This is a genomic window from Pelagibius litoralis (genome assembly GCF_011683915.1).
In the GTDB taxonomy this organism is placed as follows: domain Bacteria; phylum Pseudomonadota; class Alphaproteobacteria; order Kiloniellales; family Kiloniellaceae; genus Pelagibius; species Pelagibius litoralis.
Genome location: NZ_JAAQPH010000002.1, coordinates 228,772 through 284,054, shown reverse-complemented (window position 1 = coordinate 284,054; position 55,283 = coordinate 228,772). Strand labels below are relative to the sequence as shown.

The 55,283-nt window shown below is 61.1% G+C and carries 62 protein-coding genes and 2 tRNA genes (2 of these 64 only partly in view); 33 read left to right on the top strand and 31 right to left on the bottom strand.

From position 1 onward, the window contains the following. Positions 1–137 carry the 5' portion of an undecaprenyl-phosphate glucose phosphotransferase gene (locus tag HBA54_RS03515; RefSeq protein ID WP_205944384.1) on the bottom strand. 1,324 nt of this gene lie to the left of the window's left edge, so only the first 137 of its 1,461 coding nucleotides appear in the window; its start codon is at positions 135–137; its stop codon lies beyond the left edge, outside the window. A gap of 385 nt (positions 138–522) precedes the next feature. On the opposite strand from HBA54_RS03515, the gene HBA54_RS03510 reads away from it, so the two are divergent. After that, complete coding sequence (locus HBA54_RS03510) at positions 523–1,353, top strand: sulfotransferase family protein (RefSeq protein ID WP_167221405.1); 831 nt, start codon at positions 523–525, stop codon at positions 1,351–1,353. Between the two features lie 157 nt (positions 1,354–1,510). Beyond that, positions 1,511–2,683: an O-antigen ligase family protein gene (locus tag HBA54_RS03505; RefSeq protein WP_167221403.1), complete on the top strand. Its 1,173-nt coding sequence runs from the start codon at positions 1,511–1,513 to the stop codon at positions 2,681–2,683. On the opposite strand, the gene HBA54_RS03500 is transcribed toward HBA54_RS03505, so the two are convergent. After that, entirely contained in the window at positions 2,616–3,614 is a 999-nt protein-coding gene (locus HBA54_RS03500) for a glycosyltransferase family 2 protein (RefSeq protein WP_167221401.1), read from the bottom strand. The two genes, HBA54_RS03505 and HBA54_RS03500, sit on opposite strands and share 68 nt — an antisense overlap. Before the next feature lie 393 nt (positions 3,615–4,007). Between HBA54_RS03500 and HBA54_RS03495 the strand changes: the two genes are divergently transcribed. Continuing rightward, positions 4,008–5,381 (top strand): hypothetical protein, encoded by a 1,374-nt coding sequence (locus tag HBA54_RS03495; protein ID WP_167221399.1) that lies wholly within the window; start codon positions 4,008–4,010, stop codon positions 5,379–5,381. Positions 5,382–5,413: 32 nt separating this feature from the next. Here HBA54_RS03495 and HBA54_RS03490 read toward each other — a convergent pair whose 3' ends face one another. Genes HBA54_RS03490 through HBA54_RS03480 form a run of 3 tightly spaced genes read right to left on the bottom strand, consistent with a single transcriptional unit; the run spans position 5,414 to position 8,478 of the window. Beyond that, positions 5,414–6,346: a glycosyltransferase family 2 protein gene (locus tag HBA54_RS03490; RefSeq protein WP_167221397.1), complete on the bottom strand. Its 933-nt coding sequence runs from the start codon at positions 6,344–6,346 to the stop codon at positions 5,414–5,416. Positions 6,347–6,358: 12 nt separating this feature from the next. Next, on the bottom strand, positions 6,359–7,327 hold the full coding sequence (locus HBA54_RS03485) for a glycosyltransferase family 8 protein (RefSeq protein ID WP_167221395.1): 969 nt from the start codon (positions 7,325–7,327) through the stop codon (positions 6,359–6,361). Positions 7,328–7,332: 5 nt separating this feature from the next. Beyond that, complete coding sequence (locus HBA54_RS03480) at positions 7,333–8,478, bottom strand: glycosyltransferase (protein ID WP_167221393.1); 1,146 nt, start codon at positions 8,476–8,478, stop codon at positions 7,333–7,335. 173 nt (positions 8,479–8,651) lie between these two features. Between HBA54_RS03480 and HBA54_RS03475 the strand changes: the two genes are divergently transcribed. Next, positions 8,652–10,064, top strand: a complete 1,413-nt coding sequence (locus HBA54_RS03475) for an adenylate/guanylate cyclase domain-containing protein (RefSeq protein ID WP_167221391.1) — start codon at positions 8,652–8,654, stop codon at positions 10,062–10,064. A gap of 46 nt (positions 10,065–10,110) precedes the next feature. Here the strand turns inward: HBA54_RS03475 and HBA54_RS03470 are convergent, their stop codons facing one another. From HBA54_RS03470 to HBA54_RS03460, 3 genes are all read right to left on the bottom strand, one after another. After that, on the bottom strand, positions 10,111–11,070 hold the full coding sequence (locus HBA54_RS03470) for a glycosyltransferase family 2 protein (RefSeq protein WP_167221389.1): 960 nt from the start codon (positions 11,068–11,070) through the stop codon (positions 10,111–10,113). A gap of 18 nt (positions 11,071–11,088) precedes the next feature. Next, positions 11,089–13,338: a GumC family protein gene (locus HBA54_RS03465; protein ID WP_167221387.1), complete on the bottom strand. Its 2,250-nt coding sequence runs from the start codon at positions 13,336–13,338 to the stop codon at positions 11,089–11,091. Between the two features lie 228 nt (positions 13,339–13,566). Then, positions 13,567–14,511 carry a glycosyltransferase family 2 protein gene (locus tag HBA54_RS03460; RefSeq protein WP_167221385.1) on the bottom strand — a complete coding sequence of 315 codons (945 nt, stop codon included), beginning with the start codon at positions 14,509–14,511 and terminating at the stop codon, positions 13,567–13,569. A gap of 68 nt (positions 14,512–14,579) precedes the next feature. Here HBA54_RS03460 and HBA54_RS03455 point away from each other — a divergent pair, with 68 nt between their 5' ends. Next, complete coding sequence (locus HBA54_RS03455) at positions 14,580–15,389, top strand: glycoside hydrolase family 16 protein (RefSeq protein ID WP_167221383.1); 810 nt, start codon at positions 14,580–14,582, stop codon at positions 15,387–15,389. Positions 15,390–15,406: 17 nt separating this feature from the next. On the opposite strand, the gene HBA54_RS03450 is transcribed toward HBA54_RS03455, so the two are convergent. Genes HBA54_RS03450 through galE form a run of 3 tightly spaced genes read right to left on the bottom strand, consistent with a single transcriptional unit; the run spans position 15,407 to position 18,880 of the window. Beyond that, complete coding sequence (locus HBA54_RS03450) at positions 15,407–16,576, bottom strand: glycosyltransferase (RefSeq protein ID WP_167221381.1); 1,170 nt, start codon at positions 16,574–16,576, stop codon at positions 15,407–15,409. Between the two features lie 2 nt (positions 16,577–16,578). Beyond that, positions 16,579–17,886, bottom strand: a complete 1,308-nt coding sequence (locus HBA54_RS03445) for a glycosyltransferase family protein (protein ID WP_167221379.1) — start codon at positions 17,884–17,886, stop codon at positions 16,579–16,581. Continuing rightward, positions 17,858–18,880 (bottom strand): UDP-glucose 4-epimerase GalE, encoded by a 1,023-nt coding sequence (gene galE / locus HBA54_RS03440; RefSeq protein WP_167221377.1) that lies wholly within the window; start codon positions 18,878–18,880, stop codon positions 17,858–17,860. Before galE ends, HBA54_RS03445 begins: the two co-directional genes overlap by 29 nt. A 518-nt stretch (positions 18,881–19,398) precedes the next feature. Here galE and HBA54_RS03435 point away from each other — a divergent pair. Together HBA54_RS03435 and HBA54_RS03430 are read left to right on the top strand one after the other, a co-directional pair. Beyond that, entirely contained in the window at positions 19,399–19,896 is a 498-nt protein-coding gene (locus HBA54_RS03435) for a PAS domain-containing protein (RefSeq protein WP_167221375.1), read from the top strand. 125 nt (positions 19,897–20,021) lie between these two features. Further along, entirely contained in the window at positions 20,022–20,390 is a 369-nt protein-coding gene (locus tag HBA54_RS03430) for a PilZ domain-containing protein (RefSeq protein ID WP_167221373.1), read from the top strand. Positions 20,391–20,450: 60 nt separating this feature from the next. Here HBA54_RS03430 and HBA54_RS28640 read toward each other — a convergent pair whose 3' ends face one another. From HBA54_RS28640 to HBA54_RS03405, 6 genes are all read right to left on the bottom strand, one after another. After that, positions 20,451–20,648, bottom strand: coding sequence for a hypothetical protein (locus HBA54_RS28640; protein WP_205944383.1), 198 nt, complete (start codon positions 20,646–20,648; stop codon positions 20,451–20,453). A gap of 228 nt (positions 20,649–20,876) precedes the next feature. Continuing rightward, positions 20,877–21,227, bottom strand: a complete 351-nt coding sequence (locus HBA54_RS03425; protein WP_167221371.1) for a DUF6285 domain-containing protein — start codon at positions 21,225–21,227, stop codon at positions 20,877–20,879. Continuing rightward, entirely contained in the window at positions 21,224–22,276 is a 1,053-nt protein-coding gene (locus tag HBA54_RS03420; protein ID WP_205944382.1) for a phosphotransferase family protein, read from the bottom strand. The genes HBA54_RS03425 and HBA54_RS03420 overlap by 4 nt, the downstream gene beginning before the upstream one ends. Before the next feature lie 2 nt (positions 22,277–22,278). Beyond that, positions 22,279–23,475, bottom strand: a complete 1,197-nt coding sequence (locus tag HBA54_RS03415; RefSeq protein WP_167221367.1) for an acyl-CoA dehydrogenase family protein — start codon at positions 23,473–23,475, stop codon at positions 22,279–22,281. A gap of 21 nt (positions 23,476–23,496) precedes the next feature. Further along, positions 23,497–24,270, bottom strand: coding sequence for an SDR family NAD(P)-dependent oxidoreductase (locus tag HBA54_RS03410; protein WP_322095969.1), 774 nt, complete (start codon positions 24,268–24,270; stop codon positions 23,497–23,499). Further along, positions 24,267–25,907, bottom strand: a complete 1,641-nt coding sequence (locus HBA54_RS03405) for an acyl-CoA synthetase (protein WP_167221365.1) — start codon at positions 25,905–25,907, stop codon at positions 24,267–24,269. Before HBA54_RS03405 ends, HBA54_RS03410 begins: the two co-directional genes overlap by 4 nt. Positions 25,908–26,037: 130 nt before the next feature. On the opposite strand from HBA54_RS03405, the gene HBA54_RS03400 reads away from it, so the two are divergent. After that, positions 26,038–26,685, top strand: a complete 648-nt coding sequence (locus HBA54_RS03400) for a DsbA family oxidoreductase (protein ID WP_167221363.1) — start codon at positions 26,038–26,040, stop codon at positions 26,683–26,685. 20 nt (positions 26,686–26,705) lie between these two features. Here the strand turns inward: HBA54_RS03400 and HBA54_RS03395 are convergent, their stop codons facing one another. The 7 genes from HBA54_RS03395 to HBA54_RS03365 all read right to left on the bottom strand — a co-directional run bounded on the left by HBA54_RS03395 (position 26,706) and on the right by HBA54_RS03365 (position 36,081). Continuing rightward, complete coding sequence (locus tag HBA54_RS03395; protein ID WP_167221752.1) at positions 26,706–27,560, bottom strand: ABC transporter ATP-binding protein; 855 nt, start codon at positions 27,558–27,560, stop codon at positions 26,706–26,708. A gap of 5 nt (positions 27,561–27,565) precedes the next feature. After that, a complete protein-coding gene (locus tag HBA54_RS03390; protein ID WP_167221361.1) occupies positions 27,566–28,414 on the bottom strand; it encodes an ABC transporter ATP-binding protein in 849 nt (282 codons plus the stop codon). Beyond that, positions 28,411–29,343, bottom strand: coding sequence for a nickel transporter permease (nikC, locus tag HBA54_RS03385; RefSeq protein ID WP_167221359.1), 933 nt, complete (start codon positions 29,341–29,343; stop codon positions 28,411–28,413). Before nikC ends, HBA54_RS03390 begins: the two co-directional genes overlap by 4 nt. Then, positions 29,340–30,341: an ABC transporter permease gene (locus HBA54_RS03380; RefSeq protein WP_437126171.1), complete on the bottom strand. Its 1,002-nt coding sequence runs from the start codon at positions 30,339–30,341 to the stop codon at positions 29,340–29,342. Before HBA54_RS03380 ends, nikC begins: the two co-directional genes overlap by 4 nt. 86 nt (positions 30,342–30,427) lie before the next feature. Further along, positions 30,428–31,978, bottom strand: coding sequence for an ABC transporter substrate-binding protein (locus HBA54_RS03375; RefSeq protein ID WP_167221747.1), 1,551 nt, complete (start codon positions 31,976–31,978; stop codon positions 30,428–30,430). Positions 31,979–32,271: 293 nt separating this feature from the next. After that, on the bottom strand, positions 32,272–35,763 hold the full coding sequence (mfd, locus tag HBA54_RS03370; protein ID WP_167221357.1) for a transcription-repair coupling factor: 3,492 nt from the start codon (positions 35,761–35,763) through the stop codon (positions 32,272–32,274). A 45-nt stretch (positions 35,764–35,808) separates the two neighbouring features. Then, a complete protein-coding gene (locus HBA54_RS03365; RefSeq protein WP_167221355.1) occupies positions 35,809–36,081 on the bottom strand; it encodes an FAD assembly factor SdhE in 273 nt (90 codons plus the stop codon). 83 nt (positions 36,082–36,164) lie between these two features. Between HBA54_RS03365 and recG the strand changes: the two genes are divergently transcribed. After that, positions 36,165–38,249: an ATP-dependent DNA helicase RecG gene (gene recG, locus HBA54_RS03360; protein WP_167221353.1), complete on the top strand. Its 2,085-nt coding sequence runs from the start codon at positions 36,165–36,167 to the stop codon at positions 38,247–38,249. Positions 38,250–38,299: 50 nt separating this feature from the next. On the opposite strand, the gene HBA54_RS03355 is transcribed toward recG, so the two are convergent. The 4 genes from HBA54_RS03355 to HBA54_RS03335 all read right to left on the bottom strand — a co-directional run bounded on the left by HBA54_RS03355 (position 38,300) and on the right by HBA54_RS03335 (position 41,662). Beyond that, positions 38,300–39,445 carry an acyltransferase family protein gene (locus HBA54_RS03355; RefSeq protein WP_167221351.1) on the bottom strand — a complete coding sequence of 382 codons (1,146 nt, stop codon included), beginning with the start codon at positions 39,443–39,445 and terminating at the stop codon, positions 38,300–38,302. A gap of 281 nt (positions 39,446–39,726) precedes the next feature. Then, a complete protein-coding gene (locus HBA54_RS28945) occupies positions 39,727–41,145 on the bottom strand; it encodes a DUF502 domain-containing protein (protein WP_240932481.1) in 1,419 nt (472 codons plus the stop codon). A 286-nt stretch (positions 41,146–41,431) separates the two neighbouring features. Beyond that, positions 41,432–41,518, bottom strand: a tRNA-Leu gene (locus HBA54_RS03340). A gap of 57 nt (positions 41,519–41,575) precedes the next feature. Further along, positions 41,576–41,662: transfer RNA gene (locus tag HBA54_RS03335), tRNA-Leu, on the bottom strand. 188 nt (positions 41,663–41,850) lie between these two features. On the opposite strand from HBA54_RS03335, the gene HBA54_RS03330 reads away from it, so the two are divergent. After that, positions 41,851–42,084, top strand: coding sequence for a hypothetical protein (locus HBA54_RS03330; protein WP_167221349.1), 234 nt, complete (start codon positions 41,851–41,853; stop codon positions 42,082–42,084). A 281-nt stretch (positions 42,085–42,365) separates the two neighbouring features. On the opposite strand, the gene HBA54_RS29590 is transcribed toward HBA54_RS03330, so the two are convergent. Beyond that, a complete protein-coding gene (locus tag HBA54_RS29590) occupies positions 42,366–42,542 on the bottom strand; it encodes a hypothetical protein (RefSeq protein ID WP_322095967.1) in 177 nt (58 codons plus the stop codon). Positions 42,543–42,545: 3 nt separating this feature from the next. Between HBA54_RS29590 and HBA54_RS29585 the strand changes: the two genes are divergently transcribed. The 4 genes from HBA54_RS29585 (at position 42,546) to HBA54_RS03310 (ending at position 44,434) form a co-directional block, all read left to right on the top strand. After that, a complete protein-coding gene (locus HBA54_RS29585; protein WP_322095966.1) occupies positions 42,546–42,734 on the top strand; it encodes a TraR/DksA family transcriptional regulator in 189 nt (62 codons plus the stop codon). A gap of 58 nt (positions 42,735–42,792) precedes the next feature. Then, positions 42,793–43,236, top strand: a complete 444-nt coding sequence (locus tag HBA54_RS03320; RefSeq protein ID WP_167221345.1) for a hypothetical protein — start codon at positions 42,793–42,795, stop codon at positions 43,234–43,236. A gap of 196 nt (positions 43,237–43,432) precedes the next feature. Then, positions 43,433–43,741: a hypothetical protein gene (locus tag HBA54_RS03315; protein ID WP_167221343.1), complete on the top strand. Its 309-nt coding sequence runs from the start codon at positions 43,433–43,435 to the stop codon at positions 43,739–43,741. A gap of 246 nt (positions 43,742–43,987) precedes the next feature. Continuing rightward, positions 43,988–44,434 (top strand): hypothetical protein, encoded by a 447-nt coding sequence (locus HBA54_RS03310; protein WP_167221341.1) that lies wholly within the window; start codon positions 43,988–43,990, stop codon positions 44,432–44,434. Positions 44,435–44,525: 91 nt separating this feature from the next. Here HBA54_RS03310 and HBA54_RS03305 read toward each other — a convergent pair whose 3' ends face one another. Then, positions 44,526–44,744: a hypothetical protein gene (locus HBA54_RS03305; RefSeq protein ID WP_167221339.1), complete on the bottom strand. Its 219-nt coding sequence runs from the start codon at positions 44,742–44,744 to the stop codon at positions 44,526–44,528. A gap of 189 nt (positions 44,745–44,933) precedes the next feature. Between HBA54_RS03305 and HBA54_RS03300 the strand changes: the two genes are divergently transcribed. Continuing rightward, positions 44,934–45,242, top strand: a complete 309-nt coding sequence (locus tag HBA54_RS03300; RefSeq protein ID WP_240932480.1) for a hypothetical protein — start codon at positions 44,934–44,936, stop codon at positions 45,240–45,242. 8 nt (positions 45,243–45,250) lie between these two features. On the opposite strand, the gene HBA54_RS03295 is transcribed toward HBA54_RS03300, so the two are convergent. Then, positions 45,251–46,336, bottom strand: a complete 1,086-nt coding sequence (locus HBA54_RS03295) for a sensor histidine kinase (RefSeq protein WP_240932502.1) — start codon at positions 46,334–46,336, stop codon at positions 45,251–45,253. Positions 46,337–46,681: 345 nt separating this feature from the next. On the opposite strand from HBA54_RS03295, the gene HBA54_RS03290 reads away from it, so the two are divergent. From HBA54_RS03290 to HBA54_RS03205, 18 genes are all read left to right on the top strand, one after another. Further along, entirely contained in the window at positions 46,682–46,873 is a 192-nt protein-coding gene (locus HBA54_RS03290) for a hypothetical protein (RefSeq protein WP_167221335.1), read from the top strand. Between the two features lie 376 nt (positions 46,874–47,249). Further along, positions 47,250–47,531 (top strand): hypothetical protein, encoded by a 282-nt coding sequence (locus tag HBA54_RS03285; RefSeq protein ID WP_167221334.1) that lies wholly within the window; start codon positions 47,250–47,252, stop codon positions 47,529–47,531. Then, positions 47,531–48,436 carry a hypothetical protein gene (locus tag HBA54_RS03280; protein WP_167221332.1) on the top strand — a complete coding sequence of 302 codons (906 nt, stop codon included), beginning with the start codon at positions 47,531–47,533 and terminating at the stop codon, positions 48,434–48,436. The genes HBA54_RS03285 and HBA54_RS03280 overlap by 1 nt, the downstream gene beginning before the upstream one ends. After that, the gene (locus HBA54_RS03275) at positions 48,436–48,942 is read left to right on the top strand and encodes an HNH endonuclease (protein WP_167221330.1); all 507 of its coding nucleotides are present in this window, start codon (positions 48,436–48,438) and stop codon (positions 48,940–48,942) included. The genes HBA54_RS03280 and HBA54_RS03275 overlap by 1 nt, the downstream gene beginning before the upstream one ends. After that, entirely contained in the window at positions 48,942–49,775 is an 834-nt protein-coding gene (locus tag HBA54_RS03270) for a helix-turn-helix domain-containing protein (protein ID WP_167221328.1), read from the top strand. The genes HBA54_RS03275 and HBA54_RS03270 overlap by 1 nt, the downstream gene beginning before the upstream one ends. Positions 49,776–49,785: 10 nt before the next feature. Continuing rightward, positions 49,786–50,109, top strand: coding sequence for a hypothetical protein (locus HBA54_RS03265; RefSeq protein WP_167221326.1), 324 nt, complete (start codon positions 49,786–49,788; stop codon positions 50,107–50,109). Continuing rightward, a complete protein-coding gene (locus HBA54_RS03260; protein WP_167221324.1) occupies positions 50,106–50,282 on the top strand; it encodes a hypothetical protein in 177 nt (58 codons plus the stop codon). The genes HBA54_RS03265 and HBA54_RS03260 overlap by 4 nt, the downstream gene beginning before the upstream one ends. Positions 50,283–50,992: 710 nt before the next feature. Then, entirely contained in the window at positions 50,993–51,550 is a 558-nt protein-coding gene (locus HBA54_RS03255) for a hypothetical protein (protein ID WP_167221322.1), read from the top strand. Positions 51,551–51,768: 218 nt separating this feature from the next. Then, positions 51,769–52,227, top strand: a complete 459-nt coding sequence (locus HBA54_RS03250) for a hypothetical protein (protein WP_167221320.1) — start codon at positions 51,769–51,771, stop codon at positions 52,225–52,227. A gap of 7 nt (positions 52,228–52,234) precedes the next feature. Next, positions 52,235–52,696 (top strand): terminase small subunit-like protein, encoded by a 462-nt coding sequence (locus tag HBA54_RS03245; protein ID WP_167221318.1) that lies wholly within the window; start codon positions 52,235–52,237, stop codon positions 52,694–52,696. 5 nt (positions 52,697–52,701) lie between these two features. Continuing rightward, positions 52,702–52,974: a transcriptional coactivator p15/PC4 family protein gene (locus HBA54_RS03240; protein ID WP_167221316.1), complete on the top strand. Its 273-nt coding sequence runs from the start codon at positions 52,702–52,704 to the stop codon at positions 52,972–52,974. After that, positions 52,964–53,215, top strand: a complete 252-nt coding sequence (locus HBA54_RS03235) for a hypothetical protein (protein WP_167221314.1) — start codon at positions 52,964–52,966, stop codon at positions 53,213–53,215. The genes HBA54_RS03240 and HBA54_RS03235 overlap by 11 nt, the downstream gene beginning before the upstream one ends. Beyond that, the gene (locus HBA54_RS03230) at positions 53,215–53,490 is read left to right on the top strand and encodes a hypothetical protein (protein WP_167221313.1); all 276 of its coding nucleotides are present in this window, start codon (positions 53,215–53,217) and stop codon (positions 53,488–53,490) included. The genes HBA54_RS03235 and HBA54_RS03230 overlap by 1 nt, the downstream gene beginning before the upstream one ends. Beyond that, positions 53,480–53,680, top strand: a complete 201-nt coding sequence (locus HBA54_RS03225) for a hypothetical protein (RefSeq protein ID WP_167221311.1) — start codon at positions 53,480–53,482, stop codon at positions 53,678–53,680. Before HBA54_RS03230 ends, HBA54_RS03225 begins: the two co-directional genes overlap by 11 nt. Positions 53,681–53,684: 4 nt before the next feature. Next, entirely contained in the window at positions 53,685–53,987 is a 303-nt protein-coding gene (locus HBA54_RS03220) for a hypothetical protein (protein WP_167221309.1), read from the top strand. 197 nt (positions 53,988–54,184) lie between these two features. Further along, complete coding sequence (locus tag HBA54_RS03215; RefSeq protein WP_167221307.1) at positions 54,185–54,751, top strand: hypothetical protein; 567 nt, start codon at positions 54,185–54,187, stop codon at positions 54,749–54,751. 177 nt (positions 54,752–54,928) lie between these two features. Next, positions 54,929–55,282 (top strand): hypothetical protein, encoded by a 354-nt coding sequence (locus tag HBA54_RS03210; RefSeq protein ID WP_167221305.1) that lies wholly within the window; start codon positions 54,929–54,931, stop codon positions 55,280–55,282. Then, positions 55,282–55,283 carry a 2-nt sliver of a terminase large subunit domain-containing protein gene (locus HBA54_RS03205; RefSeq protein ID WP_167221303.1) on the top strand. 1,645 nt of this gene lie beyond the right edge of the window, so a 2-nt sliver of its 1,647-nt coding sequence is all that appears in the window; only part of the start codon is in view: it crosses the right edge, with 2 bases visible at positions 55,282–55,283; its stop codon lies beyond the right edge, outside the window. The genes HBA54_RS03210 and HBA54_RS03205 overlap by 1 nt, the downstream gene beginning before the upstream one ends.

Sequence of the window (55,283 nt, the reverse complement as noted above, 5' to 3'; positions counted from 1 at the left end):
AAGAACAGGACCAAGCCGACCAAACCGATGATCATCAGATCGCAGGTACGAAAGGCAATGTCCACGGCAACGCGTGAGATTGGCCTGACCGCCCGACCCGTATGCTTACCAATCAACGCTGAAAGCGCAGCTTCCACTCCACAATCCCCCTGTTAATTCAGTGGCACTGCGTTCCGTAGGTCGCACCCTGCGCGCAGTTGATCGTTCTTCCTCTGCGATCTGCCTGCAACGCCAGTCTCGAACACTGGAACCGAACGAGACACCCCTCACTACTGCACCGCAAAATTCTTATCACTTCGCCCGCCTGAGATTTGTGATTTCGCGTGGGCTAAGTTGTGACTTTTTCAGGTGTCCGCGGAAAGACACTGGTGATCGTCATCGAATTGTGCGACCGCGAAGAGAGTAATTGTTCCAGTTAGATCTCTCATTATTATCGTGTGCAGTGCCCGATGATCGGCACTGACCGAAAACCCTGCCCCGGATTGCGACCGGGCTGTTGGAACGACTGCGGTAGAAAGACCAATGGCGCCAGACTTCATTATCATCGGTGCCATGAAATGCGGAACCACCAGCCTTCATCGCTACCTTGATAGGCACCCGCAGATCGGCATGTCGCGCAGTAAGGAAACTGACTTCTTTCTGGCTAAGCAAAACTTTGCCCGCGGTCTGGACTGGTACAGAGCCCAATTCGGGAACGATGCTGAGATCTATGGAGAGACGTCACCCAACTACACCAAGGCCACCGAGTTTCCCGGCGTAGCTGAGCGGATCTTCCGAACCCTGCCGGACGCGAAGCTGATCTATATCGTGCGCGATCCCGTTAACCGGTTCCTCTCCCAGTATTTCCATCACACGATCACCGGCGAAGCCGTCATCAAACCAAATCAGCTTCTGCACAGCGACGCCGGCCGCAACTATCTTGAGTGCAGCCGTTACCATCGCCAGTTATCGCGGTACCTTGAGTTTTACCCGCTTGAGGGGATTTTCGTGGCCTGCTTCGACGAACTGCGCAGTGCGCCCGAATCGCTCCTGCGGCGGCTGTTCCTGTTCCTGGGCGTCGACAGCGACGTGGTCATCGAAGGCTTGGGTCAAATCCACAACCAACGCAGCGAGCTTCAAGAGCTTCCGCCCTGGTACTTCCACGCCAGACGCAGCCCGGTACTCCGGAGCATCACACGGCGCCTGTCGCCGGCGCTGCAAAGCACCCTGAGACGCCAACTCCGCCACTGGCCGCAACGGCGCCTCCCGATGGTCGACGAAGGCATTCGCGCAGAGTTAAAGTCTCTTTTGCAGGAAGACACCATGAAGTTCCGCGAACTCACCGGCATGCCGTTCAACGGCTGGTCTTTATAGGCAGGCGATGACCGATCCTATGGACACAAGACAGGCGGACCTGCGCCACACCGACACCGCGCCGTTCGCCGGCGGCGATCTTCTGCGGTTGGCGGACTGGGCTTTCCTTCTGTTTGTCCTGCTGGTTTCGGCCTATGCGTTCTCGCTACAGAGGCCTGTGGAGACCCTGGCCTGGTACATCATTTACCTCGCGGCCCTGGGCTTGTTCGTCCTGAGATACGGCTCTTTCCTGTCTGCCGTCTGGCTGACCGGGCCGCTGCTCCTGTGGCCCCTCATCGCAGGCCTCTCTTTCTTCTGGTCAGACAATCCCGGACAGACCCTGCGCTCGACGATCCAATTGACCATGACCGTCTTGATCGCCGCCTACATCGGCGGACGCTTTTCGCTCAACGATATCTGCCGGGCCCTGTTGTGGGTCCTTATCGCCTGTGGTCTCGTTTCGCTCGTCGGCATCCTGGCCAAACTAGGTTTTGCCTATGATCACAATGGCGTCGCGCGCGGCATCTTTCCGCATAAGAACGTTCTAGGCGGACGCATGGTCTTGCTCCTGATTTGCTCCATTCTGCTCTTTGCCATCGGCTGGCACAGGTTTTTGACCCTGGCGACGGCCTCTGTCGCTTTGGCCCTGATCGCTTTAAGTCAGTCCGGTACGGCCATCCTTATGACCTTTGGCCTCTGCACCCTGGTCCCTGTGTTCCTTGCCTGGCGCGCACCCGCGCCACTGCGTCTCATGAGTTATCTAATGGCCCTACTCGTCGCCGCTTTGGGGGTCTGGACCATACTTGCCTTTGACATCGACCCCATGGGCATGGCGCTGGATGCTCTGGGCAAAGAACGCACCTTTACGGGACGCTCAGTATTGTGGGATTTCGCCATGGGGTTGATCGAACGGCGCCCCTTCGTTGGCACCGGCTTTGACGGTTTTTGGGACGGCCGTGACGGGTCGACCAGCAGCTATGTCCAATACGTTCTGCGTCAAGATCTGAAGAACTTTCATAACTCCTACCTGGACATCACCGTTCAGCTGGGCGTCTTGGGGCTGTGCGTCGCTCTGCTCACCGGCCTTTGGTATGGGTTCAGAGCTCTCGCTGCGCTGCATTACGGCACGGGTGCCATTATGACACTGCCGGTCCTTTTTCTCGTCTTCGTCGCGGTCTACTCGTTGAGCGAATACGCCCTCTTCCGTCAACACTCGCTGATCCAGATCCTTCTAGGCGCCACCTTTGTCGCAAGCGCCCGATTTCTCGAAGAAGGCAAAGAGTTCATGCAGGGGTCGATCCCAGCCGTTTTTGCCAGAGACGACGCCAAATTTCCGCAATCAGCTGGCTAGAAACATAGCCGAAGACATGCCAGCCCTTAAGGCTGGCCAAGACCGCCTTGTGCCAGGCGCGTCCTTTTAGCGCATCGATCACGACGCGCCATTGCAGGCGCTGATCGATACTCTTCTTGTGCAGCCGAAGCGCCACCCGGAAGTCTGGGGATGCGGCATCGCAATCCCGCAGGAAACGTTCGTCGACGGCCTGCAGCCGCCGCAGGTCTGCAGTGCTGTGGCAGGCCGTCAGGGAATCCGGTCGCAGGCGATAGCGATAGAGCGGCTCCTGACTAAGGAAGAACCGGCCGCCGGCAGCAAAGCAGGCGAGATAAAAAGCAAAATCCTCGGCAAAGCGAAGGCTCTCATCATAGCGTAGGTGATGGCGTTCCAAGAATGCCCGGGACATCAGGGGCTTCAAGAAACCGTAACTCTTTCTGGGCCTTTTGGGGTCCGGCAGGTTACCGCGTAGAAAGTCAGCCGCGGTAATGGGCGCGCAGCTTGCCGCCTCGCTTAAGGGCAGCATCGCTTCGGTTACGCCTTCCTCCTCCTCCAGCCACAGATTATCGGCCAGAAGGTCGGCTCCACAGTCCCGCGCCAACCCCACCAGACGGCCCAGACGCTCCGCTTCAAAGGCGTCATCGGCATCCAGCAGCGCGATCCACTCACCCTTGGCCGCCCCCAGCCCAAGGTTACGTGCCACAGCCGGCCCGCCATTGCGCTCGGCAGCGATCACCCGGATACGGGGGTCGTCCGCCGCGAGAGTCCTTGCAAGAGTCAGGGTCTCATCACCGGAGCAATCGTCGATAATCAGGATCTCCAGATCGTTCAGGCTCTGCGCCTGCACCGACGCCACCGTGCGACGGAGAAAGCCTGCGGCGTCGAAAGCGGGGATAACGACCGAAACCAGCGGCGACCTGCTCTCATCTTCTGTGGCCCTGGCCTCAGTCATCCGTTTGAAAAGCCTTTCCGGGATTGGTGGTGAAGGGTTTAAAACCGGCGGCATGGTAGCGCCTGCCTGACCGCAGTTGACTGGAACATATTTGTGGCATGCTTGCTTTCGTTATCCAGCCCATACTATTGAGAACTAAGAGAAAGCAGCGACACTGCAGCAGGTTTTCATCGCCCTCCGGCAGCACGGAAACCGAACGGCGGAGTCCCCAAGGGGAGCCGCCCGGAACAACAAGGCAGCCTGCTTCGGGGAGACGCCCAGCTTTACCGGTCTGGGGGATGGCCAGGCTGATTTGTTGCCATTGATTGGGCGCGGTTTGCTGAACGCCCTGGATTAACAGCCTTTGACAACCGCTGGCTCGTCGCAGAGCAGGCAACCGGGGAGTGGCAGATCATGGCCGAAAAACCAAATCGCCTCATTGTTCTTGAATTCAACGAATTGTGCCCGCCGATCCTGAACAAGCTGATGGCGAAAGGCGTCTTGCCAAATTTCCGGCACCTTCACGACCGCTCGGAAGTGTTCGTTTCCACCACCCAGGATAAAAGCCTGGAGCCCTGGGTTCAGTGGGTCAGTTACCACACCGGACAACCGCACACGGTTCACGGTATCAACGAACTCGACCAGGGTCATTGCATCGCACTGAACCAGATCTGGGACCGCTTCGCAGAGGCAGGTAACGACACGCTGGTTTTCGGGGCCATGAATGTAGGCCCATCGAAAAGCGACAAGGTGACCGTCGTGCCCGACCCATGGTCCAGGCACGTACCACCCTCCGACAAAGAATTTGAGATCTTCCACAGGTTCATCGCGCACAAGGTGTCGGAACATGCCAACCCGGACGCGAAGTCCGGCCTTGCCGAGGCGCTCGCCTTCATCAGGTTTCTGGCCGGCCACGGCCTTTCGTTCCGCACTGTCTGGCGCGGCGTCATGCAATTGCTGTTGGAGAAAACCGGCAAGCGGGACCGGCGCTGGCACCGCGCCACCATTCTCGATCAGCTCTCCTGGGACGTCTTCAAGAACAGCTATCAGAGGCGCCGCCCGGATGTGGCTTTCTTCTTCGCAAATTCGGTCGCCTTCTATCAGCACCGCTACTGGCGCCATATGGCGGCGGAGGACTACTCGGTCAAACCGGGGGCGGATGAGCTGGCCTCCTACGGCGATGCGATCGAGACCGGATACAAGGGGCTCGACCTGTTGGTTCGCGATGCCCTCAAGCTGGCCGGTGACGATGGCGCCGTGGTTCTGGTGACGGCGCTCAGTCAGGAAGCAAATCTGAAATACGAGGATATCGGCGGCAAATTCGTCCAGCGTCCGCGGGATTACCGCAAACTCCTCGATTGGCTCGGCGCCCCGGTGAGCGCGACGGTGGAGCCGGTCATGACCCATCAGGCCTGGGCCAGTTTCGAAACCGAAGCCGAAGCACGGGCTTTCGAGGGGCAACTGGCCGGCGTCAGTGCCGCCGGTGAGCAGGTTTTCGGATGGCGTCGGGCAGACAACAGGGTCATGTTCTGGTGTGAGTTCATTCGCCCTGTCAGCGATGACCTGCGCATGGCGCGCGGCAATGACAATGAAGCCTCTTTCGTCGAGTTCTTCGCCCCGGTCGGTCAGGTGAACAACAGCCAGCACCATCCGGAGGGCGCATTCTGGATAATGAGCCCGGGGCGCCCGCACCGGGTGGAGACCGGGAAACTACCCCTGGAGAAGGCAACCGAGTTGACGATGAAGATCCTCGCCGAGCGACCCGCCGCCCCCGAAGGGGCGTCGTAAAAACAGGTAGCTTCGAGGAGCGGGTGGCCGCGTCAGCCGCCCTCTGCCTGGCGCGCCGGTTTAAGGGCCCGCACAAGGCCGTTGCTCCACCGCGGCGGGATGACAAACTGGGTCAGAAGCCGCAGCGCATAGCGTGTTGAGATATAGCCTTCGCGCCGGCAGCGCCAAATCCCCCGCATAACCACGCCCGGGCTCGTCCAGATATAGCCCGGCATGCGTGAGGCCAGCTGGGTGGCGAATTTCTGCCGGCTGGTGAAGGGCATCAGATCCTTCGCCGTCTCGAGCCAATCGAGTGACAGCAGGAATTTGGGGCGATGGCTCATACGATCTCGGCGATCCTCGGCATGCCATCGGCTGAGCGGCTCCGGATGGAAACAGAAGGTTGCGCCGGCCTGCTGCAGCCGCAGGCAAAAATCGACATCCTGGTGAATGCGCAGGTCGTCGGTAAAACGCACTTCATCGGCAAGCTCGCGGCTCATCAGCAGCGAGGAGGTGTGGATCAGGTTGCCGCGCCAGGGAAACAGATAGTCCCCCACGCCCTCATCCGGCCGCATGGCGCGTTCCGGTATCACCAGGCGCTCGTAACCGCGATCCAGCACCACCTGGCTGTAGTAGACGCTGTGTCGCGGTTTCCCATCGGCCAGATACACCTCGACCTGCCGCGTCAGTTTGTCTGAGGTCCAGACGTCGTCGGAGTCAAGAAAGGCGACCAAGTCACCCCGCGCGGCATCGATTCCGGCGTTGCGGGCGCTGGCGCCGCCACGATTGCGCGATAGCTTTATCCAACGCAGGCTTTCCTGCGCCGCCGGGGCGAGCGTGAGCGAAACGTCGAGAGTCGATGCGTCATCGACCACGATGATCTCCAGGGCTTCATAGTCCTGGGCCAACACGCTGTCGACCGCGCGTTGCAGCTCCACCTTACGATTGAAGTTGGGAATGATCACACTCACCAAAGGAGAGTCCATCACACCGCGCTCCTATGCTTTCAAGCCAAGATAGTTTGTCTTGAGATGACGGAATGCCCGCCTGGTCGGATAGTAGGCAGCGGGCAACTGATCGCGAAAGGCTACCTGGGGCCAGCAGACCGCCCGGCGCAACAGGCTGGCGACAGAAATATCATCAGGCCGGTACCCACTATAAGGTGTCTTCATAAGATATTGATAATAAATGTCTTTATGCGGGTGTGTATTGCCGAAATGCCAGGGTTTCGATGGCGTCGTGTAATGAATGATTGCCGGGTTCTCGACCAGCCCGCGGTATTCCTGGTATCGCAAGGACAGTGCCTCAGGTTCGCACCAGAGCATGGATGTCTGGAAGTTCCACTGCGGTGCCAGCTCGGCGAACTCACCCAGGAAAACCGCATTCAAGGCATCCTGATCATGCGCATAAAGATGGGCGTGATGCGCTTCGATGAAGTCGATCAGACGCGCCGTCCCGTCCCTCTCCCGCCAGCGCTTCAGGTTGATCAGCAGAACGCCGGCATTGTGATAGTCGGCATCCGCAGGCAATTCCAAGTCATCATGGCGAACGAAAAACGGATTGCGTGCCGCGCCGATAACCTTGTCACCGAGATCGCTTTCCCAGAGCGGGGCAATATCCTCCTGAACCACCAGATCGCAGTCGAGATAGAGAACCCGCTCCTCGCTTTCCGGCAGAATCTCCGGAATGAAGATCCGCAGGTAAGATGCGTGCGAGATATGACCATCGGTGCGGAAGTGACTGTAACGGCTGATGTCGAAGTCCTGGAACCGCAGCACGACATTGGCAAACCCCTCCACGACACTGCGTATTCGGGCTTTGTCCTGCACTGTCATGTTCAAGGTGACGACAAGAATATCGAAAGCGTTTCCCCGATTATTCTCAAGAAGCGAGATCAGGGTGACGGCAAGGTGCTGACTGTAACTGCCATCGACCCCGAAGATGAGCTTGATCGGTGTTCCCGTCATGCCCCTTAACCTCTGTTGCCGCTTGCTGCGGCCGCATCCGGATATACGGAATCATCCGGGCTTTCGGTTTTGCCGGCTGCCCCCGGGAGATCATCGCCAATAAATGAACTCAATATTGCAATCAGATCCTCGATCTGCCGTTGTGGATCGATCTCCGGGCGGCGTGCATAAGCCGAAGCCGCAACCGACCCTTCCTCATAGACGGCATCGTTCGCCCAGTATTCCCGGACAGTGGCAGCCCACCTCTCAGGCGATGCATCATGCGGCAGAACCCGGCCACCGGGACCGACAGCCTCCGGCAACCCGCCCCGATTGCTGCCGATCACCGGAATACCGCTGAAATGCGCCTCCGTCGCTACCCGGCCCCAGGCCTCCTCCCATTGGCTGGGAACCAAAAGGCACCGGGTCGCCGCATAAACCTCGCGCATATCATGGGTTCGGGCTTGGAGGCGCACATTGGGATGCTCGGCGACACTCGCTTCCAGGGCCTTTTGCTCTTCCCTGTTCATTGGCCAGCCTTCTACGAAGCAGAAGGGAATCTCCGGGCAGAGCCGGGCAATCGCGAAAGCGAGGTCGACCCCCTTCACAGGGTGGGGGTTCACGAAGGTCACTTGGCTTGGGTCGCGGGCAGTTGTGTAGCGCCCGGCGCGGAACAGCGGACGAATGACCGAGGGCGTAATGCCGAAGGTTTCCTGAAAGCGCTTGGCCACAAACTGTGAATTGGCCAGATATCCGAGCGATGGCAGATCCGCCGGCGCGCCGCCCAACTCGTGAAATTCAACGTCGCGCAGATATACCATGGTGGGCAGTCCGGCATCGACGAAAGCCTTGGCCATACGCAACGGTTCCCCCGCCTGCACCAAAGCCAGGTCGGGCCGGTTCGCGTTCAAAAGGCGGCCGACCTGGCGATCGGGAAACCACGCCCGGGATACCCGATAACCCGGCGCCCGATCTGACAGCAGAGGACAGCGAAGCAGCTTCATCAGCACCCGGTTTCGGAATGCCAACCATCCGTTTCCTTGAAGCTGTGCAAGAACACTGCAATCGTGGCCGGCCTCGCGCAGCGCCAGGATAAGCTCGTGGCTGCTTGCCTCGGACCCGCCGACGCGCTGCGGCAGATAGCCATGGCCGGTGGCAAAGAGGACCTTCATGCCGCCCGGCCCCGCAATTCCAGCTTGCTGCCAAAGCGCTGGCATTCTTGCCACAATCTGCCCAAAATTCGGGCGCAGCCTGGATGTTCCGCCGCCGGGAGGGTTTGCGCGGCGACCAATCCAGCCAACTGCGGTTCAGACATCATCGCAGCAAGCATCTTTGAGGGAAGAGCATGAGCGTTACGTCGATGGTTTGGGATGAGACGACCCAGGCGCGGATCAGTCGTGCGATGCGTGGTGAGGAAGACGCGGGGCTCGTTTTTGCGCTTGCCGCGCGAACCCTGGCCCTGCTGGTGGTCGGCGTATGGCTGGCGGTCGAGGTTCCGATGCCGCGGGGCGCCTATTATCTGGGTCTCGTTGGCCTGTTCCTGGTGCTTGGCGCGGCACATTATCTCACCCGGCGCCGCAGCGTGCATCCCACAGTCTGGACGGCGCTTTTCATTGCGGTGGATTCGTCGTTGCTGGCGGTCGCCTTGATCCTGCCAAATCCGCTGGCCGATTCGGTGTGGCCGATCCAGGGGAACCTGCGCATTCATAACGATCTCTACCTTTACATCTGGCTGGCGCTCGCAGCGATCAGCTATTCGCCCTTTCTCGTCATCTGGACCGGCGTCACGACGATGGCGGCCTGGAGCCTGGCCACCTGGTGGGTGGCATCCCTGCCCGAGACGATTACGGAGGTGAATCAACACCTGGCGACGCCGGCCGATCCTCTCTGGGTCGATCAGACCTTTGGCATGTTCTTCGACCCCTACTTTGTCAGTCTCACGGGCTGGCAAAACCAGGTCGTCCTCTTCCTGATCGCCACCGGCCTGGTCGCAGCCGCGGTCTGGCGCTCGCGGAACCTGCTGGTTCGTCAAGCCCGCGCCGAGCGCGCGCGCGGCAATCTGGCGCGCTTCTTCTCGCCCAACATGGTTGAACAGCTGGCCGAAAGCGACGATGCCCTCTCCGAGGTCAGGGCGCAGGAAGTGGCGGTTCTCTTTATCGATCTGGTCGGCTTCACACAACATGCCGAATCTCTGGCTCCGACTGCAGTGATCGAGTTGTTGCGCAGCTTCCATCAGCGCAGCGCCAAGGTGATTTTCGACCACGGCGGCACCATCGACAAATACATGGGCGATGGTGTCATGGCGACTTTCGGAACGCCGAATGCCGGCGCTAAAGACGCTCTCTCCGCTCTGCACTGCACCTGCGCCCTCCGCGATACGCTGAGGGAATGGAACAACGATCGCAGAGCCGCCGGGGAGCCAGCGCTTCAGACCGGGATCGGCCTTCACTTCGGCCCCGTCGTTGTCGGTGCCGTTGGCGATCCGCGGTGCCTCGAATTCACAGTCGTGGGTGACACCGTGAATGTTGCCAGCCGCCTGGAGCGCCTCACCCGCGAACGGAACCATCCGATCATCGTAAGCGCGGCTACCATCGAAATGGCCGAAGCCCAGGCCGAAACCGAAGCGGAGACTGCCTTGTTGAAGCGCTTTGAACGCATCGAGGATGCCGAACTGCGCGGACGCAGCGCCCGCATCCCGATCTGGGCCCTGCGACGGGACAACCGCAGAGAAGAGGCAACAGCTCCCGGCGATACCTGAAGGCCGCCCACGGCCTGCAGTCAGGCGCGCTTGCCCGGTGGTCGTATCAGACAAGACGGCGGTCTCCCGAGATACGTTTGCGCAGGCTTTGAAAACCGTAGAACGCAAGATAGGGCGTGAGATCCGGATTGCGGGCAAAGATGGAGCCGGCATCCCAAACCCGACGCCGGCGCACCGCTTCCTGAAACTCCATGAGCCTGATGTTCAAGTCGACGGACCACTGGCGTTTTTTCAAGGCCGCACGCAGGTCGGCAGCTCCTTGAGGGCTGGCGCGCAGGAGATCGAGACGATTGGCCGTACTCAGCTGGCAAAGGTCTTCCAGCGTCAGGCTACGCGACAGAGAGCCTGGCCGGTGGCTGTAGCAGTACCCGGCTTGCGGCTCGACAATGCAACGCCCGCCACGGATCAGCGCATCGAGAAGAAAGTGGTAGTCCTCGGCAATCCTGAGCGCTTCGTTCTGCAGCAACCCATGATGTTCGACGAAGCGGCGCCGAAACAGCGGCTTGAGATACCCCAGCTTGAAGCCGCGGTAGAGGAAGAGATTGCCGCGCACGAACTTCGCCGCCGATAGCGGCACCTTAAAAAGCGGATCGCTTGCAGGCAGCGCGGTGCCCAGGCTTGTCCCATCCGGAAAAGCGACGAAGTGAAGGTTGTCGGCAATAATGTCCGCCTCTTCCTTCTCAGCCCGGTTCACCAGATGGACCAAGCGGTCGGGCGCGAAGGTATCGTCAGCGTCGAGCAGAGCCAGCCACTTGCCCCGCGCCGCACGGAAACCAAGATTACGCGCGGCTGCGGCTCCGCCATTGTTTTCCCGCCGCAGCAGCCGGATACGCGAATCGTTGGCTGCATAGCTGGCTGCGATATCGATGCTCTGGTCCTGCGAGGCATCGTCGACCACCAGCACCTCAAAGTCCGTAAGGTCCTGGACCAAGAGTGAATCCAGAGCGAAGGCCAGGCAGTCGGCGGCATTGTAGGCGGGCAGGATGACCGAGACCCTGGGCGACATGCTTAAAAGCGCCTTCCGCTAGTAATACTTGCGAAAACTACGGTCGGCATAGCCGACGGTGTAAGGATTCAGCCTTGCGCTGCGGGTGAGTTTGGCCTGGGTCATCACCGTTCCGGCGATGTGGGCCCGCCCCTTGCGCAGCCGCTCCAACGACGATTGGACGAAGTTTTTCGGTGTCCGGTACCACCGCACGACCATCACCACCTGGTCCGCCAGTTCGGCCAGTGTCGCCGCATCGGAGACCGCCAGAACCGGCGGCGCATCGATGCAGACGAGATCATATTGCTCGGCCGCAGCGCGAACGAACTTGGAAAGCTTGGGGGACCTGAGGACCATCAGAGGATCCTCCACCCTGGTGCCCGGCGCGATCACCGAGAGCGAGGAGCCTTCCTCCATCTGCACCGCCTGCTCCAAGGGACAATCGGCCAGGACAAAGTCGGAAAGGCCAAGGCGGCGCTCCTGTTCGGAGGCACGAAGATCGCCGTCGATGAGCAGCACGTTCATACCGGCCCGCGCCAGCGAGTTGCAAAGCGACCGCGAGAATACCGATTTGCCCTCGTTCGGTACGGAGGAGGTTACCAGCAGAACGTTGCCAAGGTTCAGCGCCCGGCGGTCGACCCGCAGCGCGGCGAAAACGCTCTTGTGGGCTTCGGCAAAGGCGGAGTTCGGCTCGCTCGCCAGGAACCGATCCAGCCCCCAGCCTGCCAGGTTGCGCGCCGCGACCTTGGGAATGACGGCCAGAACCGGCAAGCCGAGCGACGACTGCAGTTCCTCCGGGCTGCGGAAGCCGCGTACCGAAAGCTCCAGCAGCAGGATAATCAGGGCCCCCAGGCCGCAACCAACGACAAAGGCGGCCGCATAGTTCAGACGCGTCTTGGGAAACGACGGGCTGGTCGGAATACTGGCAAGGGCAAGGATGCGGGACTGAGCCTGATCGAAATTGATCTGCTCTGTCTCTTTATAGCGATTGAGAAAGGATTCGAAGACCTCACGAGTGGCCGTGGCCTCGCGGTCAAGGGCCCGCAACTCGATCTGCGCCGCATTCAGGGAATCGGAATCCCGCTGCAGTTTGCTGAGCGAAGTCTCGATCGAGTTCACCCTCTGCTGTGCAATGTCCTTCTCGTTCCGCAGAACGGAAAGCAGACCCTGCGCCTCCTCCAGCATCTGCTGACGCCGCTTGTTAAGTTCAGAGCGCACCGCAATCACCGAGGGATGCTTGTCGCCGTAGGTCGTGAGCAGCTGCGACTCTTCCTGGCGCAAGCGCATTTCTTCAAGCCTCAGGGAATCGATGACCGTCGATGCGACACCTTCAAAGGCGGCGGTCTGCCCCCGGCTGCGCATGGCGACCTGCACTCCGGCAAGCCGCTCGTTCACCGTATCCAATTCAAGCTTGGCGTCGAGGTGTTGGCGGCTCAAGGCATAGATCTGCTCGGCCAGCAGTTCGCCATCGCGCTCCGAGGTAATTGTCGTCGTTGCCCGAAAGCTCTCGACCGCCTGCTCGGCCTTCTCCACATCCTGACGCAGTGTCGCGATGCGGCCGCTCAAGAACGAGTTGGCGCCAGACAAGGCATCCGTCTTCAACCTCACCTGATCGCGGATGTAACCGTCGGCGACAGCATTTGCGATCTGCTGTGAAAGTACCGGATCGCCGGTCGTGTAAGACACCGAGATAACCCGTGACGAGCCCTGTATCGCGACCTGCAGTTTGCCGAGGAAACGATTGATGATCCTTGTCTGGCCCCAGTTCTGACGCACTTCCTCGGTGTTCAGGTCCCAAACGCCCGGCGCCTCGGCCAGTTCGATCCCGCGGCTGCTTTTTGGGTCGTCTTTCAGCAAGGCGATGACCGGTTTGAAGAGCCCCTTGACGATACCCTTCAGGTCATCCGCCACGCTGCTTTCCTTTGGCAGAAGCGACGGATTGAACTCCGCCAGCGCGGCAAGCCCCAGCCCGTCGATCACCCGGCGCGCCAGCGTCGGCGACTGGATGATCTGCACTTCGCTCTGCATCGTCTCCAAGCTCATCGGCAGACTGGCCAGCACCGATTCAATCTCGATGACATTCTGCTGCCGCGGCTCAACAAGAATGCTGGCCGTCGCCGTGTAGCGCGGCGCTATAACCCCATTGGCAACGATAGCGACACAGAAGGCCAGCCCCAGCGTTACCGCCACGATCCACTTTCGCCGCCAGAAAACCCCAAAAAGCTGAGGGATCGACAGACTCATGAATTCACTCGCCGGCCGCCCCGGCAGCTGCCTGAGTGTCGTCATCGCTTCACCCTGCCCCCGGTCGTGCATTGTCCACACCTACAAGCCTTCGAACCACCGACGCCGGAAAGGCCGGCGAGCGCGTGCACAGGTAGCAACTGGCCGCCTATCGGCGAGTCCGAATTTCGGAACTTTATCAGAGGCATGGAGTAGATCTTTCGCTTTGCGCGCGATGCCCGACAAAAGACACAGAGAAGCAGTCTCGCTGTGCGTTGAGGGGGGCCCGCGCCGTCATGTTCCGTGGATCTCCCGGTACTCGGAATAGTTCCGGCCCAGGGTGCTGGCGAGAATGCCGACGCCACGACAAACCGTATAGAGCGGGCGGACAATACGTTCGCGACGGCCCAACCCGAGCACAAGGAGTGATGCGAGAAACAAGCCGCCACCGGCCGCGATCCGAAGCAGCCCCCTGAGGCAGTTTCCGAGCGGGCGCCAGGACGATCCTTCGTGGCCGCGCAAGAACAGCGCCGCCTCGATGTTTCCCGTGCGATACCAGCGCTTCATGAGCCATTCCAGATTGGCCCGGCTTTGCGGAACGGTCTCGAAAACCACCGCGTCGGCGGCATAAACAATGCGCTCCCCCGCATCCAGAAGCGCCTGAAACAGCATGGTGTCCTCACCGCCGGTCAGCGCATAGCGATTGTCGAAGACAAGGCCATGACGGTGCAGGCTGGAGAGATCGATAAGGACATTGGCGGTGTGTGCATCGTCCAGTTCCGCCCCGTCTTCAAAGCGATGGGTCTCGAAAAAACGGCCGCTGATGATCCAGCCCGGCGTTCCATCGGGAAAGACCGGCCGAACCGCACCGAGCACGACCGCAGCGCCGCTGATTCTCTGTCGACGCAGCAGCGCTTCCAGCCACCCGGCATCCGGGTACTCATCGTCGTCGATAAAAACAACCGCATCGGATGACAGCTCTGCGGCCTTCTGAAGCGCAGCGTTACGCGCGAAGGTAATGCCGCGCCTGCTCTCGCTGACGTAGTGAAGCGGCCAGGGAAAGTCTGTCGCGGCCGCCTCCACCACGGCCCGGGCATTCCGATCGGGGCTGTTATCAACGATGACCACGGCCACTGACAGATTTACCGGTTCCTGAAGCTGCAGGGCCGCCACGGCGGCCAGCAGACGCCCCAGGCCATCGGGCCTGTTGTAGGTCGCGGCACAGAGCGTTACACGCATGACACAACGCCCTCCTGCCCCGCCCGATAAGCTGCTCCCGCTGTAGTCCAGGGAGCCGTGATCTCATCATGCATAGCCGGAAACCCGCAACGCCGCCGGAAACCACGAGCCGCCGCCCGGCGCGCTATGCCTGCGTCGCTTTGATGTTGGCCGGTTTTCTGCCGGCGACCTTGATGGCCAGCACCGCTGCGGAGACCGGCTTTGTCGATACCTTGTCCGCGCACCAAAAGACCCTTTGGCGGAAATCGCACAACTGGGCCAACGACTGGGCGAAGAACAACACCGGCTGGCGAAAGGAAAACGCGCGCTTCGCGAACGGTGTCTTGCATCTTGACCTGACGCGCCGCCCCGTCGCCGGCAAACCCTTCGCCAGCGGCGAGTACCAATCCAGGGCTTTTTACCACTACGGCCGTTACGAAGCGCGGATGAAGTCCGTCGCCCAGGAAGGCCTGGTGACCGGGTTTTTCACCTACACGGGCCCCACGTTTAACGGCGACCCACATCACGAAATCGACTTTGAGTTCCTTGGCAAAGCGCCACGCCAGGTCCAACTGAATTACTACACGGACGGCGTCGGCAAGCACGAGACCCATATCGACCTTGGCTTCGACGCCTCCGAAGACTTTCACCTCTATGCCTTTGAGTGGCGCCCCGATTCGATCCGCTGGTACGTCGATGGCAAGCTGGTCCATGAGGAAACCGGTGAACGCGGCCCCCTGCCTTCGCGCCCTGGAAAGATCTACCTGAATCTCTTCGCCGGCATAGGATTGACCGGGTGGCTTGGCGACTTCGTCTACCCCGGAAAGCCATTGACGGCAGAGGTCAGCTGCGTGTCCTTCCGACCGCTCGACAGCACCGAGCCCGGCTGTAGCGACTGATCGCCGCTGCGAACTCATCATCCCGCCTTTCGACTGCTTTGCGGCAGCTCCCAGGTCTGGTAGCGATCACCCCGGCGAGACCGTAGCAGGCCCCAGCCGGTCGCCGCCATGGCGCGCAGGATCTCGACCCCCTTTGACAACAGGGAAAGCCGCGAACGGCGACCGACAGCATAGATCGCCGCCAGCACGAAGGGCAGGCAGACTGCGGCGACGGTCAGGCTCATCAGCCAGAGACTGGCCATAGCAGCCATAATCCCGAGCAAGACGAAATAGATTCCGAACCAGCGCAACAGCTTGTGGGAAACGTATTTGAAAAGGTCGAGGGCCGAAAGCCGCCGCAGCCTTGGCCACAAAAGCCGATGACAGTTAAACGCCTGACAAGCGATCCTGACCTTGCGGCGGAACTCGTCGGCGCTGTCGGTGGCGCTTCGCTCCCGGGCCAGGACCTCCGGCACACGCACCACCCTATGGCCGTCGCAGAGGATGGAAAGCGACACGAACATATCGTCAATGATGTCCGGCGGTACGGTGGGATAGAGTGCCCGGCGAACGGCAAAAATTGAGCCGTCCGCCCCCATCGTCGATCCGCAGCGGCTCTCCATGGCCTTCACCTTCTCCTCCAGGCGCCAGTACAGAGCACCGGTCGCCGCCGTCGTTCCATCATCCGGGTTTGTGTATATCAACCGCCCGCAGACACAGCCGACCGAGGGATCGGTAAAGGCCTGCCGCACGGCGTCCAACGACGCGGGCTCGACCATTACGTTCGCGTCGGTGAAGATTATGAGCTCACCCTCCGCGGCTGCGACCAGCGTGTTCATGCCCTGGCTCTTGCCGAGGCGCTGATCGGAAGCAAAGACGCGGATCCAATCTTCTTCAGCCTTCAGCAACGCCGCGGTTTCGTCCGAGCTACCGTCCGAATAAGCAAGGATCTCCAGTGCCGGGTCTGCCTGGCGCAACAGCCGGAGGTTCGCGATCTTCTCCGGCAGGGTCGGGGCTTCATTATAAGCGCAAAATGCGAGTGAAAGCCGTAGCTGCTCCCCCTCATCGCCTAGTCTTGCGTTAACCTTTACCAAGGGCCGCCTCGGGACCAGCGCCAAGAGCGCGGGATAGATCACGTAGGGGTAGACGACCGCCAGGACACAGAGACCAAGCAGAACAAGCGGCAGAATGGGCTGGCTCTCAGACACGCCTAGTCTCCGCCGCTGTCTTCAGCCCTTGCGCCCAGCGCAGGGCCTGAGTGTTGCCGACGAAGGCCGTCTCCCCTCCGCTCGGCCAAGCCGACAATTGTTTCGCAGAGATCGCGCGTGTCATAGACATCGCAGAATTCCTGCAGGGGAAGCGACAGGATGTGCGCACGCCGTGCGGCATGCTCGTCCCAGGAGTACCATTTCAAAAAGGCGGTGAGGTTCTCCAGCGTCGGCGCTTCAAAGGTGTAACCCAGGCCGAGCTCGCGCAACTTCTCGCCGGTCTGGGTATCCTTGGCCGCCAAAGCGACACTGCCGAAGTATCCGCCTTCATAGATACGGTTCGGCAGCAGCCACTTGGAGTTGGTTCCCTCGTCCAGAAAGTCAAAAGCCCAGGTCAACTGAACCCGGTCGTAGATCGCCGCCAGATCATCCGGATTACGGTACTCGCCGTCGTAGATCATGTTGGGGTGCTTGGCGATCGCCTGCTCGAAGTATTCCAACCCGGTTTCTGTCGGATACCCGCGCATGTAAACCTCCACCTTGTCAGGCAGGCTCTCAGCCAGGCGGCAGAGAATGTCCAGGCTCTTTGGACAACGCAGCGTGCCAAACCAGCCGATCACCCACTTTCTGTTCTGATCGACCGGGCGGCAGAGCGCCGCCTGCGTCGCGGGGGGCCGCTCGACAGCGCCTGCCTGGGCAAAGCTGATTTTGTTCTCCAGCAGGAAAACCCGACCCCGATAACCCTGGACCGGTTTGAAATACTGCGAGACGAAACCCGGCGAAGAAACGACGAGAAGAGCGCAACGGTTAAGGAGGCGCCGCTCAAGCCAGCGAAAGACAATGTTCTTCAGGCTTCCGCCGATAAAAATCCGCTGTACATCAAGCACTTCGTAAACCAGGGGCGCCGACGACCGGGCCAGGCCTCGGGCCAGCAGCGCCAGAGCGCACATGTCGATGTTCCGGGCATAGAAGAACGTCGCCTCCTGCAGCCGGGCCCTATGCCTTATGAGCAAGGGGATCGACGTCAGCAGCTTCAGCAGGCGCCTGCCGTAGGCCCGGTCTTCGGTGATGCCGAGATGATGGTTCTCCCAAAAGGGAACGAAGCTCTGATTGAATTTCTCACGGCGAAAGTTGAATCCGATCACCCTGAGGCCGAGACTTGAGAAGGCGCGAATGCGCTTGATAACCGTGCTCTCCGCCCAATCGTGACCGAAGAAGGCTACCGTCCCGGAGATCGGGTCCGCCGCTTGCTGGCTGTCGTCCAACACCGCGCGCTCGTCCTCAAGCATGCGCACGCAGACCATCGCCATCCGGCTTCAAACCGAGCGACAGCTCCCAATCAATCGCGGTGTTGATGATGACATCGATATTGTCGAATCGCGGCGTCCACGAGAGAGTTTTCTGCAAAGCACCGGTGTCGGCCACCAGAGTCGGCGGGTCGCCCGGCCGTCGCGGCGCCCGCCGGGCGTTGAGCGAACGTCCGGCACAGCGCTCCACAGCCTGAAGGACCTCGCGCACTGAGTAGCCATGCCCATAACCGCAGTTGAGAAACCGGCTTTCGCCGCCCGCCTCCAGATAGCTGAGCGCCGACAGATGGGCGCTTGCGAGATCCGATACATGGATGTAATCGCGCACACAGGTGCCATCGGGCGTGTCGTAGTCGTCACCGAAGATCGCAATGGACTCGCGCGTACCGGCAATCACCTGGCTGGCAATCTTCACCAGGTGCGTGGCGACGGGGCCGAGCTGCCCGCTGCGGCCCTGAGGATCGGCGCCGGCGACGTTGAAGTAGCGCAGGGCGACAAAACGAAGATCGCTCGCAGCGGCGAGATCGCGCAGCATCCATTCCGTCACAAGTTTTGACGTGCCGTAGGGATTGATCGGCTTTGTTGGTGTGGATTCAGGTATCGGTGAAACCGCGGCGGCACCATAGACAGCCGCTGTGGAGGAGAAAATGAACTGCTTCACACCCCCCTGCAGGCAAGCTTCCAGAAGGTTCCGGCTGACCGTTACGTTGTTGTGATAATAGCTGAGAGGCTCGCTGACCGAGCGTTCGACAAGAATGCTGCCGGCGAAGTGAATAACCGAGCCGATGGAAAAATCCCTCAGCAGCCGACCGACAAGCACCGGGTCGCCGGCATTGCCCTCAACAAAGGGAACGTCATCGGGAACCACCGTTCGGCTTCCCGCCGATAGATCGTCGAGCACCACCACCCGCCGACCGGCCTGACGGAGAGCCAAGACCGCATGGCTTCCAATGTAACCGGCGCCGCCGGTAACCAGTGTTGTCGTTTCAGATGCCATCGCCGGACCACTCCACATTGGCGCACAAGTTCCTTTCGCTGCCGGCCCATACCGGCATCGAAGTTCCACCTCTCCTCCCAAGATTGCCAACTTGGTCGACGACCGCGACGCTTCGGTTTCTTCGTCCAAAACACATCACAGCAGGCCGTTTGCGTTTCGGCCGAGTCCGATCATCTCGTTGCTCAGCGCCCGGTTTATCCGAGCATTCGTTGTTCCAGTTCCAATGGCGGGACAAGTCTTAGCCCTCTGCGACAGGGCGCGCATGTAGCAAATATCGGGCAGACCTGATGCCGCCCAGTCGGCATGAACACCCATGGGCGGCGGCTGTACGGTCATATCCCGAGGCAGCGTCTGCGGTGCCAAGACACCCCGGACACGCCAAAACCGACAATCAGTCTACGTCAAGTTGCAATCTATAGTTGCGCTTCGGTAGAATTGGGTTAGAGTAATATCTATGAACTGATAGGTTGGTGGTTGTGGGAGCACCCGAACGCTCAGAGATGTAGCAAAAAAAGCACATGGAACTTGACGACCGTATCCGCTCAGAAATGATCCGGTGTCTCTATGACTACTGGTCGAATTTGCTGGCGGGCCGGCAGGCCCCGGCGCGCAGCGACGTTGATCCGCGTGCAATGCCAAGAATACTGCCGCATCTCGGCCTGTTCGACGTGGAGAACGATCCGCGACGGTATCGCGTGCGCCTGATGGGAACCAACGTTGTCGAGTGGTACGGCTGCGATGTTACCGGCCACTATCTCGACGAAATCGATCTGGGCCTCAACCCTGGAACTGTGTTCTCGATTTTGGATCACGTCGTTCGCTCCATGACCCCAGCCCACATGGTCAGCGAATACACCAAGCAGGATGGCCGCCGCATCCGGTGTGAGCGCATTGTTCTGCCCCTCTCCGACAACCAGCGCCAGGTCAACATGCTGCTCGGGGCCAGTGTCCAGCTCTCGGTCGCCAGCGACGACGCAACGGCAAGCGACAGTGCGATACAGCCGGCCAGCGGATAATCAATATCCCGAGAGAACGGCCGTCGTCAGGCCCTAACGAATTGTTAAGATTCAACCGGCAGGCTTAAAGCAGGTCCCGAGTCGGACAACCGCGTCGGGCGGTTACAGTGAGGGATGGGCAAAACTTGGCGCAAACGGCAGCATCGGCCGCGACGATTCCCCTGCGTGAGCACAGGGAATGGCCGCGTTACACCGCAGACCAGCCTTTCACCCTATCGGTGCGGTTGGACGGACGGGCGTACCCCTGCACCGTCGCCGACGTCTCTCTTGGCGGCGCGCGCCTGGTTTTCGATGACGACCTACCCGGCGACCCGAACAGCGAAATCGGCATCGAGATCAGCCACCCGGAAGCGGAAACGGTTGTCTGCGAAGCAGTTTGGCAGAAACCACGCGAGATCGGGGTCCAATTTGATTTCTCCGAGGATTCGCTGGGGCTGATATCAGCCTGCATCCGCGGTATCACCGGCATCGGTCAAACCGCCACGAAAGCCTGAGGCTTTCCGCAGGCTTCCTGCTCCGTCAACGCCTTCCAATTCTTTGATTTCTCTTAGCCGCTACTTTGAAAAAAGCGCGCGCTTCCCCCGTTCCGCCCAACCTGTGGAATCACCGGTGACGCCATCGCTCAGAAGGTCGTTGGCGGGCGCCAACGATCCTATGCCGACGGTTTCCTGCTCCCGCTCACTCAGAACCTTGTTCAAGGGCCTGATGGGGCGTCGCAGGTAAGGACTGATGAACATCGCTCGGTTTTTCACGCCAGGTTTATCCACAGGGTTATTCCCCGATTTATCCACAAGATCAGGTGGTTGCGAGAGATGCTCGCACCAGATCATGAAGGTGTCAATCGGCGGCCAGACGACCAGCCTGTGGAACTTGGGGGTAACTCAGATTGCCCATTTGTATCAAAGCCTAAGGCAGTCATCACTACCTTCGGTTATATGCCGCAGGCGGGAACTTAGCGGTTTTCCCACGTCTTAGCGTTGTCAGCGGATCAGCCGGCCGCGCTCTTCAGCAATGATAACGAGTGCTCGGTGCAGCGCCTGGTTACCATCGAGTTCCCCTTGCCGAAGCAACGCCTGGAGTCGCAGCTTCATGGCGCCGAGGGTCTCGGCGCCATCGCCCTGCGGTGTCGTTTCCACGGTCTGCAACTGGGCCAGGGTGGCGGCCTTCAGGTCGCCGCCGTCGCGTAGCTCAGCCCCGGCGATCTTCAAAGCATTGAGAACCAATCGCATACGATAGCGTGCATCGGCGGAAAGACCCGGCAGGATCTCGGTCGCGATCTCCTTTTCCGCCAGGCTCAACAGCCTGACCGCATCGGCCTCGCCCCCTTTCATGGGGCAGCCCTCCAGAGCGCCGGTTCGGTACAGCGCAGGATCTCGCCTTCCAGGCCGGGCGGGTAAATCCGGCCGGTCAGGGCCAGTTCCAGCGAGTCCTCTTCGCCGGAAAGCGCCCGCTCTCCCTGCTGCAACGCGATGACGGCCCAACGCAGGTGCGCCATGACCTCCCAATAGGCGACGACCTGTGGGTCGAGACTCCGCCCCGTCACATCCGCATAGCCACGATAGAAAGCCGCCCGGGAGCCGATGCCGCCCGCCTCAAGCTCCGGCTGCGCGTAGCGCCAGCACTTTGCACAGAACCACCCGATGTCGCTCATGGGATCGCCCCAATCGCAAAACTCCCAATCCAGGATCGCGGTCAGGCCTTGGCGGTCGATCATATAGTTGCCGGTCCGAAAGTCCTGATGCACCAGCACCGCGGCACCGCTCGGCGGCGCATGCAGCTCGCACCAGCGCAGACCCCACTCCAGGGCCAGCGAGAGGGCGCCAAGACTATCAAGATAGTCGCGATAGCGTTCGATGGCGACCAAGGCCGGATGGGCCGGCGGTTCGCCGAGAAAGCTGAGCTCTTCACGGGGCGGCTGGATGCTGTGGATCTTCGCCAATTCCATACCGAGCCGCTCGGCGAGCCGCTCCCGGTCTCCGCCCAGGTCGGGCTCCTTCGTGAAGCGATGCGGGGCCGCCGTCCCTTCAGCCCGCGCCATTACATAGAACGTCTTGCCCAACACCGCCGGATCCTCACAGAGCCAGAGCGGCTCCGGCACCAGGACGCCGGCCGCTTTGGCGACCTGCAGAAGGGTGAACTCCTCGGCGCGGCTGCGGCTCACGGCAACGCCGGAAGCCGCATCGGTGCGCAACACGACCTGCTTCTGGCCGGCGTCGGGGCCGCCGTGGATGCGCAGATCCAAAAGCCAGTTCTCCTGGATCGCGCCGCCGGTCAACGGGGCCGCATCGTCCAGGTCGACCGCCTCGGATCGATAGGCTTCGGCCAGAAACGCTTCCAGCGTTTCCTTGTGCCTGGCCAGCCGGCTTTCAGCGAGCGCCACCGTCACTCCCATCCCCAGAAGTCCCGGCCTTCCTGAAGAAAAGCACGGGCCAGCACCATCTTATGAACCTCGGAAGCGCCGTCGACCAGACGCGCCTGGCGCGCATAGCGATACATCCATTCCAAAGGGGTGTCCTTCGAGTATCCGCGCGCACCCAACAGCTGGATCGCGGTATCGACGACCTTGTGGAGGGTCTCCGAGACCTGAATCTTGGCCATCGAGATTTCCTTGCGGGCGAAATCACCGCCATCCAGTTTCACCGCCGCCCGCATGGTCAGCAAGCGGCCGACCTCGATGGCCATTGCCGCCTCGCCCAGCAGCCACTGAACCCCTTCGTGATCGGCTAAAGGCTGCCCGAAGCTCTGGCGCTCCGAAACATGGGGGCCGGCAATTTCCATGGCACGCCTGGCCATCCCCAGCCAGCGCATGCAGTGGGTCAGGCGCGCCGTCCCCAGGCGGATCTGCGTGACCTTCAGGCCGTCGCCGACCTCCATCAGCCGATCGTCGTCAGGCACCTGGAGATTGTCCAGCGAGACCTCGCAATGGCCGCCGTGTTCTTCCGGCCCCATGATCGGGATGCGTCGCCCTATGATCAGGCCCGGCGCATCGCGATGAACCAGAAAGGCGGTCAGGCCCTTGCGCTGGTCGTCGGAGGTACGCACCACGATGACGAAGTGTTCGGCGACGCCGGCGCCGGTGATGAACCATTTGTGACCGCTCAGAACCCAGGCGTTGCCGTTCCGCTCGGCCCGGCTGCGCATCAGGCCGGGATCGGAGCCCGCGCCCGGCGCTGGCTCGGTCATGGCAAAGGCGGACCGCACCTTGCCGTCGACAATGGGCTGCAGCCAACGGGCCTTCTGGGCTTCGGTGGCAACCTTCTCCAGCAGGATCATGTTGCCGTCATCCGGCGCCGCGCAGTTGAAGACCACGGGACCGAAGATCGAGCGCCCCATTTCTTCATAGCAGGCGGCCATGGCAGCGACCGAGAGGCCCTGCCCGCCCCTCTCCTGCGGCATCTGAAGGGCCCACAACCCTGCGTCCCTGGCTTTGGCCCTCAGGGGTTCCAGCAGGGAGAGCTTGATGTTCTCGTGGGCGTCGTAGCTTTCCGGATCGCCTTCCAGGGGCATGATCTCAGTGGCGACGAAGGCCTGAAGGCGTTGCCGGAGCGCTTCCACGTCCGGGGCCAGGGAAAATTCCATAGAGCTTCCTTTTGATCTCGCCTACAGCGCCGCGGAATGAGCGCCATCGACCACCAGCACCGACCCGCTGATATACCGAGAGGCATCGGATGCCAAGAGCATCAGGGCGCCGTCCAGATCCTCCGACCGGCCGAAACGTCGGAACGGAATGCGCTTGCGCAGACTGTCGCCGGCCGGACTGGCCAGAAAGGCCCGATTGATATCGGTTTCGATGTAACCCGGGGCCAAGGCGTTCACCCGGATATCATGGCGCGCCCACTCCACTGCCAGCGCGCGGGTGAGGCTGATTAGGCCGCCCTTGGAGGCGCAGTAGGCGGGGATCCGTTGGCTGCCGGCCAAGCCCAGAACAGAGGCGATATTTATGATCGAGCCGCCATGGCCCAGGTGCGCCATGTGCCGGCCGACCTCCTGGGCAACCAGCCAGGCGCCCTTCAGGTTGGTGTCGACAACGCGGTCCCAGTCATCCTCGGTGACATCGAAGGCTGCTTTGGTCTCGCCGATTCCGGCATTGTTCACCAGGATCGAGATGGCCCCAAGTTCGGTTTCGGCCGCCGCGACGCAGTCCCTCACCGAAGCCTCATCCGTCACATCCAGGCGCAGTGGGATCGCCCGGCCGTCCTGGCTTTCGATCTGGCGCTCCAGTTCCACCAGGGGCTCGATACGGCGCGCGGCCAAGGCAACCTTGGCGCCGGCGCCGGCCAGCAGCAGGGCCGCATGCCGCCCCAGGCCGCTGGAGGCCCCGGTCACCAGGGCCGCCTTGCCGTTCAGATCAAAGGGATTGGGGATCAACGTCACAGCGCCTGAGCCCTTTCGCGCAGTACGAACTTCTGGATCTTTCCGGTCGAGGTTTTCGGCAAGGGGCCGAAAATGACGGTCCGCGGTACCTTGTACCCCGCCAGCATGTCGCGGCAGAAAGCCACGATCTCTTCGCTCTGCGCCTCAACACCGTCCTTCAGGGCAACGAAGGCGCAGGGGTGCTCGCCCCACTTGTCGTCCGGGCGCGCCACCACGGCCGCCTCCAGCACCTTGGGGTGGCGATAAAGCGCCTCCTCCACCTCCAGGCTGGAGATGTTCTCACCCCCGGAAATGATGATGTCCTTGGAGCGGTCCTTGACCTCGATGTAACCGTCCGGGTGGGTCACGGCGAGGTCGCCGGTATGGAACCAGCCGCCGGCAAAGGCCTGCTCGGTCGCGCCGGGGTTCTTCAAATACCCTTTCATCACCGTGTTTCCGCGCAGCATGATCTCGCCCATGGTCTCGCCGTCCCAGGGCACCGGCGCCATCGTCTCCGGCGCCATGACCGTCGCCCCCTCAAGGGTCAGATAGTTTACGCCCTGGCGCGCCATCTTGGCGGAGCGTTCCTGCAGATCCAGATCAGTCCAATCGTCCTGCCATTCGCAGACCGTGGCCGGGCCGTAACACTCGGTGAGGCCATAGAGGTGGATAATCCGGAAGCCCAGGGCTTCCATGGCTTCGATCACCGCGCTGGGCGGCGCCGCCCCGCCGGTCGCGCAGTCGACGCGCTGGTCGAAGCGGACTTTCATCGTATCGGGGGCATGGGCCAGCATGGTCAGCACGATGGGCGCACCGCACATATGGGTCACCCGCTCATCGCGGATCAGCGGATACACAACGACCGGGTCGACCTTGCGCAGGCAGACATGGGTCGCGCAGGCCGCGGTGACGGCCCAGGTGAAGGTCCAGCCGTCGCAGTGAAACATGGGCAGGGTCCAGAGGTAGACCGAATCACGCGTCAGGCCGAAGGTGATCATATTGCCCAAGGCGTTCAGATAGGCGCCGCGGTGATGGTAGACCACGCCCTTGGGGTTGCCCGTGGTCCCGGAGGTATAAAGCAGGGACAGCGACTGCCATTCGTCCTGCAGTTCCTCGAAACTGTCCCCCGGGTCGCCCTCGGCCAGCAGGGCCTCGTAATCCAGAGTGCCCAGCAGCTCGCCACCTTCCGCCAGCGGATCGTCGATATCGATGATCAGGGGATTGCTCTCTGACAGCGCCAGGGCCTCCTTGACCACCGGTGAGAACTCCCGGTCGGTCAACAGCACCTTGGCCTCGCCGTGGTCCAGGATAAAGGCGACCGTGCGGGCATCCGATCTGATGTTCAGGGAGTTCAGAATCCCGCCCAGCATCGGGACGCCGTTGTGCGCCTCCAGCATCGGCGGTGTGTTGGCGGCCATGATGGCGATACAGTCGCCGCGGCCGAAGCCACGCTTTTTCAAGGCCGAGGCAAGCCGGCAGGCCCGCTGATAGAACTCGGCATAGGTGAAACGCTGATCGCCGTGGACGACCGCGACCTTTTCAGGGTAAACGGCGGCGGCCCGCCTGAGAAAGGTGACAGGGGTCAGGGGCGCCGTGTTGGCCGCCTGGCGCTCCAAACCGACCTCGAACACCCCGGGCCGTGTCTGCGCCTCGGTCATCTGCATCTCCCTGCACCCATTCAAACAGCCCCTTTTGGCTTTGGGGCTTATCTGTTTTATGGTGGGTGCTTAGCGCCCCCGCGGTCAAGCCCTGAGCGCGCGCAAGAGCTGTCAACAGAAGGCTGAATCGATGGTCCAGATCGATATTTTCTCCGATACCATCTGCCCCTGGTGCCTGATCGGTAAGCGCCGCCTGGAGGCGGCCCTGGCTCTGCGCCCGGACCTGGAGGTCCAGATCCGCTGGCGAACGTTTCAGCTAAACCCGCAGATGCCGCGCGAGGGAATGGAGCGCCAGGCCTATCTGAACCTGAAATTCGGCGGGATCGAGAACGCCACCATGATCTACGACCGAATCCGCGCGGCCGGTGCCGAAGACGGCATAGACTTCGCTTTCGAAGCGATTCAGCGTACGCCGAACACCCTGCAGTCCCATCGCCTGATCCGCTGGTCGGCGGACAAGCACCGGGAGACCGAGCTGGTCGAGGCGTTGTTCCAGGCCTACTTCACCCGCGGGGAAGATATCGGCGCCGATAGCGTTTTGCTGGATGCAGCGGAGGCGGCCGGGCTCGACCGCGCCGAGGCGGAAGATTTCCTGAAAAGCGACGCCCTGCTGACCGAGGTCAGCGAGGAAGACCGCCAGGCCAGGACCCTGGGTATCGATGGCGTGCCCTGTTTTATCTTCAACGGCCGTCACGCCCTGGCTGGCGCGCAACCGCCCAAGGCGCTGGCGGAAATGCTGGATATAGCCCGGCAGGAAGAAGCCCCCGCGACAGCGTGAAACCTTAATCCAAAAGCCGCCTAAGGCCCACGTTTCCGCTCGGATTCCAGTTGGGGCGCGTCTGTTGATGTATCGGGGACGCCGCTCGACTCGGCATCGATCCCAAAATCCTCGAAGCGGTCGATCGCGCTGCGGTCGTAGCCCAGGCTCGCGGTCATCAGCTGGCGCGTATAGGGATGCTTCGGCTCCGCGCGTTTCAGCAGGGCCACGTCCATTTCCTCCACCACGGCGCCATGATTCATCACCGCCAGGGTATCGCACATATGGGCGATGACGGAGAGATTGTGACTGACCAGGATATAGGTCAGGCCCCGTTCCTTCTTCAGGCGCTGCAGCAGGTTCAGCACCTCGGCCTGCACCGACACGTCGAGCGCCGAGGTCGGCTCGTCAAGCAGCAGGATGCGCGGCTCCAGGATCAGGGCGCGCCCGATGGCAACCCGCTGGCGCTGACCGCCGGAGAGCTGGTGCGGATAGCGGAAGCGAAACTGCGGGCCGAGGCCGACCTCTTCCAGAATGCGCTCAATGCGTCGGTCCGGGTCCGCGAAACCGTGGATCGCCAGCGGCTCCATCAGAATCCGGTCTACGGTGTGGCGCGGATGCAGGGAGCCATAGGGGTCCTGGAACACCATCTGGGCCAGCTTGTAAAAGGCCTTGTCGCGGCGCCGCGTCAGCGCTTCTCCGGCGACCGATAGGCGCCCGCTCCAATCCGGGTTGAGGCCGCTCAGCGCCCGCAGAACCGTTGACTTGCCGGAACCGGATTCACCGACCAAGCCGAAGGTCGCCCCCTCCGGCACCGCAAAAGATACATCGCGGACGGCGTGCACCCGGTCCGCCCCCCGGCCGAAGATCACGTTAAGATCCCGAACCTCGATCATCGCCGTCACGCCCCGTGTTCCAGCCAGGCCGGGTCGCGGCGCAGTATCGGCAGATCGCTGCCACCGCCGTCGATCTTGGGCAGACAGTTCAGCAAACCCCGGGTATAGGGGTGCTGGGCCGCGGCCAGGTTCTTGGCATCGCAGATCTCCATCACCCGGCCGGCGTACATGATCACCACGCGGTCGCAGAAAGAGGCAACGAGGCTCAGGTCATGGCTGATGAAAATCAGACCCATGCCGCGCTGGCTCACAAGATCATCCAGGATCGCGAGAACCTGAAGCTGCACCGTGACATCCAGGGCCGAGGTCGGCTCGTCGGCGATCAGAAGGTCGGGATCGGGGATCAGCATCATGGCGATCATGATGCGCTGGCCCATGCCGCCCGAGACCTCGTGCGGATAGGCGCGGTAGACCCGCTCCGAATCGCGGATTCGCACGGCACTCAGCATATCGAGCGCCTGCCGCTTCGCTTCGTCCCGCGACACGTTCTGGTGCGTGCGATAGGCCTCGGCAATCTGCTCGCCGACACGCATCACCGGGTTCAGGGAGAACTTGGGATCCTGCATGACCATGGAGATCCGCTGGCCACGGATCTGGCGCATCTGCGATTCGCTGGCCTTCATCAGGTCGATGCCGTCGAACTCCAGACGGCGGGCAGTCACCTGCCCCGGAGCCGAGACGAGCCGCAGGATGGAGCGCCCGGTCATCGACTTGCCGGAACCGGACTCGCCGACGATCCCAAGTTTCTCCCGACCCAGGGAAAAACTGATGCCGCGTACCGCTTCGACCAGCCCCTTGCGGGTCGGGAAGTTGACCTTCAGGTCTTCGACCCTGAGCAGCGGGTTCTCGCTCATCCCTGGCCCCCGGTCTTGGGGTCGAGCACATCGCGCAGCCCGTCGCCCAGCAGATTGAAGCCGAGGCTGACAACGAAGATCGCGATACCGGGCACGGTGGCGACCCACCACTGATCCAGCAGCACCTTGCGCCCGCTGGAAATCATCGCGCCCCACTCCGGCAGGGGCGGCTGCGCGCCGAGGCCGAGGAAACCGAGGCCGGCGGCGATCAGGATGATGCCCGCCATATCCAGGGTCACCCGCACGACCAGTGAGGAGGTACAGAGCGGCACGATGTGCGACCAGATGATCCGCATGCGCCCGGCACCCTGCAAGCGCACGGCGGAAATGAAATCGGAGTTGCGGATCGTCAGGGTCTCCGCTCTGGCGATCCGCGCATAAGGCGGCCAGGAGGTGACGGCGATGGCGATGATGGCGTTTTCAATGCCGGGACCGAGGGCGGAGACCAGAGCCAGAGCCAGGACCAGCTTCGGAAAGGCCAGGAAAATATCGGTGATGCGCATCAGCACCGTGTCGGTCCAGCCGCCGAGATAGCCGGCGGTGGTTCCCACGGCAAGGCCGATGGGCGCGGCGATGATCGCGACAAGGATCACGATGTAGAGGGTCAGGCGGGCGCCGTGGACAATTCGCGAGAAAATGTCGCGCCCCAGCTCGTCGGTACCCAGCCAGTACTGCGACGAGAAGAACTGCAGACGGTCGGCCAGGATCTGGGCATTGGGATCGTAGGGCGCAATCCAGGGAGCGAAGATCGCCACCAGCACCAGCAGCAAGACAATGCCGAGCCCGAGCATGGCCAGATGGTTGGCGCGGAACGACAGCCAGCCGATGTAAGCCCGGCCAAGCCGTGCCTGGGAGCGCGACGCCGGCGAAGAGCTAAGCAGCCAAGCCCGCCATCCCGCCACCTCAGAGCCTTGGGCCTCGCTGCTCATCGCGCCCTCGGGTCGAGCAACTTGTAGAGCAGATCGGACAGCATATTGATACCGATGAAGACGGCACCCACCACCATGGTAGAGCCGAGCACGGCGTTCATGTCCGCGTTCAGCAGCGACTGGGTCAGATAGAAGCCGAGCCCCGGCCAGGCAAAGACGATCTCGGTCAGCACCGAGCCCTCCAGAAGGTTGGCATAACTGAGCGCGATGACCGTCACCAGGGGTATGCGCACGTTACCCAAAGCATGCACCCAGATGACGCGCCACTCCTTCACGCCCTTCACCCGTGCCGTGGTGATGTATTCCTGGCTGAGCTGTTCCAGCATAAAGGAACGGGTCATGCGGCTGATGTAGGCCAGGCTGAAATAGCCGAGAATGGAGGCCGGCAGAATGACATGGCTGACCGCGTTCCAGAAGATATCCCACTCGCCCGCCATGGCCGAGTCGATGAGAATCACGCCGGTCACCGGGTCGATCATGTCGTCGTAGATAAAGTCGAGACGCCCGGGCCCGGGCACCAGATCCCAGGTCGCATAGAACAGCAACAGACCCATCAGGCCGAGCCAGAAAACCGGAATCGAATAGCCGAGCAGGCCGACGACCCGGATCACCTGATCCGGCCAGCGCCCCTGATTAACCGCCGCCAGCACACCCATGGGAATGCCGAAGAGCACCCCCAGCAGAGTCGCCACGCTCGCCAGTTCCAAGGTCGCGGGGAATACCCGCTTGATGTCGTCCAGCACCGGCCTCGCGGTCAACACCGACTCACCTAGATCGCCTTGCAGGACATTCCCGACATAGATGACAAACTGCTGATAGAGCGGCAGATCAAGGCCCAGTTCAATCCTGACTCGCTCTACCACATGCTCAGGCGCGCGGTCGCCCACGATGGCCAGAACCGGATCGATCGGGACGACCCGCCCAATGATAAAAGTAACGAAAAGCAGCCCCAGGAAGGTCAGCGCAACACTGACGATCACATTGATGGTGAGCCGCAACGGACGCGGCAAGGACAGGCTGCTGAAGCCTCTCCCTGCCGGTTCTCTACTATCAACTCCTTCGGTCACCTAGATTGAAATCCAACCTAGTTCTTGGTGACTTCGTGGTACCTGTTGTCATCAAAGGCCGGACCGATGATGAAACCCTTGGTGTCGGCCCGGGTGGCCGCCACTTCGGTCTGCTGGAACATGATGACAAAGGGCGACGTCACCTGATGCGCCTTCTGGATCTCCAGGTACAACGCTGCCCGCTTGGCCGGATCCCGCTCCAGGATCGCCGCATCGGACATCTTCGTCATCTGGGGAATATCCCAGGCGTTGCGCCAGGCCAGGGGCTTGGACTTGGCATCATCCGAGTTATCCGGATTGCGCGCGAAGGTATCGGCATTGGTGTGCGGATCCTGATAGTCGGGACCCCAGCGGCCGATGTAGATGTCGTGATTGCGTGCCCGGTACTTGGTGAGGGTCTGCTTGCCGTCACCGGGAATGATCTCCAGGTCCACACCGGCCTGACCGAAGGTGGCCTGAATCGACTGCGCCATCTCCAGGATCGGCGAGGTGTTGCGGGTATCCATGGTGATCTTGAAACCGTCGGGATAACCGGCGTCGGCCAGGAGCTGTTTCGCCTTGGAAACATCCAGCGTGTAGGGCGTCTCTTCGAGCGCGCCCAGGAAACCGCGCGGCAGGAAGGCCTGATGAACCCGCATGAGATCACGCACCACGGTGCCTTCCATGCCCTTGTAGTCGACCAGGTACTTCAGCGCCTGGCGGACCTTCGGGTTGGCCAGCGCCTCGTTCTTCTGGCTCAGGCCGAGGTAGTAGACGGCGCCCTTCACGCCGTCCTGCACGGCCAAGTCAGGATTGCTGCGCACGGATTCCAACTGATCGGGGCCCAGATTGCGGGCGATGTCGATATCGCCTTTCTCAAGCAAAAGCTGCTGGGTTGCCGGCTCGACGATGTGGCGGGTGATGACCCGCTTCATGGCCGGGGCACCGCCCCAGTAGTCGTCATTGCGATCGAGCGTCAGCGACTCGTTCGGCTTCCACTGGCGCAGCTTGAAGGGGCCGACACCGGCATAGTTCGTGCGCAGCCACTTGTGACCGAGATCGCCGTCCACCTCATGCTCCATGACCGTCTTCTTGTCGACGATGGAGCTGATCGTCGCCGTCAGGCAGTAGAGCACGAAAGTCGGCGCGTAAGCCCGGTCGGTCTCGATGACCAGGGTCATGTCATCGGTAGCGCGGATCTTGTCCGCCACGTTGTCCGCCGTGAAACCGAACTGGGTCAAAATAAAGGCCGGCGTCTTGTCCAGAATAATGGCGCGCTGCAGCGAGAAGGCCGCGTCCTCCGCCGTCATCGGATTGCCCGACGGGAACGTCACGCCCTGGCGCATCTTGAAGGTATAGGTCTTGCCATCATCGGAGATGGTCCAGGATTCGGCGGCAACGCCGAAGATCTCCGACACGTCTTCATGATTGTAACCGATCAGGCGGTCATAGGTGTTGCCGGCGAACTCGGCACCGGAAAACTCGAAGATCTCAGCCGGATCGAGCGTGATGATGTCGTCGATCTGAAAGGCGATGACCAGAGTGTCACGCGGTGTTTCTGCTAAGGTTGGCGTTGCGGTAACGGCCATGACAGCCGCCACAACACAGGCGAATAGCTTCCTCACGATACGTCTCCCTGAATGGTGTCCCTGAATGGTGCCCCTGGGAACTTGTTCCCTATTGTTGGGACTCTTTGCGCGGTTCTGCAAAGAAAAACCTGAACTTACCGATGACACATATTAACCAGTGGCGTCAATCGGTCCAGCGCTCATCTAATGCCGAAGAAAATCAATTATCTCAAGGAATTACTGCTGGCTGGCAAATCAATTGGGATCTCTCGACCATAACGATAGCGCCGGAGAGCCCCTTCGCGCCGCGCGTATCAGGCTGCCAGTTTGACCAGCCCGTCCAGCATCATGCGCACCCCTTTCACCCGCGCCGCATCGTTATCCCAGCTGCGGCGATAGACCAGTGTGTGGTCCGGCCTTAGCGTGACCTTGCCCGCTTCCTGCTGGATAAAGGCAATCAGGCCGGCGGGATTGGCGAAGCTGTCGTTGTGGAAAGTGACGGTCGCCCCCTTCGGGCCGGCATCAAGGCGTTCGACCCCCGCGTCGCGGCAGAGCCGCTTGATGGTCATGATCTGCAGCAGGTTCTCCACCTCCACCGGCAAGGACCCGAAGCGGTCCACCAGTTCGGCCGCAAAGGAATCAATCTCCGCTCTGTCCACCAGCGTCGACAGACGCCGATAGAGCCCCAGGCGCAGGCTGAGATCCGTGACATAGCTTTCGGGAATGAGAACCGGCATGCCGATGTTGATCTGCGGTGTGTAGCTCTCGCTGGCTTCGGCCTCCGCCGCCGTGGCGCCGCTGCGCGCGGTCGCGACCGCCTCCTCAAGCATCTGTTGGTAGAGCTCGACACCCACCTCGCGGATCTGGCCGGACTGCTCCTCACCCAAAAGGTTCCCGGCGCCGCGAATATCGAGGTCGTGGCTCGCCAGTTGGAAACCCGCGCCCAGGCTGTCCAGGGTCTGCATCACGTTCAGCCGCTTTTCCGCCGCGGCACTCAGGATGCGGCCGGGCGGCAGGGTCAGGTAGGCATAGGCGCGCACCTTGGCGCGGCCGATCCGCCCGCGCAACTGATAGAGCTGCGCCAAACCGAACATATCGGCGCGGTGAATGATCATCGTATTGGCGGTGGGAATATCCAGGCCGGACTCGACGATGTTGGTCGACAGCAGGATGTCATACTTGCGGTCATAGAAGTCGGTCATCACCGCTTCCAATTGGGTCGGCGGCATCTGGCCATGCGCCACCGCAAGCTTTACTTCCGGTACCAGCTTCTCCAGCCGCTCATGCAGCTCCGCCAGGTCTTTCACCCTGGGGCAGACGTAAAAAGACTGACCGCCGCGATAGTGCTCGCGCAGGATCGCTTCGCGGACAATAACGGGATCGTAGGGCAGCACGAAGGTTCTGACCGCCAGCCGGTCAACCGGCGGGGTGGCGATCATGCTCATCTCCTTCACGCCCGACATGGCCATCTGAAGCGTCCGCGGAATAGGCGTCGCCGTCAGGGTCAGTACGTGAACGTCCGCGCGCAGAGCCTTCAGGCGTTCCTTCTGCTTCACCCCGAAATGCTGTTCCTCATCGATGATGAGCAAGCCGAGGTCTTTGAAAGCCATGGACTTGGCGAGCACCGCATGGGTACCCACGACGATCTCCACCCGCCCCTTGGCGAGTTCCGCCTTGGTCTCGTTGGCGTCCTTGGCGCCGACCAGGCGCGAGAGTTGGCGTATCTGTACCGGCAGTCCGGCGAAACGGTCCTTGAAGGTCCGATAGTGCTGACGGCAGAGCAGCGTCGTAGGCACCACCACCGCGACCTGCTTGCCGGCCATGACAGCCAGGAAGGCTGCCCGCAACGCCACCTCGGTCTTACCGAAACCGACGTCGCCGCAGACCAGGCGGTCCATCGGTTTGCCGGCGGCCATGTCAGCCAGCGTCTCCTCGATGGCTCGCAGTTGATCGTCGGTCTCCGGAAAAGGAAAGCGCGCGCAGAACTCGTCGTAGAGGCCGTCCGGCTTGTCCATGGCCTCCGCGCCCTTCAAAGCACGGGCTGCCGCAAGCTCGATCAAGGCATGCGCCATCGCCGCAATACGCTCTTTCACCCGCGCCTTGCGCGTCTGCCAACCCACCCCGCCGAGGCGGTCGAGCTCCGTCGTTTCGTTATCGGCGCCAAAGCGCGACAGCACCTCGATGTTCTCCACCGGGACGAAAAGCTTGTCGCCGCCGTGGTAGATCACCTTCAGGCAATCATGAGGCGCCCCGCCGACATCCAGCGTTTCCAGACCGACGTAGCGTCCGATGCCATGGTCGACGTGAACCACCAGATCCTTTTCCTGCAGGTCGGAGATCTCGGTCAGGAAGTTCTCGGCCCGGCGTTTACGGCCCGTGGCCCGGGCAATGCGTTCGCCGAGGATGTCCTGTTCGGTCAGGAACAGAACGTCGCCGAGGCGAAACCCCTTCTCGATTTCCAGAACCGCGAGGCCGACATGACCGGACGGCAAGTCCGCCACGGCGGACCAGGCATCGACGCTCTGGACCTCCAGGCTGGCATGCTCTCTCAGCAGCACCGACAGACGGTCCAGGGCACCGGCGCTGAAGGCGGTCAGAACAATCTTGCGCCCTGCCTTTTGCTGCTGGCGTATCCGGCCGCCCACCGCCTCATAGAGATTGCCCTGCCCGGCCGCCCGCTGCTCGGCGAAATCCAGGCCGGGCAAGGCGCCGGCGTCCCGTACCGTGGCGCCTTCTGGCGCGGCAAAGGGGGTGAACTGCCCGCCGGACCTGGGCGCCAGGCCGCGATCCCATTCCGGTCCGTCCAGATAAAGCAAAGCCGGCTCGATGGCCTTGTAGACCCAGCCGCCGGTCTCTCCCCCGCCCTCCAAGCGCTTGCGCGCGTCGTGGAAGTCCAGGATCGTCTCAAGCCGCGCCTCGCGCACCTCGCTGGCCTGATAGTCCAGGGTGACGCCCGCTTCCGGCAGATAGTCGAACAGCGTCACCAGACGCTTATGGTAGAGCGGCAGCCAATGCTCCATGCCGGGATGGGCGCGCGCGGCGCTCACCGCCTCATAAAGCGGATCGTCGCGGACAGCCCCGAAACTGGAGCGGTAGACGGTGCGAAAACGCTCGACCGCTTCCGGATCCAGGATCACCTCGCTCACCGGCTTCAGGATCGCCTGATCGGCCGCCTCGGTGGTGCGCTGTGTCAGGGGATCGAAAAGCCGGAGCGATTCCAGGTCGTCGCCAAAGAAATCAAGACGCAGGGGTTGGGCCTGGCCCGGGGCAAAGACATCGACGATGCCGCCGCGCACCGCGAACTCTCCGGGCTCGCTGACCGTCTCAACCCGGTAGTAGCCGTTCTCCGCGAAAAAGCCGTTCAACTTCTCGGCCGGCAGACTGTCCCCGGCCTTGAGCGCCAAAACCCGCCCTTCCAGCGCTTCCGGCGGCGGCACGCGCTGCAGCAGGGCATTCACGGTCGTGACCACGACCTGGGGCCGCGGGCCGGCCGGCTGCATCAGCCTGGTCAGAACATCCAGCCGCCGGGCGACAATGTCGCGATGCGGGCTGACCCGGTCGTAAGGCAGGCAATCCCAGGCCGGGAAGACCAGAGGTTCGACGTCCGGGGCGAAAAACCGCAGGGAATCGACCATGCGCGCGGCCTGCGCGTCGTCACGGGCGACATGCAGCCAGCGCCCGCCGGGGCCCTCTTCGAGGAGTCTTGCGAGATAGAGCGCGTCCGTGCCCGGCGCCGCCGAGGCGATGGTGGGGCGCGGCGACGCGGTATCGTCCGTCGGCGCCAAGGCGGAAACAGGGTCACTCATCGAAGGTCTGCGATTCTGTTGATCTGCGCGGTTCTCGAGGGCGGGTCAGCTTGTGCCAGGCTTGTATTCGAAGCTCAAGAGCAGCCGCAGGACATCGTTGTCGAATTCCGGCGGCAGTTCCGTACGGCCCAGGATCCAGTCATAGACGACCGGCTCCGGAACGTCCAGCAGCGCCTCGAAACGGCCCAGTTGCTGGGTATCGAAGGCATCAAGATGGGCATCGGCAAAGCTGCCGATCAGCAGGTCCATCTCCTGGGTACCGCGATGCCAGCTTCTGAAACGTAGTCGTTTGCGTCGGGTCTCAAGCGTTTCGGTCATGTCATTGCCTGTAATTTGGCTTAGGATATAGAGCGATCTCACCCCTTTGTCAGGCATTCTCCGTCCAGATCCGTATCCAGCCCGTGCGCCCTGAGATTCTCTTTCCGCTTTTCGCCCCCGCCACCAGCCTCTCCGGCGTCGGTCCGCGTTTTGCCAAACTGTTCGAAAGCCTGGTCGCGGGCCCGGCGGTGATCGATCTCTGCTGGCACCTGCCGAGCGCCATCATCGACCGCCGCTACGGCCCGCCTTTAGCGGAGGTCATCCCGGGCCGTATCGCCACGCTGACGGTCGAAGTCGGCGAACACCGCGCCCCGCCGACCCGCCGCCAGCCCTATCGCGTGCTCTGTCATGACGCGACAGCGGAGATAGAACTGGTGTTCTTCCACGCCCACCGCGATTACCTGATGAAAACGCTGCCGCCAGGCGAAACCCGCGTGATCAGCGGTAAGGTGGAGATCTTCAACGACCGCCTGCAGATGACCCATCCGGATCATATCGCCGGGCCGGACGAAGCCGACAGCCTGAGGGCGGTTGAGCCGGTTTATCCCCTCACCGCCGGCCTCAGCCTGAAGGTGGTGAGCAAGGCGGTTCACGCCGCCGTCGAACGGGCGCCCGAGCTGCCCGAGTGGCTCGACCCGGCCCTGAAGCAGCGCGAGGGCTGGCCGGATTGGAACGCCGCGCTGACCCAGGTTCATGCGCCGCGCGACGAAGCGGACCTCTCGCCCCTGGCCCTGATGCGGCGGCGGCTTGCCTATGACGAACTGCTGGCCAATCAGTTGGCGATCGCCCTGGTGCGCGACCGCCAGCTGCGCCAGAAAGGCCGCCGACTGAAGGGCAGCGGCCACCTGCAGGAGAAGGTGCTGGCCAGCCTGCCCTTCGCCCTTACCGGATCGCAGCGCCAGGCCGTCGCCGAGATCACCGACGATATGGCGGCGGAGCACCGCATGCTGCGGTTGCTACAGGGCGATGTCGGCAGCGGCAAGACCGTGGTCGCCCTGCTGGCCATGCTGGCGGCGGTGGAGGCCGGCAGCCAGGCCGCCCTCATGGCGCCGACGGAGATCCTCGCCCGCCAGCACTTCAAGACCATCGCACCGCTGGCCGAGGCTGCCGGCGTAACCCTGGCGCTGCTCACGGGCCGCGACAAGGGCAAGGCCAGACAGGCCATCCTGGCGGACCTCGCCGAGGGCAAAACCGACCTTGTCGTCGGCACCCATGCGCTGTTCCAGGATGACGTCGCTTTCCGCGACCTGGCCATGGCCGTGATCGACGAACAGCACCGCTTCGGCGTGTATCAGCGGCTGACGCTTACCAGCAAGGGCCAGGCCGTCGATGTTCTGGTGATGACCGCAACGCCGATTCCGCGCACCCTGATGCTGACCGCTTATGGCGACATGGACGGCTCGCGCCTTACCGAGCGGCCACCGGGCCGCCAGCCGATCGAAACCGTGACGCTCTCGCTCGACCGCCTGCCGGAAGTGGTGACGGCGGTGGAGCGCGCCCGGAACAAAGGCGCCCAGATCTACTGGATCTGCCCCCTGGTGGAGGAATCCGAGAACAGCGACCTGGCCGCGGCGGAGGATCGCTACCGCGCCTTGGAACAGCTCTTTGGCGATAAGGTCGGCTTGGTTCACGGCCGCATGAAGGGGCCGGAAAAAGACGCGGTCATGGCGCGCTTTTCCGAAGGGGAGATCGCCATTCTCGTCGCCACCACGGTGGTGGAAGTCGGGGTCGATGTTCCCAAGGCCACGATCATGGTGATCGAGCATGCCGAACGCTTCGGCCTTGCCCAGCTGCACCAACTGCGCGGACGGGTCGGGCGCGGCGCCGAGAAGTCGAGCTGCCTGCTGCTCTGGCAGGGCCCCCTGGGTGAAACGGCCAAGGCCCGGCTGCAGATCCTGCGGGAAACCGACGACGGCTTTCGGATTGCCGAGGAAGACCTGCGCCTGCGCGGCGCCGGCGAGCTGCTGGGCGTTCGCCAGAGCGGCCTGCCGGCGTTTCGACTTGCCGATCTGGCGGTGCACGGCGACCTCTTGGCAACCGCCCGCGACGACGCAAGACTGATTCTGGAAAAAGACCCGGAACTGGCCGCTGAGCGCGGTCAGGCTCTACGCATCCTGCTCTACCTTTTTGAGCGTGATGCCGCGGTGAAGTTCCTAAGGTCCGGCTAACAAAGCTGATGACCAAACAAGATACTACTGCCCGAACAAATCTCCAGACATCAAGCTTCACCTTCGGCGTACTGCCGCGCTGGGCCGCGACCTAACACGAGCGAGCGGCTCCAGCTTCTCGCCGGCTGCTCGATGAATCGATAAGTAAAAAAGGACAGAGTGATCACGACGCATAGGTAAGTGAGCAGGTAAACATCACCCTGCCAGAGTTCCGTGCCAATCACTCTGGTGCCGGGCAAATTCTGAACCAATTCTATGTCGCTATATCGCTCCACCACATCGGCTGCTTTCAACAGAAGGCGCTTGACCAGCATGTGCGTCATGTAAACGGAGTAAGAGAGCATACCAAGCGCGATCGGCCAGCGATGTTTCAACAGCTGAGACACCGCTCCTCCTTCAAAGGCGAAGAGGACAATCGCAAGCGCGAAGAGGTAGGGCAGGACGAAAGAGAAATCCTTCACCGTGGTCATCGAGATCGCCAAAATCGACAAACAGACGGCGACCGTCTCAAGCAAGGAGGCTATCATCCATGGCAGCGGTACCTCACCCCATCGCCTATGGCAGATCAGATAAAGTCGCCATGCCAACACGCCGGCAGCGAATCCAAACACGCATCTGATCAAGCCGTAGTCATATCCGGCCGCTAGGCTGCCGTGCAGACCAAAGAGCGCAACAGGACTGATTAGTACGACAGCAGATAAGAACCATACGACTCGTTTGCGGAACACCAGCAAAGCGATGGCGAAGAGGACATAGGTATAGAATTCCGTGCTGATACTCCAACTTGGTGTATTCCATGTGTAGAAGTCATGAGCGCCAAGGGAGTGAACCAACAACAGGTTGGTAAAAATCGTCTCCGGGGCGGTCTCTGGCGTGGAAAACGGCTGTTGCATGATGACGTTTCCGAACACCGGAAGAAACTTCAGCAGCTCCAGTCCGAGAAACGCCATGAACAATGCGAAATGCAGTGGATAAAGACGCCCCAGCCTCAGCAAGAGAAACCCGCGGACCGATGCGAGGTCGGTCAAGCGCGTGCCGTAGTTCGCGGCGATCACAAAGCCGCTTAGTACAAAAAAGAGATCTACGAAATAGTACGCCTGCCTGAGCAGCGACAGATCCTGCAGATGGCCCACGGGACCAACGTGAAACGCAGCGACGAACAAGGCTGCAATTCCCCGCCAGCTGTCCAACGCCATGAAACGTGGAACTGTGGCGGAGCGGCGCTCCGTCCAACCCTGTCGCAAACTGCCCCCCTCAACATCATTCCGCCGCAGCGGGTATCACGGCGCGCTCCGTTTTCCGCGGACTTGGAATCGATTTCCACCGCCAGTGCGACCGCCACCGCCCAGCCCTATTAGCACCTACAACGCGGCTAAAGAAAGGCGTAGTATGCTATTCTGCCTCTCGGGGTTTCGGCAGCCCAAAGTCAAGACTGCGGCAGCTATGTTCGTAAAGTCGGGGTAGAGCGGCGACAGCGTTAGCCGCTGCGGGCGATCGGCGGCGTACCTTCGGACGGTCCCTCGCCCTCTGCCGCAGGCGCACGTCGGTCAGGCGGTGTCACGATGCCGCCGGAGACCACCATCTTGATGCCCTCCTCGACCGTCATGGTCAGAGGCCGGACGGCGGTTCGCGGCAGGAACAGAAGGAAGCCGGAGGTCGGGTTCGGCGTGGTTGGCAGGAAGATGTTGACGGAGTCGTCCGGCGTCAGGTCCTGAATGCCATGTTCCGCCGGGCCGGTAATGAAGCCCAGGGCCCAGCAGTCCGACCGCGGATATTCCAGCAGCACGACCTCACGAAAGGCCTGGGATTGTTCCTTGAAGACCGTCTCCAGGATTTGCTTCACTGCGCTGTAGAGACTGCGGATCACCGGCATCCGGGCCAGCAGGCGCTCTCCGCTGGCAATCAGAGAGCGGCCGACAAGTCCGGCGGTCAGGAAACCGACGAGAATGAGGGTCACCACCACGACAACGACGCCAAGACCCGGCAGGCTGAACGGCAGGTAGGTTTCCGGGTTCCAGCGCGCGGGGATCAAGGGTGTCACCTTGCTGTCGACAAAAGACACGAACTCCCAGGCCAGCCAGGCCGTGATCGCAATCGGCGCGGTCACCAATACACCGGCAAAGAAATAGTTGCGCAGGCGCGTCACGACGCCCGCACGGGGCACCGGCGGCGGCTTCTTCCGCCGCTTCGGGCGCAGGGTCTGCTCCGCATGAGCCTCGACCTGGGCTTTGGCCTCTTCGACGCCGACCTCGCCCTCCCCGTCATGATCGCGATTGGGGATGACGATGCCGCTGGAAATAACCAGCTTGATGCCCTCCTCGACCGTCAGGTCCAGGTGATGGACGTCGCGTCGTGGTACGAAAAGAAGGAAGCCGGTGGTCGGGTTCGGTGTCGCCGGTACGAAGACATTGAAGACCGTCTCGGCGGTCAGATGCTGCACCTCGCCAACCGTCTCTCCGGTGATGAAACCGACGGCCCAGCAGCCGCGCCGGGGATATTCGACCAGCACCACTTCCCGGAAAGCGGTGGACGATTGGGACAGGACCGTCTCAAGAAGTTGCTTGGTCCAGCCATAGACCGAGCGAATGACCGGCAGCCGCGCAACGATGCGCTCGCCGATGCTCATGGTCAGGCGGCCCAGATAGCCGGCCGCAAGGAAGCCGACCAGCATCAGGAACAGCAGGGCGACGATGAGGCCGAGCCCCGGTACGCCGAAGGGCAGATAGCTCTCCGGATTCCACTGCGGCGGAATCATCGGCGTGATGCGGTTGTCGATGAAGGTGATCACGCGCCATGTGAGCCAGAAGGTAATGCTGGCCGGCGCCGTCACCAGCACGCCTGCGAGGAAGTAGTTCCTCAACCGCGTGCCGAAGCTGACCTGCTTCTTGTCAGACAAAGGTTCTGACTCCTCCCTGGCTCATAGCCAATCCCATCGGTGTCAGGCCGAGCCGCATTTGACCAGCTCGCCGTTACCGCCCCTATCCACCAGTTTGGGGGTCTGCAAACGACCCCATGCACCACTTCCCCGACTGACTCATGATATGGGAATTCCCGGCCAAAGTACCAGAGAGCACAGCACCGCTGGCAGAAACCGCAAAGGTGATTGCAAAGGGATAAAGAAGAACTAATACGGCCAGGGCCTGCCTGTCGGCTGCTGATGATCCCTGCACCAGAGCCAGGTTTGGTGCGGCTGAGAGGACTCGAACCTCCACTTCCTTGCGAAAACTAGCACCTGAAGCTAGCGCGTCTACCAATTCCGCCACAGCCGCAACGCTGCCGGAGGGTCAAGTATTCCCTCCCAAAAAATCCGAGCACCTGAGGCCAGATGGTGCGGCTGAGAGGACTTGAACCTCCACGGGGTTTCCCCCACAGCGCCCTCAACGCTGCGCGTCTACCGATTCCGCCACAGCCGCAGCTTTCCGCTGGTCATGGCCACCGGCTCGGAGCCGGTGTTATAGCGTCCTGCGCCAAAAGGGCAACGGAAAACTGCGCGGAAAAAGGGCTGGACGAAGATCGGGGCAAAGGTCCACCATGTGCCCCGCTCAGCAGGCTAAGCTGTTGACCCCAAACCATTCCTTCATTCAGGATTGTTGTTCGGCCCATGAAAACGGTGCTACTGCTCGTAACTCTAGGCGGCCTTCTGGTGTTGTCGCTGGTCGGCGGACTGTTCGTCTGGTGGGGTATGGGCGGAGTCGATATCAGCCTGCATGGCATGATCGCCCTCACGCTCGGCTGCCTGCTCTCCCTGCTGCTGGGCGGCGGTCTGATGTTTCTGGTCTTCTATTCCAGCCGCAAGGGACATGATGACGAGCATCACCGGGGGCCGGAAATCTGAGCGGAAGTAACCCTTTAGCGCGGGTTTCCTTGGGCTTGACACAAAATGATCACCCCTGCGAAGCCGGCCTCGCCCGTACCTTTGAACCAGGGTAAGCCTGCGGGGATTGGGGTCCTGCCTCCCTGTACGACTTCATGTCTACCAACCCCCGAAGACGGCCGGGATCTTGTTCATCCCTGCAGGCTACCCATCCTCTCCATCGCTTTGTTGAGCATTCCCGGGCCCGGCGGCTGAAATCCCCGAGTCACCAAAGTCCTTGTCGTGCGAAACACCCAGCGCCATCATGCGGAATGAACGAACCGATCCAGGTCGACCTCGTCCACCATCGCGAACGCCTCCTCCAACGCCGCAGTGAACTGCTGGATCTGGTTGAAAGCAGCGCCGAAAGTCGGAAACCGGTTGAACTCGATCAAACCAGGGTTGGCAGGCTGACGCGAATGGATGCGCTTCAAGGTCAAGCAATGTCCCTGGAGGCAGAGCGCCGCCGCAAGGCCGAGCTGCAACGGATCGAATCGAGCCTGAAGCGGATCGAGACCGGCGACTATGGCTACTGTGTGACCTGCGGCGAGCAAATTCCTCTGAAAAGGCTGGAGTTGGACCCGACCCTGCCGACCTGCGTCGACTGCGCCGGCAGCGGGCGTGGCCACTAAAGTGGCCCGTCGAAGGCACAAAGGGACGCCGGGCCGGCCCCTATCGATCCACCTGGCAATGGCGCGACTGCTCGTTGCCGGCCTGCTGGCAACCGCCGGGATCGCTCAACCGGCTTCGGCGCAGAGCCTGCCCGCCGGCCAGAAAACCGAATGCTGGCGCGGCTGGGGCTACATCCTCGACGGGGAGTCCCGGGCTTACAAAAGCCAGGAAATGCTGCTGGTTACCCTCGGACCGACACTGTGGGAAGCAGGCCGGCCGGTGGAGTTGTTCCTGCTGGACCGCGCCAGCGGCCACATTTCAGAAGTCCCGCCGATCAGAGTCATTCCGGAGAACCCGCGGACCTACTACCGCGGCCGCCTGAACTATGTCGATACGCTCGCCGCGATCGAGGACTCCGGGGACCTGATGACGCTCGGCCTCAGCCACATCGAACCCGCCGCCGCAGGCATTCCGGCAAAGGAAGGCTACAACCGCTGGGCCTGCGGGCTTCCGGAAGAATAGCGCGCCATGGCCGGCATTCGGTCAGGTCGCACAGGCAATACTCGATCCATATATCGCATTTACTTCAATATTTACTTAAATACTGAATAATATGGTTAACTAAATCTAAAAATCCTGTTGATTTTTATCTGTATTTATTGAACAATCTGCCCAGTCGATAGTTGAATCTCTTATATTGTCATAAGGGCAACAGCGAATGCTTCAAGTCTTACAATGGATCTATGGGCCCGGGGCGGAATCCGACCCTTACTACCTTCTGCTCCACGACTTCGTCGTGTTGATGCCCTGGTGGTACCCCTACATGTGGCTCGGCATCATCACCGCTGTGGTTTCCTGGCGCCTGCTTCGCCGCTTTCGCCGCAATCACCAGAACCGTACCGGCCTTAAGCGGGTGCGCTCGCGGGTGCTCCGCCTTGCCGACGGCCCTGACGGCGGATTGGCCCTGCTCGGCGCGGCCAACGACGACCATCCTGCCCTCAGCGGCCGCTATATGGCAGTGGACTGACGCCAATGGATTGACGGCGGTCGTCTGATCGCCCGATTTCGCCCCCTGCAGGACCCGCCCGGCAAAATCTGCCCGATGCAGAAATCTGCCGACTGCCGCACCGCCCCCCTAAGCGAAAAATCCGCCGTTTCCTGAGGGTTTTCCCCTAAGCCTGTCCTGGCCCGCAGCTTGCATCCTCTACCCTGCCCCGCGGGTCGAAGACGGCCCCGGGGTCACCAGCCAATGTAGGCGCATGGGAGGAACAGGATGACCTTCGCAGATCTCACCGGGATCGAACCCGGATCGAACCAAGCCTTGCAGTGGTTCCACCGCTCCAGCGGCAAGCCGCGCGAGACACTGCGGATGCTGGAGGAAACGCTGGCCGCACCGGAACCGGAACGCCCGCGGGTATCGGCCGGCCAGTTCGTCGATCAAATCGACGAATCGATCCAGGAGCAGGGCCGGCACGAGGTCATGTCGGTTCTGGTGCATCTGAAGCAGAGTGAAATCAAAGCCCTGGTACGCCGCGCCGCTCATGCGAAAGGCCGTTACCTGGCAGCCCTTATGGAATTGCCGCGCAACCAGGCAAACCGTAAGGCCGCGGTCGGAGAGGTGTCGCTGCTGCGTCAGGAGTATGAGGAACTGGAGACGGGATTGAAAACGCTGCGCCAGCTTATTCTGGATAACGACATCGATATCATCGGCGTCGACTAGCTGCGCTGGCGGAAACTGCGTCTTGGCGGGCACGCAATCCCCCTTGAGGGTTATCGCCCGCGACGCTCAAGGAATAGACCGGGAAAACGGATCAGTTCAGATAGAGAACGTCGCTGTCCGGCTTCGGCATCTGCAGGATGACGGATTCCGAGTTTCCGCTCAAACGGCCGAGAAGCTCCTCGGTCTGCTTGGGGCAGGCATTCACGACATCAAGGGCCAGGTCACCGTTCGCATTGACCCGCGCAAATATGCCCGCTCGAAAAGCGTCGACGATCCAACGTGTCGGATCGAAGCTATCATAGGCTTTCATGGCTCCAACCTCTCCATGCTTACGCACCAACACAGCCTGCACGTCTTGTTTTAATGTTCGGTTACCTGGGTCACAGAAGTTGGGTCGGCTCCGTAGCCCCCGAACTCAAGATTGGGCAAAAAGAGCTTCCTTTTCTGTGGGTTTTCCCACCCTTGGCGGGCCTGCGACGATCCGCGCGGACACAGAGAGTTGCGGTTTCAGGCCGGGAATCCGATCCTGGCGGACAACTGCGCCATAGAGGAGAAGCATCCGCTGCTGCCCCACGAGAAACAGGCCCTGCGCTTCGTGTGCCGCCATCTGGTCATAGGACTGGCCGCCTCGTGCGGCTTCTGCGCAGCCATCCTGGCCAGCGACCTTGCCGGCCTGCGCGGCCTGATTATGGGAAGTCAGCAACCCTGGCTGAGCCTTGGCCTGCTGTTTTTCGGGCTTTTCATTACCTTCGGATCGGTGGCCCTCGGCATCAGCCTGATGGCACTGGGCCGCGATCGCGACCGCTAGAGGACGGTCTAACCCGCCACCTGGGCATCCAGGACGCTTTCCGATGGCCGGAGCGACCGCTCGGCGGGGAATTCCAGCAATACCTCTGTGCCTCTTCCGGGCTGGCTTTCCACCACCAGGGATCCACCGTGCAGTTCCGTCAGCGCGACGGCAAGGGGAAGGCCCAGGCCGGTACCCGGCCGACTGCGGCTATAGGCATTTTCGATCTGGCGAAAAGGTTTCAGGGCTATGGCGACTTCTTCCCGTGTCATACCCAGACCGTTGTCGGCAATCCTGATTTCCAGTCCCCCGGTCACGGCCACATCGGTGGTCACCGTCACACTTCCGCTGGCGGTGCTGAACTTGACCGCATTGGAAATCAGATTGATGAGGATCTGCTTCATAAGCCGCGGATCACCGAAGAATTCCAGCCCGGCGGCATTCTGGTCGAACCGCAGATCGATGCCCGACGCCGCCGACTGCATGGAGACCAGCCGCATGGCCGATTGTATGATATCCGCCGGGGCCAAAGCTTCCTCGCGCAGCTCAGCCTGACCGGCTTCGACCTTCGAGAGATCCAGGATCTCATTGATGATACCCAGCAGATGCCTGCCGGAGTCGCGGATGTCGCCCGCATACTCGTGATATGTCGGATTCCCGATCGGACCGTCGACCTCATTCACGATCACATCCGAAAACCCGATGATCGCGTTCAACGGGGTTCGCAGTTCATGACTGATATTGGCCAGGAACTCGGACTTCGCCCGATCCGCCAGTTCGGCCTGCTGTCTGGCCTCGATCAATCTCCGCTCCGTCGCGCGGCGCTGCTCCAGCGAACTGCGAAGCCTCCTCATAATGCGCTTGCTTCGTCTGAATTCCTTAGCCAGAGCACACCAACGGCGCCAGGAGAACCAAAGCAGCGCCACGGCTGCCATGGAGAGCGCCAGAGGCAGCTCATCCAGTTCCCAGTTCTCATGACGATCGGCCCAGTTTTCCCAAACTTCAGCCAAATCAAAAGCCTGGGCGAGAACAAAGGCAATCAGGAACATGGCGACGGCAATCGTCATGTCGATGGCAATGGTGCGGTTGCCGGTCCGGGTTGGTCGATCAAGCATTTTCGTCAAGAATCGGTCTCTTTGCTGACCAGGGACACCTGTCTCTTGAAGCGGAGGTTTAACTTGCTGAAGACCCGGTTTACCGAAACCCGATTAACTTCTTCTTAAATAACTGATCGATTTGACTATTTTTTCTAGTCTTATTTAGTAAAAACATACGATTGTCTGCCAAGATACCGCTGTCCGCGCTGTTCCGCGCCATCCAGCAGAGCCGGGGGCGTGGCGGCTTCGGCGGGGGCCGCCAGCGCTCCCGCACCTCCCCGCCCCGCAATGAAAAATTTACCGGAGGTGGTGACAATACCCGTGGTTGATCAAACCACGAGAACCGCGAAAGGGGAGTTCAGAATGTCAAACCACCTGATGCTCTGGCGTTCTGCCGGCCTGAAAGAAATAAGCCACAGGAACCGGGCGCGGCGGGATCGCCGCCATATGTCCTGCGAAAAACACTCCCCGGCCGAAACCGCAGCCTTCGAGCGCAGCCTGCGCAAGGCGGTGTGCGCCGCCCCCTGGGCAAAGATACAGGCGACGCTGCACTGACTGGCTTGCCGGTCAACCGGCAGTCATGGTCATCGACTGAATATTTTATGGCTATCGGGCGGAGTGGTGGTGAGCCCGGCAGGGATCGAACCTGCGACAACCTGATTAAAAGGTTTCATGCTTCCGCAGAAAACTGCGGACTTTCAGAATCTCCGATGCTGACCGGCGCCGCAGGAATGCTTGTGGCGTCGTCCGCGATTCTGAAAACGGAATGCTTGGCGATCTGACGCCGGCTGATTGGGTGCTGCCAAAAAGGTAGCGCCCCCAACCAGACCGGCCGAGGGCGCAAAGCAGGCGTAGCGCATTTGGATACCGACCGACGGTAGCGCAGTCAGCAAAAAGCCGCAAGCCGGTCTCTCTCACGAAAGGATATCCGATGAGAGACTTTGCGAAGATGAATGATCCAGAACTGAATCCGCAATTCCGCCGGGGCTGGGATGACGATAGCCCCCTCGCCCTGCCCCGCTTGCGCGGTGAGCGCGGCGATCCTCCGGCTCCTTCTAGTGATATCTCCGAATCGCGCCGGGTGCTGGCCTCCTGGCTTGATCAGATCGATTGGCAGGATGACGCCGGTTTAACGGTTCATGTCCGGAAGCTATCGAATATCCGGAAGCGCTCCGGCTTTAGCTGGCGCGAACTGCTGGGAGGTCAGGCCTGATGCATGCAACCGATGACAACGTTTATCCGGCTAGCCCTGTAAAGCGGCGCCGCGCCACAAAAGCGGAGATGGAGGCCCGGGCAACATTCCTCATAGGATATGCCGGAGGGCATCACCCAGTCACCGTGCGCGGGCTTTATTACCAAGCCGGCGTTCACCGTGTTCCCGGTATCGACAAGACCGACAACGGCTATGACAAGGTGCAGAACCAGTGCCTGAAGCTGCGCCGCGCCGGCCGCCTGGACTACGATTGGATTGCCGACGCCACCCGGTGGATGCGGAAACCAAGGACTTACAGTAGCGCTGAAGATGCCGTGCAACAGACAGCGGCGCTGTATCGCAAGGCCCTGTGGCACGATGCCGACAGTTATGTGGAAATCTGGTGCGAGAAGAACGCCCTTGCCGGTGTCATCCTGCCCGTTACCAGCCTGTACGACGTGCCCCTGATGGTGACGGGCGGCTTTTCCTCCGAAACCTTCTGTTATGAGGCCGTGGCGCAGCGTGGGGACGATGACCGGCCCTACTACGTCTACTACCTCGGCGACTTCGACCGCGCCGGGAGGGACGCCGCCAGAAGCTTGGAAGAGAAGCTGACCCGCTTTGCGGACGAGACGGGCGTAGAGGTGCTGTTCAAGGATGTTGCTGTCACTGCGGAGCAGGTACGCGCCTGGAGCCTTCCGACGCGGCCCCCGAAACGCAAGAGCCCGGCGGACAGAAAGTGGCCCTACACTTTCGCCTGTGAGTTGGACGCGATCCCGCCTGACAGACTGCGGCAGATCGTCAAGGACGCCATCGACCCCCACCTGCCGCAACAGCAGCTCAATGTCCTGAAGGTTGCAGAAGAGTCTGAGCGGGAACTGCTGCTCAGTTTTGCTGAAGCGCTGCAACAGGGGAGGGCCGACTAATGCCCAGCTATTTCAAGATCCCAATCGGAGAAGGCAAACACGCGCTCGTTGACGCCTGTGATTATGAACTGGCCTCAGAGTACTCCTGGCACCTTGGCGGCACGGATCGCAAATATGTGGCCGGCACAGTCAACGGGTCTACCGGCTATCTTCATCGCGTGGTCATGGGTGCCGGCCCGGATGATATCGTTGACCACAGAGACGGCAACCCGCTGAACTGCCGCCGGGACAATCTGCGGATGGCCACCCACTCACAGAACGGCGCCAACCGCAGCTTTCACCGCAACCAGAATGGCTATCGCGGCGTCGCCCACTATCCGAAACGAAACAAGTACCAGGGCCGTATCAGGCATGAGGGCGGCATTTACCGGGGGCCTTATCGGGACTCCGCCGTCCAGGCGGCAACCGACTATGACGCCCTGGCCCGGGGCCTCTTCGGGGAGTTTGCCTCCTTCAACTTTCCCAGACAGGGCGAGCGTCACTGCAAGCCGGCTGGGGGTGCGTGATGAGCAAGCCCGAGAAGAAGATCACCACGGCCTACATGAAGATCCAGGCCATGCGCGTCATTGCCGAGGATCGCGCCCTCCACAACAAGGGGGCCGCCGCCGTGCAGGTCTTGCTAATGCTGATGGATGCAACGGACAGCGGACGGTGGCGGGCCTTCATCGGTCAGGAAAAGATCGCCGCCCGCATGGGCGTTTCGTTACTAACGGTCAAGCGGGCAATCAAGACGTTGAAGGATGCCGGCTGGATACGGGTTGTATCGCAGCACGAGAAGCGCCAGGGGCGCCCAACGACGGTCAACATCTACTTCCTGCAGGTTCCGCAGAAAGTCGCTCAGTGGTTCTCAAAATGCGATAGCGCCCATGGTATCGAGGACGATACCTCGGAACAGGGCGAGACGCAGGCCGGGCCGGCAGACGATTCCCATGGTATCGAGGGCGATACTTCCCACGGTATCACCAACGATACTTCCCATGGTATCGAGGACGATACCCATTCCCAGGTTCCTTTGCCCCAGTCTCCATTTCCCCACTCTGAATCTCACGATTCAGGCGCGACGGGTGTCGCGCCGATGTCTTCAGGGATTGATGGAGACGAGTTGAAGGAGACCATGAGGGCGATAGTCGTGTACTTCGTCGACTTGTTGCGCTTCGACACCGAGCGAAACCAGCAACTATATCGGCAGTGGCTAGAGTCTTCGCCGTCTGCAAAGAAGCGCCTGAGGCAGTTGGCCGTTGGTCTCATAAGTGGGCAGGTGCCTGAGCTTGATCATGCGGCCATAGCCCTTTCGGACTATGCGGCTGATGACCTTGAACAACAACTCGAAGCAAGGTGAGGAAATGCCCATGGCAGCGATACTGCAGTTTCCGAAACCGGGTGTGGAGTTTGATATTGATGTCGCGCCGTTCGGTTGGTGCACGTTCTGCCGGCGCCCGGATACCCGGTATGTGAATGTCGGCAAGATTCATTTCGGCTTCTGCCAGCGCCACGAGATTTACTGGCTGATTGGCGAAGACATCTTCAAGACCTGGGAGGACCAGGACGAGACCCACTGGGAGTTTAACCGCCGGATACTGCAAGGCTATAGCTTTGTTGGCTCTTTCCGGGTGGTTGGCGTGCCGGCCATGATGGAAAAGGCTTTCCAAGAACCAGAGAGGTCTCACCGATGAAAATTGAACGAGACGGCAACGGCGCCTGGAAGGTTGTCGACGACAGCGGCGCCACCATGGCCGGCAACCTGACAAATGCCCAAGCATGGCGTTGGTTTGACCAGCACGATACCCATGCTGCCGATGATGAGAACAGGCGCCGCCGGATCTCCACCGCCGTGGCGGAGCGATAGCAGAGGCGTAGCAGGCTGATGGCAAACGCATGGCAAAGGCAGCGCCCATCTGACAACACAAGGTCTAGGTGGTTGAAAAACAAAGGGGCTGCCGATGCCACGGCAATGCCAAACCGATGCCAGCGATAAGCCAGAGAGAAACCACGAAGGCGCCAGACTGCTTGATGTCCAATAATTTCATAGAGATAGTGAGCGAAGATGCTAGCGGCGTGCTAGCAAGTTGCTCCGAATCCGCCCCAACGTTGTCGATCGCCAAAAACCCCGGAAACCTACGGCACAACAGCCCTGAGCGCTCGAAACCCTGCGGTCCTGTCGATCACCCCCCACAGGGCTCCTGGTCGACCAACTCCAAAAATTGGCGCTTTTCGCGTGTTTGCGGCGGTCGCGTATTGCCCAGGTATACCCCAGGTGGACCCCAGGTATCGACCGGGTGTTGGTCGGCAGTCGGCGCGGTTTGGTGCAGCCGAAACTCAATTAAAACTGGACTTTGCGCCTTTTATTCTAATCTGATACATTAGCTTTGATGCCTCAACCCATGGAAAGGCTTGGATATGAGTGATTCCCCCGCGATGGCAGAACCCGCCAAGAAACGCGGACGGCCCAAGAAGGCCACCCCCGGCGCCGCTGACGTCAACCCGCAGCTTGATGAAACAACGGCAATCCAACAGACGCGGTCGCCGGCCACCCCCGTCGATCCGGTAAACACTTACATGGCGGAGCTGCAGGCAATGGGCTTGGATGGCCTGCAGATCATGACGCTGGTCAATGCCCGCTTCCCTGGCACAGAAGCCGCGCCGGCTGCCGCCCCCCTCACCCCCGGCAGTGGTGAAGCCCTCGGCCCAGATCCGGAGCGGATCGCCGCATACAACAAAATGATGGAAGACTACGTTCCTCCTGTCCTTGACCGCAAAGTGGGTTGCCTGACCGGCGATGATGCGGATCTGAGGCAGGTTGTCGCGGGTGCCCTGGCTTCCGCCGATCCGGAAGACGGCGTTGACGCGGTGACGGATGCCCTGATGGCCGCACTTGACGGCTATGGCGGCGTAACCCTGCCTATCATGTTTTCCGATTGGGTGCGGAAGTGGGCAATGATCCTAACCATGCGGCACAAGCGGGAAGAGTTGATGCCCGATGATGAGGCCCTTGGAATCATGATCAAGGAGCATTGGGCCTCGCATACCTATGAGCGGGCATTGATGAACAACAAGCCAGGATCGAAGAGCGGCCCCCGGAAGAGCTTCAATCCCACTTCGGGCACGTGGCAATGATACGGCGCTGCGCGATACTCAAGGCCACCCCTGCCCTAGTGGCGGGGTTTTTTGTGCCTGCAGGCCGGGCATGAACATACCGTTTCCCTCGGGGTCTAGCGGTCGTGCGGTCCGACCGAGCACACCAATCCCTGATCCGTTCCGGGGGAGACGCGCCGAAAGGCGAGTAAGCAGAGCGGAAATCGGGGAATGGCCGCAGCCAGCCGAAAGGTAAAGCAATGACACAGGAAACGATTCAGGTTCGCGACGTGGCCGGCAATGTCTGCACGTTGACCAAGGAAGAGATTGTGCGCGCCGCTGAAGAGGAAGCGGGCATTACCCTATTCGGCATGACGCCCAGGGAAGTTTTCGCAATGCGCCGATGGGCGACAGAGCGCGGTTATGGGCTCACCGATATCTCGGCCTACGTGGGAAAACTGACTTCCCAGGAGTACAACGATCACATGGCCCAGGTTAAGGCGATTGCCTCGTCTATCAACGATGCCATTGAGGCACAAACCGCCAGGGCGCCGAGCGAAGCACAGCTACAGGCCCTTGAATCGGTTTATCGGGCATCAGTGTTTGAGTATGCCGCGAAAGGGTCCGTAAAGGATCACATCAGCCGCATGGCGTCGGTCGAGGGGTTGCCCCACGTTAAGACCGTGCCTGAGGGCTTCAGTCCGGTACCCGAGGGGTAGGGGCGAGATGCCTAGAGGACAGCCCAGCAAATACACTCAGAAGCTCGCCGCACAGTTCTGCGAGCGGGTGGCCGACGGCGGCACCGTGACGGAAATCTGCAAGGCCGATGATATGCCCTGCCGGGCGACGATCTTTAATTGGCTGCGGGATAAAGAGGAATTCCTAGACCAATACGTGCGGGCCAAGGAGATGCAGGCCGAGCGCATGGCTGATGAGATCCTAGAGATAGCGGATGACGGCACCAACGATTTCGTTGAACGCAAGAGCGCTGACGGCTCCGCCTATGAGGTTTTCAGCGCCGAGCATGTGCAGCGCTCCCGGCTCCGCGTCGATGCCCGCAAGTGGCTCATGTCCAAGATGCTGCCCAAGAAGTACGGGGACAAGACGGAAGTTGAGCACACCGGAGAAGCATTTCAGGGGTTTGGCATCATACCGCCGGCCAATCGTGAACCTAAGCAAGAGGTGTAAAACCGATGACTGAAAGCATGTGTGAAATTGGCGCCATTGGGAAGAACAAGCGGGAAGAGCTGCTTGTGACCATTGGCGAGATCCACGGCCATAGGGTCGTTGATGTGCGTATCCGCTTCGAGAATGACGAAGGCGAAATGATCGCGACCAAGAAGGGCGTCAACCTTCGTATCGAGGCCCTGCCCGGCCTTATCGAGCTTCTGGAAGACGCCCAGGCGCAGGCCATGCTTCGTGGCTGGGTCGATAGTCCGACGGAGGCCGAACGCGATGCAGCCTGAACCCAATATGGATTTTGAAACTCATGCACCTTGGGCGGCCTTTGGGAACCGCCGCGTTCGTGTGATGTGTCGAGACGGCGACCTTTTAGGAACGCTGCGATACTGGGATGCAACTGGAATTGTCTTGGAAGGGGCGGCAATCAAGAATGGCCTGGCCCTGGGTCTGCTATACATTTCAATGGGGCAGGTCCGTTACATCGAGGAAGCACAGGCGCCGGCAGATCAAGCGGAGGCGGCCTGATGTCCATATCAGCGATGCTGGTCAGCGCCTCTAAAGAGCTTAGGGAATGCAACGTCACTGGCATGGACGGGCAGTATGTCGTAGCCACCCTTAGAGACGGCACCAAATTCATGGCGGTTGTGTTTGAGATATCTGCCGGCGGCGTTCAATTGATCAAAGTAAAGGGCGACTTGCCTAAACCGGCTGGTCGTTTCTTTTTTCCTCACTGGCGCATTGACTCGCTTGAGGTCGTGCAGCCACCGGAATCGCAAGAGGATACAGCTCATGCAGCCTAAATCCGGGTTCACATCGAGCGAATTCCTGCTGGTGGGTCTGGGTGTTGTCGCCTTCGTCCTGAACGGTACCGAGTTCGTAAACATTCCCTGGGATCAGTTCCCCTGGCTGGCCGGCGTGATCGCTGCCTATACGGGCGGGCGTTCCTGGGTCAAGTCCACCAGAGAGAAAGTAGGAACCAATGCGATGTAGAATCTTGAAGACATTTCTTCCCGCCGGGCTCGCTATTGCGGGCCTTTTTCTTGTGAGCGGCTGCGGCTTCACCGAGTTCGGTGACACGGTACGCGAGACTGTGAAGGTGAGAGGCGCCGACGCGGCGGATACCACCATTGACAACCTCGAATGGGGGCTCTGCAACGCCGCCAGCATCGGCAGCATCAACCGAACCTATGGCACGTCTGATGAGGACGCGAATCGCTATCGTGACTTCTGCACGATGCACCAGACCCGCGCCGGCAGTGTGGTTGGCCCGGTCCCTGCTCCGGCAGAAGCGGAGTAACGAACATGCTTATCCAACACGCCGCGACCGCATGGTTGCTACTCCTGTTCGGCGCGGTGGTTGGAATTGATTGCCGGCTGATGCTTCGACAACTGGCAGTCAACACATGGGCGACACTCGCCCCACTACCCCGTTCACTATCGAGTGCTTGCAGGCACCTATGGGGCAGCAGCAAAGCGGCAAGGGAAATGCGTCAGATGAACAATCATGAACTTCGATATCTGAGGACGTTCGTTCAAGCGTGGAACGGTAGGACCGGAAAGAAGCTGATACCGGACGGGGAGCCGTGGGAACGCTTCGCGGAGCTTGATGAGCGCGGCCAGCTCGAAATGCTTGCCACACAAATTGATCTTCGCCTGGAAGAGATTCAGCAGCTACGGCGCGGCGCCTTCGATGGTGAGGGCGATATGGAAGCGAGCCTTATGGATCTGGCCTCAGAGGATACGGAGGTTGCAGAGAAGGCAGCGGAACGATTTGAGGGGTCCAAGCTCAACCGGGCCATGCTGGGCTCTATGGTCGGCAACGTTCGTAACATTCGGATCAAGGCCGGTGCGGCGGCTATCGGTATGGCGGATCTTCGAGAAAAGGGTCTTGTCGAGACGACTTCCAACTCAGGCGCTCATGACTATGACCTGATGGTGGGCGCGCTCGTGGGCCTTGCTGGACAACCTAACCTCTCAATGCTGCGCCGTTGCATAGAAGATCGCGGAGAAGACCCTCAGGAGCTTGTCAACGGCTTGGCGGAGGGCGTCACCCTTGACTGAATCAAGCGCCTGCGGTCGCTCTGGTAAGAGCCACATTCCAATGCCCGATGGTTCAGAGCCGCAACATATCACTCTCTTCCACGGAGTCATTCTTGTGGCAACCGATACCGGGGTTTGGCGGCTGATTGAGGATGATTTCCACGTCGGGCATCTGTGCTGGGAAAAGGTAGAGCCGTTATGAACGCCGATGGCCGCTTTGCAGATACAGGAATGCGCGTCGATGAAGCGTTGGCGCGTGCCCGCAAGTGGTGGGGCGAGTACCGAGGCGCCGTGCGCCGGGACTTCAACCGAACCCGCAAGGCACCTAAGGCACGGCTATCTGCCAAGGCGTCTAACTTCGTGATCCAGGGGGAGGAAGAAGAACCCGTTCCCTCCGGTATCCTCTCCGGGCAGGCTTGGGATGATCTGAGCCAGCGCGAACAGCTTTTAATCGTTAAACAGTGGCATCACGATCATGTGCGGGCGCCTCTGATCGACAAGGCCACCGTTGCAAAGGCCGTCATTGATAAAGCCGGGAGTATGGTGAACTGAT

Bases quoted from the DNA above. Each gene is read 5' to 3' on its own strand.
- HBA54_RS03510 (WP_167221405.1), top strand. From the start codon at position 523: ATGGCGCCAGACTTCATTATCATCGGTGCCATGAAATGCGGAACCACC.
- HBA54_RS03500 (WP_167221401.1), bottom strand. From the start codon at position 3,614: ATGACTGAGGCCAGGGCCACAGAAGATGAGAGCAGGTCGCCGCTGGTT.
- HBA54_RS03495 (WP_167221399.1), top strand. From the start codon at position 4,008: ATGGCCGAAAAACCAAATCGCCTCATTGTTCTTGAATTCAACGAATTG.
- HBA54_RS03490 (WP_167221397.1), bottom strand. From the start codon at position 6,346: ATGGACTCTCCTTTGGTGAGTGTGATCATTCCCAACTTCAATCGTAAG.
- HBA54_RS03485 (WP_167221395.1), bottom strand. From the start codon at position 7,327: ATGACGGGAACACCGATCAAGCTCATCTTCGGGGTCGATGGCAGTTAC.
- HBA54_RS03480 (WP_167221393.1), bottom strand. From the start codon at position 8,478: ATGAAGGTCCTCTTTGCCACCGGCCATGGCTATCTGCCGCAGCGCGTC.
- HBA54_RS03475 (WP_167221391.1), top strand. From the start codon at position 8,652: ATGAGCGTTACGTCGATGGTTTGGGATGAGACGACCCAGGCGCGGATC.
- HBA54_RS03470 (WP_167221389.1), bottom strand. From the start codon at position 11,070: ATGTCGCCCAGGGTCTCGGTCATCCTGCCCGCCTACAATGCCGCCGAC.
- HBA54_RS03465 (WP_167221387.1), bottom strand. From the start codon at position 13,338: ATGACGACACTCAGGCAGCTGCCGGGGCGGCCGGCGAGTGAATTCATG.
- HBA54_RS03460 (WP_167221385.1), bottom strand. From the start codon at position 14,511: ATGCGTGTAACGCTCTGTGCCGCGACCTACAACAGGCCCGATGGCCTG.
- HBA54_RS03455 (WP_167221383.1), top strand. From the start codon at position 14,580: ATGCATAGCCGGAAACCCGCAACGCCGCCGGAAACCACGAGCCGCCGC.
- HBA54_RS03445 (WP_167221379.1), bottom strand. From the start codon at position 17,886: ATGGCGATGGTCTGCGTGCGCATGCTTGAGGACGAGCGCGCGGTGTTG.
- galE (WP_167221377.1), bottom strand. From the start codon at position 18,880: ATGGCATCTGAAACGACAACACTGGTTACCGGCGGCGCCGGTTACATT.
- HBA54_RS03435 (WP_167221375.1), top strand. From the start codon at position 19,399: ATGGAACTTGACGACCGTATCCGCTCAGAAATGATCCGGTGTCTCTAT.
- HBA54_RS03425 (WP_167221371.1), bottom strand. From the start codon at position 21,227: ATGAAAGGGGGCGAGGCCGATGCGGTCAGGCTGTTGAGCCTGGCGGAA.
- HBA54_RS03415 (WP_167221367.1), bottom strand. From the start codon at position 23,475: ATGGAATTTTCCCTGGCCCCGGACGTGGAAGCGCTCCGGCAACGCCTT.
- HBA54_RS03405 (WP_167221365.1), bottom strand. From the start codon at position 25,907: ATGACCGAGGCGCAGACACGGCCCGGGGTGTTCGAGGTCGGTTTGGAG.
- HBA54_RS03400 (WP_167221363.1), top strand. From the start codon at position 26,038: ATGGTCCAGATCGATATTTTCTCCGATACCATCTGCCCCTGGTGCCTG.
- HBA54_RS03395 (WP_167221752.1), bottom strand. From the start codon at position 27,560: ATGATCGAGGTTCGGGATCTTAACGTGATCTTCGGCCGGGGGGCGGAC.
- HBA54_RS03390 (WP_167221361.1), bottom strand. From the start codon at position 28,414: ATGAGCGAGAACCCGCTGCTCAGGGTCGAAGACCTGAAGGTCAACTTC.
- nikC (WP_167221359.1), bottom strand. From the start codon at position 29,343: ATGAGCAGCGAGGCCCAAGGCTCTGAGGTGGCGGGATGGCGGGCTTGG.
- HBA54_RS03375 (WP_167221747.1), bottom strand. From the start codon at position 31,978: ATGGCCGTTACCGCAACGCCAACCTTAGCAGAAACACCGCGTGACACT.
- mfd (WP_167221357.1), bottom strand. From the start codon at position 35,763: ATGAGTGACCCTGTTTCCGCCTTGGCGCCGACGGACGATACCGCGTCG.
- HBA54_RS03365 (WP_167221355.1), bottom strand. From the start codon at position 36,081: ATGACCGAAACGCTTGAGACCCGACGCAAACGACTACGTTTCAGAAGC.
- HBA54_RS03355 (WP_167221351.1), bottom strand. From the start codon at position 39,445: ATGGCGTTGGACAGCTGGCGGGGAATTGCAGCCTTGTTCGTCGCTGCG.
- HBA54_RS03330 (WP_167221349.1), top strand. From the start codon at position 41,851: ATGAAAACGGTGCTACTGCTCGTAACTCTAGGCGGCCTTCTGGTGTTG.
- HBA54_RS29585 (WP_322095966.1), top strand. From the start codon at position 42,546: ATGTCCCTGGAGGCAGAGCGCCGCCGCAAGGCCGAGCTGCAACGGATC.
- HBA54_RS03320 (WP_167221345.1), top strand. From the start codon at position 42,793: ATGGCGCGACTGCTCGTTGCCGGCCTGCTGGCAACCGCCGGGATCGCT.
- HBA54_RS03315 (WP_167221343.1), top strand. From the start codon at position 43,433: ATGCTTCAAGTCTTACAATGGATCTATGGGCCCGGGGCGGAATCCGAC.
- HBA54_RS03310 (WP_167221341.1), top strand. From the start codon at position 43,988: ATGACCTTCGCAGATCTCACCGGGATCGAACCCGGATCGAACCAAGCC.
- HBA54_RS03305 (WP_167221339.1), bottom strand. From the start codon at position 44,744: ATGAAAGCCTATGATAGCTTCGATCCGACACGTTGGATCGTCGACGCT.
- HBA54_RS03295 (WP_240932502.1), bottom strand. From the start codon at position 46,336: ATGCTTGATCGACCAACCCGGACCGGCAACCGCACCATTGCCATCGAC.
- HBA54_RS03290 (WP_167221335.1), top strand. From the start codon at position 46,682: ATGTCAAACCACCTGATGCTCTGGCGTTCTGCCGGCCTGAAAGAAATA.
- HBA54_RS03285 (WP_167221334.1), top strand. From the start codon at position 47,250: ATGAGAGACTTTGCGAAGATGAATGATCCAGAACTGAATCCGCAATTC.
- HBA54_RS03280 (WP_167221332.1), top strand. From the start codon at position 47,531: ATGCATGCAACCGATGACAACGTTTATCCGGCTAGCCCTGTAAAGCGG.
- HBA54_RS03275 (WP_167221330.1), top strand. From the start codon at position 48,436: ATGCCCAGCTATTTCAAGATCCCAATCGGAGAAGGCAAACACGCGCTC.
- HBA54_RS03270 (WP_167221328.1), top strand. From the start codon at position 48,942: ATGAGCAAGCCCGAGAAGAAGATCACCACGGCCTACATGAAGATCCAG.
- HBA54_RS03265 (WP_167221326.1), top strand. From the start codon at position 49,786: ATGGCAGCGATACTGCAGTTTCCGAAACCGGGTGTGGAGTTTGATATT.
- HBA54_RS03260 (WP_167221324.1), top strand. From the start codon at position 50,106: ATGAAAATTGAACGAGACGGCAACGGCGCCTGGAAGGTTGTCGACGAC.
- HBA54_RS03255 (WP_167221322.1), top strand. From the start codon at position 50,993: ATGGCGGAGCTGCAGGCAATGGGCTTGGATGGCCTGCAGATCATGACG.
- HBA54_RS03250 (WP_167221320.1), top strand. From the start codon at position 51,769: ATGACACAGGAAACGATTCAGGTTCGCGACGTGGCCGGCAATGTCTGC.
- HBA54_RS03245 (WP_167221318.1), top strand. From the start codon at position 52,235: ATGCCTAGAGGACAGCCCAGCAAATACACTCAGAAGCTCGCCGCACAG.
- HBA54_RS03240 (WP_167221316.1), top strand. From the start codon at position 52,702: ATGACTGAAAGCATGTGTGAAATTGGCGCCATTGGGAAGAACAAGCGG.
- HBA54_RS03235 (WP_167221314.1), top strand. From the start codon at position 52,964: ATGCAGCCTGAACCCAATATGGATTTTGAAACTCATGCACCTTGGGCG.
- HBA54_RS03230 (WP_167221313.1), top strand. From the start codon at position 53,215: ATGTCCATATCAGCGATGCTGGTCAGCGCCTCTAAAGAGCTTAGGGAA.
- HBA54_RS03225 (WP_167221311.1), top strand. From the start codon at position 53,480: ATGCAGCCTAAATCCGGGTTCACATCGAGCGAATTCCTGCTGGTGGGT.
- HBA54_RS03215 (WP_167221307.1), top strand. From the start codon at position 54,185: ATGAACAATCATGAACTTCGATATCTGAGGACGTTCGTTCAAGCGTGG.
- HBA54_RS03210 (WP_167221305.1), top strand. From the start codon at position 54,929: ATGAACGCCGATGGCCGCTTTGCAGATACAGGAATGCGCGTCGATGAA.